The 57,671-nt window shown below is 72.0% G+C and carries 49 protein-coding genes and 2 tRNA genes (2 of these 51 only partly in view); 23 read left to right on the top strand and 28 right to left on the bottom strand.

Features of this window, described 5'->3' with window-relative positions; translation table 11 throughout:
* The 6 genes from WME89_RS12975 to istA all read right to left on the bottom strand — a co-directional run.
* Positions 1 to 748: the 5' portion of a phosphotransferase family protein gene (locus WME89_RS12975; RefSeq protein WP_438009492.1), read on the bottom strand. 458 nt of this gene lie to the left of the window's left edge; only the first 748 of its 1,206 coding nucleotides appear in the window; its start codon is at positions 746 to 748; its stop codon lies off the left edge, out of view.
* Positions 749 to 875: 127 nt separating this feature from the next.
* The gene (locus WME89_RS12970) at positions 876 to 2,654 is read right to left on the bottom strand and encodes a right-handed parallel beta-helix repeat-containing protein (RefSeq protein ID WP_438009491.1); all 1,779 of its coding nucleotides are present in this window, start codon (positions 2,652 to 2,654) and stop codon (positions 876 to 878) included.
* Positions 2,655 to 3,382: 728 nt separating this feature from the next.
* Positions 3,383 to 3,628, bottom strand: a complete 246-nt coding sequence (locus tag WME89_RS12965; protein ID WP_438009490.1) for a hypothetical protein — start codon at positions 3,626 to 3,628, stop codon at positions 3,383 to 3,385.
* Between the two features lie 89 nt (positions 3,629 to 3,717).
* Complete coding sequence (locus WME89_RS12960; protein WP_438009489.1) at positions 3,718 to 4,203, bottom strand: N-acetyltransferase family protein; 486 nt, start codon at positions 4,201 to 4,203, stop codon at positions 3,718 to 3,720.
* A gap of 804 nt (positions 4,204 to 5,007) precedes the next feature.
* Entirely contained in the window at positions 5,008 to 5,769 is a 762-nt protein-coding gene (locus tag WME89_RS12955; RefSeq protein ID WP_438009488.1) for an ATP-binding protein, read from the bottom strand.
* The gene (gene istA / locus WME89_RS12950) at positions 5,766 to 7,259 is read right to left on the bottom strand and encodes an IS21 family transposase (protein WP_438009487.1); all 1,494 of its coding nucleotides are present in this window, start codon (positions 7,257 to 7,259) and stop codon (positions 5,766 to 5,768) included. The genes WME89_RS12955 and istA overlap by 4 nt, the downstream gene beginning before the upstream one ends.
* A gap of 409 nt (positions 7,260 to 7,668) precedes the next feature.
* On the opposite strand from istA, the gene WME89_RS12945 reads away from it, so the two are divergent.
* The 8 genes from WME89_RS12945 to WME89_RS12910 all read left to right on the top strand — a co-directional run bounded on the left by WME89_RS12945 (position 7,669) and on the right by WME89_RS12910 (position 14,689).
* The gene (locus tag WME89_RS12945; RefSeq protein ID WP_438009486.1) at positions 7,669 to 8,277 is read left to right on the top strand and encodes a hypothetical protein; all 609 of its coding nucleotides are present in this window, start codon (positions 7,669 to 7,671) and stop codon (positions 8,275 to 8,277) included.
* Between the two features lie 126 nt (positions 8,278 to 8,403).
* Positions 8,404 to 9,753, top strand: a complete 1,350-nt coding sequence (locus WME89_RS12940) for a helix-turn-helix domain-containing protein (protein ID WP_438009485.1) — start codon at positions 8,404 to 8,406, stop codon at positions 9,751 to 9,753.
* Positions 9,750 to 10,265, top strand: coding sequence for an AAA family ATPase (locus tag WME89_RS12935; RefSeq protein ID WP_438009484.1), 516 nt, complete (start codon positions 9,750 to 9,752; stop codon positions 10,263 to 10,265). The genes WME89_RS12940 and WME89_RS12935 overlap by 4 nt, the downstream gene beginning before the upstream one ends.
* Positions 10,266 to 10,746: 481 nt before the next feature.
* Complete coding sequence (gene ltrA, locus WME89_RS12930; protein WP_438009483.1) at positions 10,747 to 12,336, top strand: group II intron reverse transcriptase/maturase; 1,590 nt, start codon at positions 10,747 to 10,749, stop codon at positions 12,334 to 12,336.
* Positions 12,337 to 12,342: 6 nt separating this feature from the next.
* Positions 12,343 to 12,789 (top strand): hypothetical protein, encoded by a 447-nt coding sequence (locus tag WME89_RS12925; protein ID WP_438009482.1) that lies wholly within the window; start codon positions 12,343 to 12,345, stop codon positions 12,787 to 12,789.
* The gene (locus WME89_RS12920; RefSeq protein ID WP_438009481.1) at positions 12,786 to 13,043 is read left to right on the top strand and encodes a hypothetical protein; all 258 of its coding nucleotides are present in this window, start codon (positions 12,786 to 12,788) and stop codon (positions 13,041 to 13,043) included. Before WME89_RS12925 ends, WME89_RS12920 begins: the two co-directional genes overlap by 4 nt.
* A gap of 926 nt (positions 13,044 to 13,969) precedes the next feature.
* Entirely contained in the window at positions 13,970 to 14,410 is a 441-nt protein-coding gene (locus WME89_RS12915; protein WP_438009480.1) for an RNA polymerase sigma factor, read from the top strand.
* A gap of 72 nt (positions 14,411 to 14,482) precedes the next feature.
* Positions 14,483 to 14,689: a hypothetical protein gene (locus WME89_RS12910; protein WP_438009479.1), complete on the top strand. Its 207-nt coding sequence runs from the start codon at positions 14,483 to 14,485 to the stop codon at positions 14,687 to 14,689.
* A gap of 222 nt (positions 14,690 to 14,911) precedes the next feature.
* Here the strand turns inward: WME89_RS12910 and WME89_RS12905 are convergent, their stop codons facing one another.
* The 4 genes from WME89_RS12905 to WME89_RS12890 form a co-directional block, all read right to left on the bottom strand.
* Positions 14,912 to 15,178, bottom strand: coding sequence for a hypothetical protein (locus WME89_RS12905; RefSeq protein WP_438009478.1), 267 nt, complete (start codon positions 15,176 to 15,178; stop codon positions 14,912 to 14,914).
* 565 nt (positions 15,179 to 15,743) lie between these two features.
* Positions 15,744 to 17,474, bottom strand: a complete 1,731-nt coding sequence (locus WME89_RS12900) for a DUF262 domain-containing protein (RefSeq protein WP_438009477.1) — start codon at positions 17,472 to 17,474, stop codon at positions 15,744 to 15,746.
* A complete protein-coding gene (locus WME89_RS12895; protein ID WP_438009476.1) occupies positions 17,474 to 18,556 on the bottom strand; it encodes a hypothetical protein in 1,083 nt (360 codons plus the stop codon). Before WME89_RS12895 ends, WME89_RS12900 begins: the two co-directional genes overlap by 1 nt.
* A complete protein-coding gene (locus tag WME89_RS12890; protein ID WP_438009475.1) occupies positions 18,546 to 19,775 on the bottom strand; it encodes an AAA family ATPase in 1,230 nt (409 codons plus the stop codon). The genes WME89_RS12895 and WME89_RS12890 overlap by 11 nt, the downstream gene beginning before the upstream one ends.
* Positions 19,776 to 19,804: 29 nt before the next feature.
* Here WME89_RS12890 and tnpA point away from each other — a divergent pair, with 29 nt between their 5' ends.
* Genes tnpA through tnpC form a run of 3 tightly spaced genes read left to right on the top strand, consistent with a single transcriptional unit; the run spans position 19,805 to position 22,423 of the window.
* On the top strand, positions 19,805 to 20,380 hold the full coding sequence (tnpA, locus tag WME89_RS12885) for an IS66 family insertion sequence element accessory protein TnpA (protein WP_438009474.1): 576 nt from the start codon (positions 19,805 to 19,807) through the stop codon (positions 20,378 to 20,380).
* Positions 20,328 to 20,750: an IS66 family insertion sequence element accessory protein TnpB gene (gene tnpB / locus WME89_RS12880; RefSeq protein WP_437656511.1), complete on the top strand. Its 423-nt coding sequence runs from the start codon at positions 20,328 to 20,330 to the stop codon at positions 20,748 to 20,750. Before tnpA ends, tnpB begins: the two co-directional genes overlap by 53 nt.
* Positions 20,747 to 22,423 (top strand): IS66 family transposase, encoded by a 1,677-nt coding sequence (gene tnpC / locus WME89_RS12875; protein ID WP_438009473.1) that lies wholly within the window; start codon positions 20,747 to 20,749, stop codon positions 22,421 to 22,423. The genes tnpB and tnpC overlap by 4 nt, the downstream gene beginning before the upstream one ends.
* A gap of 629 nt (positions 22,424 to 23,052) precedes the next feature.
* Here the strand turns inward: tnpC and WME89_RS12870 are convergent.
* On the bottom strand, positions 23,053 to 23,205 hold the full coding sequence (locus WME89_RS12870) for a hypothetical protein (RefSeq protein WP_438009472.1): 153 nt from the start codon (positions 23,203 to 23,205) through the stop codon (positions 23,053 to 23,055).
* Entirely contained in the window at positions 23,202 to 23,420 is a 219-nt protein-coding gene (locus WME89_RS12865; protein ID WP_438009471.1) for a hypothetical protein, read from the bottom strand. The genes WME89_RS12870 and WME89_RS12865 overlap by 4 nt, the downstream gene beginning before the upstream one ends.
* Before the next feature lie 449 nt (positions 23,421 to 23,869).
* Here WME89_RS12865 and WME89_RS12860 point away from each other — a divergent pair, with 449 nt between their 5' ends.
* Positions 23,870 to 24,094, top strand: coding sequence for a hypothetical protein (locus WME89_RS12860; protein WP_129346731.1), 225 nt, complete (start codon positions 23,870 to 23,872; stop codon positions 24,092 to 24,094).
* Between the two features lie 750 nt (positions 24,095 to 24,844).
* Here WME89_RS12860 and WME89_RS12855 read toward each other — a convergent pair.
* The 3 genes from WME89_RS12855 to WME89_RS12845 all read right to left on the bottom strand — a co-directional run bounded on the left by WME89_RS12855 (position 24,845) and on the right by WME89_RS12845 (position 26,626).
* Positions 24,845 to 24,917: transfer RNA gene (locus tag WME89_RS12855), tRNA-Arg, on the bottom strand.
* Between the two features lie 141 nt (positions 24,918 to 25,058).
* A complete protein-coding gene (locus tag WME89_RS12850) occupies positions 25,059 to 26,111 on the bottom strand; it encodes a hypothetical protein (protein WP_438009470.1) in 1,053 nt (350 codons plus the stop codon).
* A gap of 107 nt (positions 26,112 to 26,218) precedes the next feature.
* Complete coding sequence (locus WME89_RS12845) at positions 26,219 to 26,626, bottom strand: VOC family protein (RefSeq protein ID WP_438009469.1); 408 nt, start codon at positions 26,624 to 26,626, stop codon at positions 26,219 to 26,221.
* A 195-nt stretch (positions 26,627 to 26,821) separates the two neighbouring features.
* Here WME89_RS12845 and WME89_RS12840 point away from each other — a divergent pair.
* Positions 26,822 to 26,895: transfer RNA gene (locus WME89_RS12840), tRNA-Pro, on the top strand.
* A 149-nt stretch (positions 26,896 to 27,044) separates the two neighbouring features.
* On the top strand, positions 27,045 to 27,638 hold the full coding sequence (locus WME89_RS12835) for a serine protease (RefSeq protein ID WP_438009468.1): 594 nt from the start codon (positions 27,045 to 27,047) through the stop codon (positions 27,636 to 27,638).
* Between the two features lie 199 nt (positions 27,639 to 27,837).
* Here WME89_RS12835 and WME89_RS12830 read toward each other — a convergent pair whose 3' ends face one another.
* Complete coding sequence (locus tag WME89_RS12830; protein ID WP_438009467.1) at positions 27,838 to 28,635, bottom strand: MXAN_2562 family outer membrane beta-barrel protein; 798 nt, start codon at positions 28,633 to 28,635, stop codon at positions 27,838 to 27,840.
* Positions 28,632 to 29,819 (bottom strand): hypothetical protein, encoded by a 1,188-nt coding sequence (locus WME89_RS12825; RefSeq protein WP_438009466.1) that lies wholly within the window; start codon positions 29,817 to 29,819, stop codon positions 28,632 to 28,634. The genes WME89_RS12830 and WME89_RS12825 overlap by 4 nt, the downstream gene beginning before the upstream one ends.
* 273 nt (positions 29,820 to 30,092) lie before the next feature.
* On the opposite strand from WME89_RS12825, the gene WME89_RS12820 reads away from it, so the two are divergent.
* The 3 genes from WME89_RS12820 to WME89_RS12810 all read left to right on the top strand — a co-directional run bounded on the left by WME89_RS12820 (position 30,093) and on the right by WME89_RS12810 (position 36,166).
* Positions 30,093 to 33,704, top strand: coding sequence for an MFS transporter (locus WME89_RS12820; protein ID WP_438009465.1), 3,612 nt, complete (start codon positions 30,093 to 30,095; stop codon positions 33,702 to 33,704).
* Between the two features lie 245 nt (positions 33,705 to 33,949).
* Entirely contained in the window at positions 33,950 to 35,491 is a 1,542-nt protein-coding gene (locus WME89_RS12815) for a DUF6600 domain-containing protein (RefSeq protein WP_438009464.1), read from the top strand.
* Between the two features lie 45 nt (positions 35,492 to 35,536).
* Positions 35,537 to 36,166: a hypothetical protein gene (locus tag WME89_RS12810; RefSeq protein ID WP_438009463.1), complete on the top strand. Its 630-nt coding sequence runs from the start codon at positions 35,537 to 35,539 to the stop codon at positions 36,164 to 36,166.
* 70 nt (positions 36,167 to 36,236) lie between these two features.
* Here WME89_RS12810 and WME89_RS12805 read toward each other — a convergent pair whose 3' ends face one another.
* The 3 genes from WME89_RS12805 to WME89_RS12795 form a co-directional block, all read right to left on the bottom strand.
* Positions 36,237 to 37,835, bottom strand: coding sequence for a M16 family metallopeptidase (locus WME89_RS12805; protein WP_438009462.1), 1,599 nt, complete (start codon positions 37,833 to 37,835; stop codon positions 36,237 to 36,239).
* Positions 37,832 to 39,460, bottom strand: coding sequence for a M16 family metallopeptidase (locus tag WME89_RS12800; protein ID WP_438009461.1), 1,629 nt, complete (start codon positions 39,458 to 39,460; stop codon positions 37,832 to 37,834). The genes WME89_RS12805 and WME89_RS12800 overlap by 4 nt, the downstream gene beginning before the upstream one ends.
* 71 nt (positions 39,461 to 39,531) lie before the next feature.
* Complete coding sequence (locus tag WME89_RS12795) at positions 39,532 to 40,848, bottom strand: MFS transporter (RefSeq protein ID WP_438009460.1); 1,317 nt, start codon at positions 40,846 to 40,848, stop codon at positions 39,532 to 39,534.
* 367 nt (positions 40,849 to 41,215) lie between these two features.
* Here WME89_RS12795 and WME89_RS12790 point away from each other — a divergent pair, with 367 nt between their 5' ends.
* From WME89_RS12790 to WME89_RS12765, 6 genes are all read left to right on the top strand, one after another.
* Entirely contained in the window at positions 41,216 to 42,544 is a 1,329-nt protein-coding gene (locus tag WME89_RS12790; RefSeq protein ID WP_438009459.1) for a hypothetical protein, read from the top strand.
* 143 nt (positions 42,545 to 42,687) lie between these two features.
* Positions 42,688 to 43,917 (top strand): hypothetical protein, encoded by a 1,230-nt coding sequence (locus tag WME89_RS12785; protein WP_438009458.1) that lies wholly within the window; start codon positions 42,688 to 42,690, stop codon positions 43,915 to 43,917.
* Positions 43,918 to 44,961, top strand: a complete 1,044-nt coding sequence (locus WME89_RS12780; protein ID WP_438009457.1) for a diacylglycerol/lipid kinase family protein — start codon at positions 43,918 to 43,920, stop codon at positions 44,959 to 44,961. It abuts the gene before it with no gap.
* A gap of 164 nt (positions 44,962 to 45,125) precedes the next feature.
* Complete coding sequence (locus WME89_RS12775; RefSeq protein WP_438009456.1) at positions 45,126 to 46,709, top strand: serine/threonine-protein kinase; 1,584 nt, start codon at positions 45,126 to 45,128, stop codon at positions 46,707 to 46,709.
* 5 nt (positions 46,710 to 46,714) lie between these two features.
* A complete protein-coding gene (locus tag WME89_RS12770; RefSeq protein WP_438009455.1) occupies positions 46,715 to 49,324 on the top strand; it encodes a Kelch repeat-containing protein in 2,610 nt (869 codons plus the stop codon).
* Entirely contained in the window at positions 49,321 to 50,292 is a 972-nt protein-coding gene (locus tag WME89_RS12765) for a hypothetical protein (protein WP_438009454.1), read from the top strand. Before WME89_RS12770 ends, WME89_RS12765 begins: the two co-directional genes overlap by 4 nt.
* 21 nt (positions 50,293 to 50,313) lie before the next feature.
* Here WME89_RS12765 and WME89_RS12760 read toward each other — a convergent pair whose 3' ends face one another.
* The 8 genes from WME89_RS12760 to WME89_RS12725 all read right to left on the bottom strand — a co-directional run.
* The gene (locus WME89_RS12760) at positions 50,314 to 50,790 is read right to left on the bottom strand and encodes a hypothetical protein (protein ID WP_437667319.1); all 477 of its coding nucleotides are present in this window, start codon (positions 50,788 to 50,790) and stop codon (positions 50,314 to 50,316) included.
* A gap of 317 nt (positions 50,791 to 51,107) precedes the next feature.
* The gene (locus WME89_RS12755) at positions 51,108 to 52,247 is read right to left on the bottom strand and encodes a hypothetical protein (RefSeq protein ID WP_438009453.1); all 1,140 of its coding nucleotides are present in this window, start codon (positions 52,245 to 52,247) and stop codon (positions 51,108 to 51,110) included.
* Between the two features lie 120 nt (positions 52,248 to 52,367).
* Positions 52,368 to 52,742: a response regulator gene (locus tag WME89_RS12750; RefSeq protein WP_437625429.1), complete on the bottom strand. Its 375-nt coding sequence runs from the start codon at positions 52,740 to 52,742 to the stop codon at positions 52,368 to 52,370.
* A 203-nt stretch (positions 52,743 to 52,945) separates the two neighbouring features.
* On the bottom strand, positions 52,946 to 54,313 hold the full coding sequence (locus WME89_RS12745; RefSeq protein WP_438009452.1) for an ATP-binding protein: 1,368 nt from the start codon (positions 54,311 to 54,313) through the stop codon (positions 52,946 to 52,948).
* On the bottom strand, positions 54,310 to 54,996 hold the full coding sequence (locus tag WME89_RS12740) for a response regulator (protein ID WP_437628003.1): 687 nt from the start codon (positions 54,994 to 54,996) through the stop codon (positions 54,310 to 54,312). Before WME89_RS12740 ends, WME89_RS12745 begins: the two co-directional genes overlap by 4 nt.
* Positions 54,997 to 55,060: 64 nt before the next feature.
* Complete coding sequence (locus WME89_RS12735) at positions 55,061 to 55,300, bottom strand: hypothetical protein (RefSeq protein ID WP_438009451.1); 240 nt, start codon at positions 55,298 to 55,300, stop codon at positions 55,061 to 55,063.
* Positions 55,301 to 55,316: 16 nt separating this feature from the next.
* A complete protein-coding gene (locus WME89_RS12730; RefSeq protein ID WP_438009450.1) occupies positions 55,317 to 55,877 on the bottom strand; it encodes a Spy/CpxP family protein refolding chaperone in 561 nt (186 codons plus the stop codon).
* Positions 55,878 to 56,163: 286 nt separating this feature from the next.
* Positions 56,164 to 57,671, bottom strand: partial view of a hypothetical protein gene (locus WME89_RS12725; protein WP_438009449.1) — the 3' portion only. 178 nt of this gene lie beyond the right edge of the window; only the last 1,508 of its 1,686 coding nucleotides appear in the window; its start codon lies beyond the right edge, outside the window; the stop codon is at positions 56,164 to 56,166.

Raw genomic sequence — 57,671 nt, 5'->3', positions numbered from 1 at the left:
CCAGCCCGGGCGTCCGCTCCAGCGCGTCCGCGATGAGCCGGGCGAGGGCCGGCGCGCGCCAGTCCGGCAGCCCCAGCGCCAGGAGGTCGTCGACCTGCCGGCTCATGTCGCGCTGCAGCTCGACGAGCAACGAGACGAGTCGCTCCAGGATCGGCAGCTCGGCCTCGTAGAGATCGTCCCCCGGGAGCTCCCGCATGAGGATCCGCCGGCCGTCGTGGCCGAGGAGCGCCGGCACGCGCCGGCCCGCCAGCTTCGCGACCACGGCGCCCTCGTGCCCGAAGAACGGCGGCACGTGCTTCAGCCAGAGCGTCTGGCTGCCGGCCTGGAGCCGCCACAGGCTCGACAGGTTCCACGATCGGATCTGCTCGGCGGGCGCCGTCTGCTCCAGGCCGTGAGCGCGGAGGACCGAGTCCGCCCAGGCGCGGTCGCCTGAAGGCCCGCCCGGCCGAGCCCACGGCTGCCGGAGCGGGTGGTCGTCGAGCGCCCCGCGCCATGGCTCGAGGCCGGGCGGCGGCGCGTCGACCTCCGCGAGGTAGGTGACGGCGCCGCCGTGCGGATACGGGAGCTCGGCGGCGAGCATCCTGAGGACCGTCACCTGGATGCCGAGGTGCTCGCGGGCCCCTCGAACGACCGAGCTGGCGTCCTGCCACCAGGGCGTCGCGACGGGATAGGGCGGCAGCGCGCCCAGGACCTCGCCCGCCGCGGTGACGAGCACGAGCCGGGCGAGGCGCGGCGGTTGAGGCGGCATCCGGCGAGGATAGCGAAAGGCCGCGCCGGGGACACGCCGCCCGGTACTTCGCGTCGCGCGCGAGCCATGGTCGGCGCGCCCCGGGGCGGTTGGCCCTCATCGAGGGCCGCAGGTCGCTCTGTCTCGCTCATTCAAGAGGGCACGCCAGCACTTCCGGCGCGCTCGTGCCGTGCGTGCCGACGCCCGAGATGATGTTGCCCTCCGGGTGGAAGAGGACCGCCCCGCCTGTCGGGCCCGACAGCCAGCATTGCTGTTGGATCGAGATCGATTGTCTCCCGCGCGAGGCGTCACAGCGCGCGATCTCGCCGCCGCGGATCGTGACGTCGCTGGCCTCGATCCTGATCCCGGGGTAGGCGCCCGACGTGCGACGCAGGACGTTGTTGAAGATGAGCGGGCTCTCCAGGATCACGCTCCCGACCCGGGCCGAGCCCGCGGGCAGCGACGTCCGCGAGCTGAGGTACATGCCGTAAAACCCGTTGCCCCAGGACCAGAGGTCCTGGAGCTCCACGCCGGTCCCCGCCTGGATATGAACACCATGGGTGCCGTTGTAAGCAGACCTGACCCGCTCGAGCCGGATCCCCGTCGGTCGGTACGCCTCGACGGGGCTCGCCATGACGACGCCGGCGCCGCCGTTGTGGTGGAAATAGCAGTCCTGGACGAGGACGTTGGCGGGCACCGGGCTGGGGATGTCGGGGGGAGCGCTGACCTGGGTGGCGATCCACAGGCCGTGTCCGTTGTGGACCGCCGGGGATCCATCGCCGGGATGAACCAGGCTATGGTGGACCTCGCAGTTCCGCACGGTCACGTTGGGGCTGATGATCTTGATCGCGGCGGCCGAGACCGGTCCGTCGATGTTCTTGATCTCGCAGTTCTCCACGAGGATCGGGGGCGTTTCATGGTACCCGGCGATCGATGCCAGGTAGATGCCGCCCTTCGGCACGCCGTCCACGATCACGTTCCGGATCACGCCGCCGGATCCCATGGCCAAGGTGATCCCGTCCAGGTTGGCCGGTTTGCAGGAAGGCAGCTGGGGCGTGAGGGGAGCGTACCGCATGATGACGTTCTCCACCTCGCAGTCCGAGCAGCGGTTGAGCTGGATGCCGCTGTTGGCCTTCTTGCGCGGCCCCTCGGTGAGCTCGATCTGCAGGTTGCGGATCCAGAGGCCCCAGACCTCCTCGACGCCGTCCCCGCTCCTCGCGGCCTTGTGGACCTGGATCGCCCCGGGGAGCTGCTCCGGGTTGCAGGGGACCGCCACGAGGGTCGCTGTGTCGGGGTCGCCGGGGCCGGCGTCGGGGGACAGCTCCGGCCCCTCCAGGCTCAGCGCGTCGTGCTGGGGTCTCAGCGGCGTGCGCAGCACGTAACGCCCGGCGGGGAAAGCCACGGTGCGCCGGAACGACCGCAGCGACGCCGCGCACTCGATCGCCCGCGCGATACCCGGGCTGTCGTCGACGGTGGCGCTGTGGTCGACGGAGGTGTCGGCGGAGAACGGCCATTCCGCCGGCCTTGCCAGGTAGGGCAGGACATCGACCACGCCGCGCAGGCCGACGGAGCCGGGCAGGCAGCAGCCCTCGCCCTGGCAAGCGTTCAGGTCCTCGTGCAGCACGGCGTCGCCATCGCATACGCCGCTGGCAGGGCAAAAAGGTCCGGTGCAGACCGGCGACGCCGTCGCGTAATCGGGACAGCTCGTGCCTGTATCCTGATCTGCCGTGAACGGCTGTTCGCTGTAGGACGCATCGAGGCTGCAGACATCCGGGTACGCGGCGCGCCTCACCGTGACCGGGTGATAGCCCCAGTCAGCGCCGGAGCCGCTGGACCAGGCAGGGGGCAAGGCCGCCCCGGCCGGGGCGGAGGCGAGGGCGAGCAAGGCTCCGATCCAGGCCCTCACGAGCCGCTGTGTCGACAGCATACATTGCTCCGTTCTTTGCGTGGGGTCGTGTAGTTACTGTCCAACGGAATGAGCAAGTACAGAAGTCGAGCGAAGCCTTGCTGAGCAGCGCGAGCGGGCTCCCCGCGACGCGGGGCCGGCGCGCCGCGGGCTGCCTCCGGCACGAAGGATGTTCCTGGGTGGGTACGATGCATCGATCGGCCCACGAGGCGGCCTATCGTCGCCGGAGAGCGTGGGGTCGTGGGGATGAGCGAGGCACCGGTGCCGGGAGACGGCGGACTGCTCATTCATCGTGGATTCCCTCGGTTGGACTCGGCTCCGGGGAGCGACGACGGCACGGCGGCCGGCGCGCGCGATCCATGGCGACGTCACGACGAGAACTGCCGACGACCCGGTACACCGCGGCGACGGCCGTGCGATGCGACCGCGCGCCGGCCAGATGTCACGAGACATGTGGCTGGCGAGCACCTCCCGCGCGGCGACGGCTGCGACGGCACATGGTTCTGTCGACGGACGTGCGCGACGGTGAGCGAGCGAGTCCACCGTCTGCCCGGCAACGGCAGGGGCCATGTGCACCGGGTGCCGCGGCATCAGCGGTGGCGAGCCGTGGCGGAGCTAACAGTATCACGCCGGAGGGCCTGGTCGAGGCCGGCTGGCTCCGTCGGCTCGCGCTCGATCTGGTGCACCGGACGTAACCGCTGCGCCGCTGCCGGCGCCCTGCGTTCGAGGCGATCCTCGGCGCGAGCAGCCTACTTCCTGGGCTCGGCGAACAGGCCTCCGTCCAGCCGCCGGAGGCTCGATGGCAGGGTGGACAGGGGGCCCGCGAGGATCATCGTCGTCCCCATCACGCGGAGGCTCCCCGCCCCTCGCGACAGCTCCAGGACGGCGCCTGTCGCCACCCTTCCCGGAGACTGGAAGGCCTGGGTCACCGTCCTGGCCGTACTTCCGACGCGACCGACGGGCTCGCGCGGCGTCCGAAGCGTTCCAGCAGGCATCGCCGGCGTCGTCTCGGCGGGCGATCTCGCCGTGTGGTCTGCCGAGGGACCAATGCTTTTTTTACGAAGCGTGGCTTGCGCGGCGAGCGCTACGAGGACCCGAGCGTCTTCCTCATACCGAGGCTGGTGATCTCGTAGCCGAGGGTTTCATAGAGCCTCCGGGCCCGCGTGTTGTGCGCGAAGACATGGAGCTCCAGATCCCGAGCTCCCAGGCCGCTCGCGACCTCCTCGGCGAGCTCCATGACCCGGCGCCCGACGCCCCGGCCGCGGGCCTCCTCTCGTAGCTGGATGTCGTAGATGACGACGCTGCGGAAGCCGTCGACGTCGGTCACCGCAAGCCACAGGTGTCCGACCGCGGCGTCCCCCTCCACGACGGTATAGATGTGGTGGTCGGGTGTGGCGAGCCCGCGCGGCAGGAGCGCTTCTACCTGGGTTCGCGCGTTGCGCCGCGCATCCTCCGCCCGTGCGCTCACGGCCACCGCGCGATCGTCCGCGTAGCCCTCGATCGCAAGGCGGGTGAACGCTTCCAGCTCGCTCACCTCCATCGGGCGCAGGGTGATGGGCAGACGAGGCATGCCGCGAGGCTACCACACACCGCACGGCCAGCGGCAGGTGCTGAGGGCGGACAGCCTCGCGAGGCGGTCTCCCCCTCGAGGTGCTCGTGAGCCCTGCCTCGGCGGCGCCTGCCAGGAGGGCGAGCGCTCGTCGATGCGCATCGAGCGCGCGACGGCATCGCATGGCTCAGAATCTTCCGAGGCCGCCCACCTGGACTGGGATTCAACCCGAAGCCTGTCGAGAGCTGCCCGCCTGAATTGAGAAAGTCACCGCGGAGCCTTCCGCGACCGCCGTTCTGAATTGTTTTCGACACCACGGCAGCGCCCTCTGTCGTGCGGGCTTGCCCCGTCCCCGAGCTGCGCCACGGCGGCTACCCGCTGCGAAGGCGCCACCTCCGTCACCTGTGCGTCCTCCCTCATCGCGGGCTGGCGCAGGCGCCGCTGGACGCTGGACGCTGGACGCTGGAGCAGATCAAGGAGCTCCTCGGCGGCTCCCACATCAGCGTCCCCCAACGCTGCGCCCACCTGGCGGACTGCGCCCCCGGCGCAGCAGCCAGGGAGACCCAACAGGCCTCTGGTGCACGGGCCGTTCGATCAGCCCACAGTCAGCCCACGACGCCTGAGGCCGATCCTACAAGTGCCCGAAATCACAGGGCACCCCCGGCGAGAATTGAACTTGCGACCTTCGGTTTAGGAAGGCCAAGCACTTCTGTTGATGATCTCGGCGACCCGCGGGAAGTTGGTGAAGTTTACCGATGAAATCCGCACCCGATGCCGGTGAAGACGACACCGGATGCCGGTGAAGTTCACCGGTGAAGATGCCGCTCAGTGCTTCTTGGTGCGGCGCTGCTTGGTGCGGGTGGCGTTCAGCTCCTTGGCTTCCTTCAGCCGGTAGCTCTCGGCCTCGATCTCGATCACCTCGGCACGGTGCACGAGCCGGTCGACGAGCGTGACGACGCACGCGGCGTGCGGGAAGACCTGGCCCCAGTCGGCGAAGGCCTTGTTCGTGCTGAGCAGCAGCGGCTTCTGCGCGTCGTAGCGACGGGTGACGACCTCGAAGAGCAGGTCGGCGTAGCGGCTATCGTAGGAGAGGTAGCCGACTTCATCGATGCAGAGAAGAGAGGGGACCGTGTAGCGCCGGAGCCGGCGCGCGAGGGCGACCGAGGACTCTTGCGCGGCGAGGTCGGCGAGCATGTCGCTCGCGGTCGAGAAGCGCACCGTGTGGCCGCGGACGACGGCCTGGTGGGCGAGGTTCTTGAGGATCATGGTCTTGCCAACGCCGTTGGGGCCGACGAGCACCGCGTTGTGGCCGGTGGCCAGGAATCCCAGGCCGAAGAGGTCGTCGACAGCCTCGCGGTCGATCTTCTTGGGCCAGGACCAGTCGAAGTCGGTCATGGGCTTGAAGGCGGCGACGCGGGAGTTCTTCATGCGGCGTTCGAGGCTGCGCTTGTGGCGCTCGCGCTCCTCAATGGCCAGCACCTCGCGAAGCCAGGGCTTGTCGGCGAGCTGCTCCCAGCAGGCGAGCAGGCCAAAGAGGCCGAGGCTCTTGAGGCGGTCTTTGGTCTCGGTGGGCGTCAGGTCGGTCATGGCGTCGAGTCCTTCTTCAGGGCGTCGTAGGTGGCGAGGGAATGCGGTGTGACGACGAGGGCGGCGTGCTGGCCGCGGGTGACGGGGATTGAGACCGGAGGCGGCAGGTTGCGCTCGGAGCGGCGGCGGTCGATCACCTGGCGGACGGCACCGATGTGGATGGTGTCGCGCTCGAGCACCTCGACCAGGGCCTCTTCGAGCTCGGCGGCGCCGATGGCGTCGAGCAGCTGGAGAAGCCGGGCGATCGCGCTGCCCACGTTATCGCCGCGCTCGGCGACGATGCGCAGGAATGCCTGGCTGCTGCGGGCGGCGCGGGCGAGGCGATCGAGGCCGCGGTGCTCGCGGGCGCGGCGCTTCTCGTCGACCAGGCGCTGGATGTGCTCGGGCTGCTCGATCTGCTGGCCGCGGTCCCACGAGCGGACGTGGGTCGCGACGATCTCGTTGCCGTCGGCGATGCGCACCTGATCGAGGTCGGCGAGGACGACGAGCGTGCGACGCGTCCGGTCGTGGGGGACCGAGTAGTCGTTGAGATCGAAGCGTGCGTAGGGGGTCTTTCCGACCTCGACCTCGACGCGCTCGTGGTCCGGAAACGGCGTGTCGGGGTGTCGCAGCAGCACGCTGCGCTCGTCGTCATAGGCCTGACGCACGGTGCGGGCGCGGTCCTCGACCCAGGAGCGATCGAGCGCCGCGGAGGTGGTCCACTCGGTCGCTTGTCGGTTGAGGTCGCCGAGGTCGGCGTAGGTCCGGGCCTCGAAGAAGGCCTCGCGGACGTAGCGGATGGCGCGCTCGACGCGGCCCTTCTCGTTGCCGCGCGCGACGGCGACGGGGCGCGGCTCGAAGCGGTAATGCGCCGACAGCGCCAGCAGCGTGGGGTGGAACCGGATCGCGTCGCCGTGGCGCTCGACGACGGCGCTCTTGAGGTTGTCGTAGAGCAGCACGCGCGGGACGCCGCCGAAGTCGGCGAATGCCTCGACGTGCCCGCGCACGAAGAAGGGCATCGCCGCGCCGGGGAAGAAGCGCAGGAAGATCCGTCGCGAGTAACTGAGCACCATGACGAAGGCCCAGAGCGGACGCAGCGCCCGGCCGACAGCCAGCTTGCCGAAGTGCGCCCAGTCGACCTGCGCTTGCTCGCCGGGCAGCGTGCGCAGCCGCTGAAATGCCTCCGCCGGCTTCTTGGGGCGCAGACGGCCGATCACCCGGCGCAGATGATCGGGACCGCCCGGATAGCCGCGCTCCTTCAGCATGACGAAGAGGCGACTGGAGCGCAGCGAGGGATACTTGCCGAGCTGCTCGACGATGAAGGGCACGAAGGGGTCGACCATGGACGGGCGCGGCGCGACGACCTTCGGATCAACGCCCGCTTGCCCGAGCACGCGCTGCACGGTGGTGTGGTGCAGCCCGAGCTGGCTGGCGATGGTGCCGACGGGCCACTTCTCGCCGTGGTAGAGGCGCAGGATCTCGGCCTCTTTCTCCTTGGTGTTACTGAGCACCGTTGTTGATGCGGATGGTGCGCTTGTCGATCCAGCTCTTTGATGGCGGGGCGGCCGGCCCACCGCAGCGGACCATCGCCGAGGCGGATCATGCTCGATGACGGCGTTGTCCGGGGGCGGCCAGTTGTCAGGACGTTCTCCGGCCATGCATTGCGCCGGTCCCGATAAAATTCTCAGCGCAGCTCCTGCTGCAACGACAGCGGCGGCGAGTGGCGGCTCCCACGGCAGAGAGGGCGTGGTGCATTCCGTTCACGCGTCGAAGATTACCAACACGACTCTTCACCCGTCCGCCCAACCAACGGGGTAGGTCAGCGGCAGGAGCGGAGCATCGGCGCGGCGCCGGCCACAAAATAGGCGACGGGAGGAGCTCGTTTGGCCGCGTGCCCCCTCCCGTCGTGCTCCGAATCGCTTGAAAGAGCGGAGCCCCCAACAGATCGTCCATCTGGACCTCGATGTCAAAGGCTGGCTCGCCTCGCCGCCCACCGTAGACCGCGCGCGGCCAGCCCGCTGCCCGCGTTGCGACGCTGCGGCTTGCCCGCTGGGGGCCGGGTTGGGGCTGTGGGGGCACGGAACGCGATCGCGGCAGGTGCGCGGGCCGCTGGCTGCCGGTGAGCGCGGCGGGCTCGTCACGATCGAGGTGCGCCGTTATCGATGCCGCCGCTGCAGCGCCGCAATCACGGTTGTGCCGCGGGGCGTCGCCCCGCGACGGCACTTCGCCGCGACCGCGATCGGTCTGGCCTTGCTGCTCGTCGGCGCCGTCGGTGCAGCGCTCATCGAGGTGCGGCGACGTGTCAGCCCCTGGTCTGCCAGCTTCGATGCCGATGGCTGGGTGACCGTGCGGCGCTGGTTACTCGCCATCGACCAGAAGCGCCTCTTTCCGTCGGTCCGCCCCAGTCCCCTCGCTTCTTCCCTGCGGCAGCGGGCCGAGCGGGCCGCGATGACGCTCATCGCGATGGCGCCTTGTGCGGCCGAGGTCCCCGAGGCTGCCGTCATGGCCGGCGCCGCGCGGGCCGCGTGATGGCGAGCGGCGTGCTGGCCGGGCTCATGTCGGGCCCCACCCGGTTGGATCCTCGGTTGGCGGAGCGCCTTGCGCTTGGATGGCTGTGCGGCCGGTGCGGTGTCACCGGCGCGGAAAGGACACGACGTGCAAGACCCCCTCAAGCCGAAGGACCACGCCGAAGCGGTGGCGCTCTACCGCAGTGAGATCATCGGCTCGCTCATGCACCGCGAGCTCGACCGCGGAGAGCTCGCCGAAGCGCTCGCTGACCTGAGCAAGCAGCGGTTTCGCCCCCCGCGCGCCCATTCTCCGCGCTCCTACTCGGTCCCCACGCTCGAGCGCTGGTACTACGCGTACAAGACCGAAGGTCTCGAAGGCCTGCACCCCAAGCCCCGCAAGGACAAGGGGCGGGCTCGAGAGCTCACCCCTGAGCAACGGCAGATGCTGCTCGACATTCGAGAAGAGCACCCGAGCGCGTCGGTCTCGCTCATCCTCGACACCCTGATCGCGGAGGGCCGCATCGACAAGGGCGCCATCTCCGCCACCACGGTGCGACGCCTGTATGCCGAACACCACCTCGATCGCGTCGCGCTGCGCGAGCGCACGGGCGGCAAGGTGCGGCTGCGCTGGCAGGCCGAGCACCCCGGCGCTCTGTGGCACGGCGACGTGTGTCACGCGTCTCCGATCCTCGTGAGCGGCAGCCCGGCGCCGGTGCGGATCCACGCGCTGCTCGACGACGCTTCCCGGTACATCCTCGCCATCGAGGCGATGAGCGGCGAGCGAGAGGTCGACATGCTGGCGCTCTTCATCCGGGCGCTGCGCAAGCACGGCGCTCCCGACGCCCTCTACCTGGACAACGGCTCGACCTACCGCGGGCACACCTTGCACCTTGCGTGCGAGCGACTCGGCACCACCCTGATCCACGCCCGTCCCTACGACGCCCCCGCACGCGGCAAGATGGAGCGCTTCTGGAGGACGTTGCGACAGAGATGCCTGGACTTCACCGGAGCGCTCGGCTCGCTGCACGACCTCAACGTGCGGCTCTACGCCTGGGTCGACGAGCACTACCACCGCACACCGCACGCGGCGCTCTTCGGAAAATCCCCCGCGCAGGTCTACGAGGAGTATCCCCACGTCACCGACGACCTCGACGAGCGGAAGCTGCGCGACGCGCTCACGACCCAGGCCCGCCGGCGCGTCCGGCGCGACAGTACGCTCTCGATGGATGGAGAGGACTGGGAGACCGATCTCGGCTTCCTCGCCGGCCAGCTCGTCACGGTGTCGCGGTGCCTCGTCGCGCCGAACGAGCCGCCCTGGATCGAACACGAGGGCAAACGCTTCGCCCTGCACCGGGTCGATCCGGTGAAGAACGCGCATCGACCGCGATCGGCCTGCAACCTCGATGTCGCTCACGAGGCGCGCGTCCCCTTCGACCCGCCGAAAGCGCTCCTGGACAAGGCGCTCGGCCGAACATCCCGCGATGACGAGGAGGGATGACCATGGACTTCTGCAGCTACTTCAGCTTCACCGCAGAGCCATTTTCCAAGGAGGTCGAAGACGGCGAGCTCTGGCTCCCCCCTTCCAAGCAGATGGTCCTCGAGATGCTCATCGAGGCGGTGCACGCCAGAAAGAGCGTGCTCCTCGCCGGTGACCCAGGCGTCGGCAAGACGTGTCTGCTGCGCGCGCTCCGTCATGCCCTTTCGCCGCAGACGTTTCGCTTAACCTACTGCGCCAACGTGACGCTTGGACGCCGGGACTTCTATCGCCAGCTCTGTCTGGCGCTCGGCCTCGCTCGCTGCAGCACCGCTGGAGACGTCTTCTATGCAGTCAGCACTCACGTCGAGGAACTCGCGAAGGAGCGCGTATTCCCCGTCTTCGTCCTCGATGAGGCCCATCTACTTCATCAGGACACGCTCGATCATCTTCACATACTCCTTAATGTGCGCCGTGAGGCGCTGCCAAGACCGGGGACCGCAAGGGGTCCCCCTCGCCCAGGTCGAGCTGGGTGAAGAAGGGCGCCGCGAACGTCCCCGGAGACTGGAACGGGGGCCTGCAACAGCCGAGCGGCGTAAACAGCCGGTGAAGGAAGCTTCGGCGACCGAGGCCGGTGACCACAGGTGCCAAGGTGAGACCCGCATGGACCGTTGTCCAGGCAAATCGAAGTCGGTGTTAGAACCCTCTGTACGGAAGGATGCCCCGCCTCGTGCGGGTTTGCAGCCAGAGCCCGGTAGCCAATTGAAAGCACCTGGGTATGCCCGGCATGGGCATGCCGCCCCCCAGCCTCGAACGGGGGAGCGGTCCGCGCTGCCAGGGGCAAAGCCGACCACCTACAGCACCATGGGTCAGGGCAGTGAACACGGGAACCCCGAGCCGAGCGCTGGCGGAAACGCCAGCAAGCTACCAGGTCTGGCAATGTCTCGTCCGGGGGGCGGAGCCTCCGTAGTAGTCGGAGCGCGGGAGAGCCGCGCACATGGCAAAGGGAGGCAGTCCATGGGTGAAACGCGCATGGCGCCGGAGAAAGCCGTGTATGCGGCGCCTCAGTCCGATCAAAACTGGCTCCGGAGCGTCCAGCGCGAGCTTCACCGGCGAAGTAGAGACGATCTGGACTACGTCTTTCGTAAGCTGTGGGGATTCATTACAGATCCTCGCACCTTGCGATGCGCCTTCCATCGCGTCGCCCGCAATCGCGGGAGTCGCACGGCGGGCGTCGACGGAGTCACGGTGGTCAAGCTCGGACGAACGAGCGGTGGCAGCGATTCCTTCGTGCAGGGACTGCGCGAGGAGCTCAAAGCTCACCGTTTCCGCCCGAGCCCTGTCCGACGGGTGCGGATCCCTAAGGCAGGTGCCCCGGGGAAGTACCGAGCCCTGGGGATTCCCACCGTCAAGGATCGCGTCGTGCAAGCAGCGTTGAAGAGCATCCTCGAGCCGATCTTCGAGGCGGACTTCTTTCCCGTCTCGTATGGTTTCCGCCCCGGCCGCGGGGTCCACGGCGCTCTCGAGCATCTACGGATGCTGTTGCGGCCAAGGCCCGTGCGCAAGGGTGGGATCGAGCATCGGCGTCCGTATCAATGGGCCATCGAAGGAGACATCAAAGGCTGCTTCGATCACATCGGGCACCACGCGCTTATGAACCGGGTCCGCCGGCGCATCGGCGATGCCAAGGTGACGAGACTGATCGCAGCATTCCTCAAGGCCGGCGTCCTTTCCGAGGAGCAGTTCTCCCGAACGGAAGCCGGCACTCCCCAAGGTGGGATCCTGTCGCCATTGCTGGCGAATATCGCACTCAGCGCGATTGAGGAGCGGTATGAGCGTCATGTGTGGCCACGCCGCACCCCGACGGTACAAACCGATCCTGCGGGGATCACTCGACGAGCAAACGAGAGACGCGCCACCGACCGGCGGCGCGGCCTCCCGATCCTCGTCCCCATCCGGTACGCGGATGACTTCATCATCCTCGTTGCCGCCCCGCCCGGCCCGCAGCAGTATGCGGATGCCGAACGGGTCGCGAACGAGGAGAAGGCTGCACTGGCCAGCTTCCTGAAAGCCGAGCTTGGACTGGAGCTTGCAGAGGCAAAAACGCTCGTGACTCCTGTCACGAAGCCGATGAGCTTCCTCGGGCACCATGTCCTCGTCCGACGCCACCCCGGACATGGCCGGCAGGTGAGCGCGAGCCTCGTGCCGAAGGAGCGCAGCCAGCGCCTCCGGGAGAAGATCAAGCAGCTCTTCAAGAAGAGATCAACGGGCTCTTCGCTGCGGGGTCAGCTCCAGAGGCTCAACCCCATCCTGCGGGGTTGGGCGAACTTCTACCGGCACGCGTGGGGAGCGAAGAAGGTTTTCAACTTCCTCGACCATTACGTGTGGTGGACGATCGCCCGATGGCTTCGTAAGAAGCACCGCATCTCCCTGAAGCGCTTGATCCTGCAGTACGGGCAGCGCAGGTCCGGGGGACGAGGCGTGCGATGGACGGATGGAGGGGTCAGCCCTTTCGACACGTCCACCGTGCGCGTCGAGCAGTACAAGCTGGGGTGGATGCGCGAACCGTACTTCGCCACAAACATGGAGGGAGAGCCCGGTGCATAACGAAAGGTGCACGCCGGGTTTGGACGGGGGCGGCCGGAAACCGACCCGGCGCAAGCCGGGCACGGCGCCGGCCGCCCACCGAACTACGCGTGGGATAGCCGCGCACTGCTTTCGCTCGTCTTGCTTGGCTTGCCCGAGCTCGGCGAGCGACTCCGCGTGCGCCGCAATCGCTCCCTGTATTCGCGCCTCCACTACCGATTGACCATCGACCCGCTCACGCCGGACGATACGGCCGACTATCTGCGTGTACGTCTCAACCGAGTCGGCTGCACGAAAGAGCTCTTCACCTCGGACGCGATCGCGATGTTGCACGAGGCGGCCGCCGGCAGCCTGCGCGACACCGACCGACTCGCCACGGCCGCGCTCCGCGCCGCCGCGCGCAAGAAGCGCAAGCTCGTCGAACGCGATGTCCTGAGCCGCATCCTGCAGCTGGACGCCGAGGAGGCCGGGTGAACCCCGCCCCTCTGGCGGAAGGGGACACGCGGCGGCCCGACGACGAGGGCAGCGCAGCCGCCGCCCTCGTCGTTGCCCTCGCGCTCGCCCGCGACGCGCTCACCGCGAACTACCCGGACGACCTCGATCCGCTGTGCCCTCGCCTCTACGCCGTCGACGTCGTGCTCCACCACATCGACGGGCTGAGCGACGCCCTCGCTCGCCACCGCGCCGTCCTCGACGGCGATGACCGCCTCCCCACCCACATCGACTGAACTGAGACCGCCGGCGCTCTGCGACCGCCGAGGTAACCCGGCGCCTCGCCTCGCTGCAACCGTGGTGAGTAGAGATCCAGCTCGATGATGGCCATCAGGGAGCCGGATCTTCCGGCCATCAAACAGCCTGCTCGGCAACACTTGGCGATCACCGCCGCCTCCCGTCACCGCGGAGGCCCTTGAGGGACGCGGGGTGCGCGTCGGTGAAGAGCTGGCCGAGCGCGCCGCTCGCGCATGGCCCAAGGCGGAAGCCGCGCTCCGCAGAGCGAGCAGCGGCCGACATCTCGGATTGAATCGTCATCGTCGTCCTTTCGGCCGGAGGTGATCTCCGGCGCGAGCTGGGACGTCGACGCGGCCGCGGCTTGCGTCACCCCGTGATGCGTCACTTTCTGCGCGGAGAACTTGTCCCGCTGCCGGTCGCGGTACCGAGCCTGACGAGCGGCCTGGAGGCGGCGAGCGCGAGGCCGGGTGCGGTAGGCGGCGCCGGCGCGGCGGAGCGACTCACGACGCCGGAGCGGGCGGCAGTCGATGCAGAGGCGCTGGCCGCGGTCGCAGCGCCGGCAGAGGCAAAGCTGGACGCGGCAGCGGGTGCAGAGGGCGAGGCGGTAGGCGGACGACGGCAACGGGCTCCATGCCGCCGTTTTCTGGACCTGGAGCCCGGCTTGTGATGAAGGTGGGGGACTCCGTAGGCGGAGCTCCAGAAGGCTCGAGGGTGGCAGCCCTCGGGCCTTCGACTTTTCGGCGGGCGCACCGTCTACGCCGCCGAGGCGAGCATGGCCCAGATCGGCGTGGGTACCGGCGGTGAACGGTGAACGCCGGCGATTACGTGGCCGCGGTCTTCACCGATCCGACGCGGGACGCGATGATCACCGACAGCGATCCTCGCCGAGAGCAGGAGGCTACGCGCCCTCCTGGCCCGGTGCGGCGTGCCCGCTCGCGACCTCGACGACGTCCTCCAGGAGTGCCTCATCGGCGCCATCGTGGCGGCGCGCGAGGGCCGGTACAGGCCAGGGCCCTCGACGGACCCGGCGAACACGCTCCGGCGGTGGCTCGTGGGTATCGCGGTCCACCAGGCCGCGAAGTACCACGAGAAGGCGTACCGCTGCAGGGAGGTCGCCGTCGCGGATCCGCTGCCGCTCGTCACGGGCGAGGAGCCTTCCCCTCACGGCCCCGTCGAGGCTCGCTCCGTTCTGGAGGTGCTGCGGCTGGTGCACCCCCGGGAGCGCGCGGTGCTCGTCCTCGTCGGGACCGGCGAGGCCGTGACGGAGGTCGCCCGCGTCCTGGGGGTGCCCGTCGGGACCGCCTTCACGCGGCTCCGCCGTGGCCGCAGGCGCTTCGCCGCGGTGCTCGCGCGCTGGCGTCGTTGAAGCGGACCTCGTGTCCCGGAGACCGCTGCGTCCTCGCTGGCATGAGCCGCAGGTACGCGGTAAATTTTCTGTGTGGGCGCCACAGTTCCGACTCACCTGGCCGAGAACCTACGCCTCGCGTTCGACCTCCACGAGGCAGGCCTAGCGTTGATGCGGCAGAACCTCCGGCGACGGCTGCCCGAGGCGACCGAGACAGAGATCGACGAGCACCTTGCCGCTTGGCTACGGCAGCGGCCGGGGGCGGAGTTCGGCGATGCAGAGGGGCAACCTGTCCCCTGACCGCGACCCGCCCGCTGAGCGCGCGGCCGGGTGCGATGCGCCGCATGAGCGCACGTCGAGGACGCGGGCTACCGTCGGCGGGAGTTGCTGCGTGGGCCCTGGGGCGGTGGGGCAGCCGCCTCGGTACAGTCGCGGGGCGTTCGAGCAAGAGCGCGCCGTTAGACCTTGGTCAGGGACGCCGGCCTCCGCGAGTTCGGCTTGGCTCGGCCTGGGAGCGAGGTTCTACTGCCCAGTCTTGCGCGCACGGAGGAACGGCACGAGATCGATCACGCGCGCACGCCGCCGCAGGACGAGACAGGGCGGCGCGTCCTCCAAGGGCCAGTCGAGTTCGAGCAAAGCGTCCTCGTCTTCGTGTACGCGGCCCAGCAGCAACTCGGCGTACCAAAAGCAGAGCCCGTAGTACTTGATGACGGTCGCCTCCGGCAGATGCCGCCGGTGGGTAGCGAGCCGGTTCGCTTGGTCGACGAGTTTCTCGAGCTGCTCGCGCATGGTGCGGAACTCCTCCAGCAGAGCGACCTGGCCAGGGGTGGGTTCCGTCGGAAGGGACAGGGCTGCCTTAGCGCCTCCTCGGCGCCGCGACGATAGGTTGTTCATGCTCACCATGTCGCCATACGACCGACGCGAGTTGCCTGGTGGAGCAGCAAGTTTCCTGACACAGCAGTGTTCCGACAGCCGGGAGCAGCACCTGTTTCATCAGTGCGGTAGGTTTTTCGTGTGAGGCTTCGGTTCCAGCTCACTTGGCTGAAATCCTCTACTTTGCTCGCGAGCCTCACTAGAACAGGGTCGCACTGACGCAGCAGTGTCTCTGGCGACGGCTCGAACTGCACGAGGCAGCCGTAGCGCTGAGTTCGGCAGCGCGCAAGCGCACCGGCGCGTGGAGCCCGCCGCGTCTTTCTATAACCGCGTCTCGCTTGAGCGCTGAGCGCACCAGCACGCCGTCGTCGCCGTGTTGAACAGGCCTCGGGCTAGGGTCTCTGCAGACTTGCAACCGCCTCGGGCACTCGGCGAGCTGTCGCAGTTCGCAGCGGGAGGCCTCGGGCGGCGGGCGACTCGCTCAGCGCCACGCGTACGTCCGCGGCTCGCGTAAAATTTCCACCTCGCCGCCGCGGTCCTCAACCCAACGCTTCTCGGCGATCAAAATCGCCGTGCGACGACGCTCGAAGAACTCCTCCAGATCGCCAAGTACGAGTGCCTCATGCGCCGTCTCATCCACTAGGTGGCTGCGAAGGAGCTCTACGGGACAATCGCCCCGTAAGAGTGCCGCGCGCAACTCAGGCAGTTCGTGGGGAGGACACACGACCCTGTTCGCCGGTGAGCGGAGTGCGGTCGAGAGGTGTTTGTGCTTGGCTTGCCTCCGTATGAAAACCGGGACTCCCTCTGCACCTTGTGCGATCAACATGCCGATGTTGTCGCTCCCGCGTGCAACCAGCGTGAACGGATCGTTGAAGGGCCGGTTTTGGCCGTCTCTCGGTCTCTGGTCGGCGAGCACGAGCGCCGTGCCTCGGCTCCGCGCCCACGCCATGGAGAACACCCAGCACTCCTTCGCTTTCGGTAGCTTCTCGTCGCGTGCGCGGGGCGGGTCCGCGTGAGGGAGTCCAAGGCGATGGGCGAGGGCGCGCCAGTCGGCGCGGATCATGTGCGCGGGTGCGCCGCCAAATCGCTCGTCGAGGCAGACTTCCGCCGCCCATGCGGCGAGCTTGTTTTCCTGCGCCGGCTTCAGCGAGCCGCCCGCACGGTCAAGTGCACGGGCAACGAGCACTAGAATCTGGGTGTAGGGAAGCGAGCCTGGACCCGTGATGCCTAGCCTGTCCCCGAGCAAGCGCACCGTACTGGCCACGCGCTCTCCTGCGGTGTGGACCAGTGCTGGATGCGCCTTTATCTTCTGCGCGAGCTGTTCCGGATCAACCTCCGTGGGATCCAGGTTCGACACCGCTGCGACCACCTTGAGGAGCGCGTCGTCCTCCAGTTCCCCCCAGCCGCGAGGCTTTAGCTCCTCCCGGACAACCTCGATCTTTTCGCGCAGGTCGAAGCCTTTGCTCCAGGCGAGCGCACGCGTCATGTCGGCGTCGCCCATCGGCGTCCCCCCGTTGTTCACCCGCTTAAAGGTCAGGGTCACCACGCCGATGTCGTCCGTCGCGAGCGGAACGACGGGAATCAGGTAGTCCGTGAACGCGGAGCGCAACGCTCGCGCTCGGTTCGTGTGCTCGCGCGAGAGTGAAGTTCGTGCGCGCCACTCGTCGTAGGCCGTGTCGTCGAGGAGCACGGCAAGGGGCAGCAGAGCTCGCTTGTTGTCTTCCCCGGCAGGTAACAGGGACAGGTTCGGGTTCGTCTCGGCGGCGTCGCTCTGGTGATCGAACGTGAACTCTTGCTCTTCGAGGTCGAACAGGATGGACCAGGGTGTTCCGTCGGGGGCCTCGCGCACGTCCGACGCGGGCAACGGAGGTGCCTTACCCTCGCGGGTCCAGAAGCTGGCTGCCAACGCCGCGTAGAGTGTGGTCATGCGCTGACGGCCATCGAGGAGGTACTGCGGCGCGGACGCCTCCGATGGCGCGAGGTGGTAAGGGCCGATCGGGTTTTCCGCTGCCAGCTTGTGGCTGGTGCGCCAGACCATCAGGGCTCCGGTCGGCAGACCTAGGCGGACGGAGCTACACAGCGCCAGGCGCTGCTCTCCGGTCCACTCAAAGTCTCGCTGGAACGGCGGGATGCAGAGAGATCCCACGTGCAGCTCTTCCAGAATGACAGGAAGCCGCTCGACGCTGGGGTTGCGGAGGTAAGACTGTGCCATCAGATCCTCTCCATGATCTTCGCGAGGAACGCCTTGACCTCGCCAGTCTCGTCCTGAAGACATCGCTGGCTCCCGTAGAAGCTCGCCGAGAAGCCCGCGCCGAAGCCGTCTAGTAGTGCCGCTTGCTGGAAGGCGTCGAGCGTGTTCCACACGCTGTCGACCGTCCTTACGACGTCGGCTTGGGGCGGTCTGTTCCGGCGCAAGCGCCCTTCTTTCATGTCGACGAATCCGCGCACGTCCGCGTGGAGCTCGGTAAGCGCAATGGCCGCTAGGAGCCGGCGTCTCCAACTCCCTTCGGCGCCGGTGCCGATCGCAAGCGTCGCCCTCTCGGCTGGTGTTCGCGCCCTCTGGATCACGCGCCACGCGTCACGGCCGAAGCCGTCGCGGGCCCAGGTAAGCACGGCCCCAGGAGGCGCGTAGTTCTCCGCGGCGCGCCGGCTGAGGACGAATCCGAAGTGCGAGGGCTGTCGCTGAAAGGTTGTGGTTAGAACCGTGAGGTTCTGGCGAACGGCATCGGCCACTTGCGAGTAGGCGCCCGGCTGCGTGGCGTCACTGTCGCACAGGTACATGGTGCGGAAGACCTCCCGCGACGCGCTGTCCTGGACTGCTTCGATGCGCTGCGCCAGCTCGTTTATTCCACCGGCAGTCTCGAACACGACCCAGCCGTGTCGCTCAGCTTCGTCCAGCGCGCGTCGCGTGGCCTCGTCGGCAAAGGCGAGGAGGAACGCTCGGTCATTCCTGCCGTTCTCCAAGAGGACGCGCAGCGGGCGGCCAAGCAACGCGAACGCCTCGGTAGGGGTGAGCTCGATGGGAACCTGCCCGAACCGCGCGGGCCCCGTCGGGACGACGGCAACGCGCTCGGACGGGCCGCCTTCCGAGGCACGACGCTCACTCTCATCCCAGGCGAAAAGGACCTCCTCCGCTAATTCGCCTGGAAGCGTCCTGGCCCATCGGTCCCACGCCGCTCGGTCGTCGGGGACGATTCGATGGCGCCCCAGTAGCCCAAATGCGCAGATGGCGAGGAGCACGAGATCGTCGCGCGGCTGCGCCGTCAAAAGGGACGAGTCCAGTTCAACCTCCACGGGAACGTGACTCCTGTGCGCCAGCTCTCCTTGCTTGAATGAGTTCCCGCCTCATGACACCCATGGTATCGAACGCCTGCTCCAGTCTCGGTGTCGTGGGACGCCCCTCTGGATCGAGGGGAACGTCCTCGATGGTGGCAGCGCCATCTTTCCCGGCCTCAACCCAATAGAGGCGCACCGCGGCCGGCAGCGCTCCGACCGCTGCGGCGAGCGCCGCGATCAAGAAGACCTCTGAGTGCGTCTCCAGGAGCACGGACGCGGCAGGCTGCGCGCGCAACACGTCAACGATCAGGGCAACAAGCCCCCGTTGTAGCCGGGGGTGCAGGTGACTCTCCGGCTCCTCCACGCAGAGCAGCCCCCCGTCTCGGCGCAGGTGCTCGAGGGCGACCACGAGCGGAAACACCTGCTGAAGCCCCTCTCCCGAGTCGGGAAAGGGCACGGCGTACGACGGCGCGCCGACAGGCTCGAGGACCAAGCGCTGACGATCGGTGCCCAGAAACTCGACGTCAACGCGGCACTGGGCGTGAGTGAGGAACCAGGCGGAAACGGCACTGCGCAGCTTGGCATCGGAGGCGACGCGCGCGGCCGCGCCCTCGCCGCTCCCAGTGAGGACGCCTTGCGCACCGAGGGACGTGCCTTCCCGCGTGGGCGCCTGGCGCGTCGCCTGCAGCCAGATGACGCCATCGAGCGCGCCAGCCAGCCCGTCGCGGTGGCGATCCATGAGATCGCCCGCACCGGTCCGCGGGATAAGTCCGTCGAACACTAGCCGCTGCGGCCCCTGCGGCCCAACGTACTCGGCATCTCTGGGATCCTGAGCGGCCAGGTCCACACGCTCGAAATCCACGCGCTCGTCCGGCGTGGAAAGTTCGATCCGCTGTATGGTGGAGACGGCCCGAGAGTTGAGCCATCGAAAGGTCCAGCGCCACGCCGAGCCGTCGGACAATCCGACGCCAAGGACGAGATCGCTGTCCGCGTCATCGGGGAGCGGCCCGCGCCACCGCACCTCTTGGAACCCGGCCCGGCGCACCGGCTCGCCGAGGTCGAGACCGAGGCGGCCCGGGGTCCGGCTCGCGGCGAGTAGCGCCGGAACGCGCACGAGCGCGCTCTTCCCCGCGTTGTTCTCGCCGTAGACTAGGTTGAGACGCAACAGTTCCGGTCGCTGAGCATCTCGGAAGCCGCGGTAGCGGGCAAGCTCGATAGCCTGGATCTGCGGTGCCACCCTCGCCAATTACCACGGTGGTCCGGGGGATGCTACTTCGGTCGTGGGTCGAGGTCAGAGCCCGTCGTTGTCCCTCGGGGTTCCTCCTGGCGAACGTCTGGGCTCGATCGGCACGCTACGCTCGGGCGCGACACCGGGTTCGTCCGAGTTCCCGGCCGTTCGCTCGTATCCGCCCAGCCAAGGGCATCGTGACCGTCCGGGCGGCGCCGGTTACCTCTCCCCTCGCGAAGGAGGAAGGGATGGCGACGAGGGTGGAGTGGGCCGAGCGGGTGGAGCGATGGGAGCGGAGCGGGCTGAGCGCCGAGAGTTTCGCACGGCGCGAGGGGTACAAACATAAGCAGCTGTACTGGTGGCGCTGGAAGCTGCGGGCTGACGGGGCCTCGCAGCTCTCGCCGCCGTCGTCGACCGAGCCGCCGCGGTTCCTGCCGGTGCACGTAGTGGCCGACGTGTCGCCGGTCGTGACTGAGCCGATCGAGATCGCGCTGCCCAACGGGCGTGATTCGACCCCGCCACGCTCGAGCGCGTGCTGGCGCTGGCGGCCGAGGAGACGCCGTGCTGACGCTGCCGCCGTCGGTGCGCGTCTACGTCGCGGCGGAGCCGGCTGACCTGAGGAAGAGCTTTGATGGTCTGTCGTCGCTGGTCGCGCAGCGCTTCGGAGCCGACCCGCTCTGTGGACATCTGTTCGTGTTCAGGAATCGGCGAGGCGACCAGATCCGTGTCTTGTTCTGGGATCGCACTGGATACGCCATATTTGCCAAGAAACTCGCTCGCGGCCGGTTTTACCTCGCCCGCGACCTGCCCAAGGGCGCCACTCACGTCGAGGTCGAGGCGGCCGAGCTGTCGCTGATGCTCGAAGGGCTCGACCTGTCCCAAGCCGTACGGCGCAAGCGCTGGAGGCCCGGCGGGAGAAATCTTGACGCCTCGAAGCAAGGCTTGATGGATGCGCGAGGCCTGCGTATCCAGCGCGCCTCGTGAGCCTTCCCCCGCAGCCCCGAGCAGCGCTCCCTGCCGATCTGGCGGATGTACGACGTAAGCTCGAGCAGCTCGCGGCAGCCGGGCAGATCCCGGAGCTGATCGAGCTCGTGCTCGGGCTTCTGGTGCAGCTGCGCGACAAGAACACGGCGCTGTCGGCGCGGCTGGCGAGCGCCCTGCGCGAGTTGTACGGACGTAAGAGCCAGAAGGTCTCCACCGAGCAGCTGATGCTGCTGTTCGCCGAGCTCGGGGCCGAAGCGCCGCAGGGGACGGCTGGCTCCGAGCCCGCGTCGGAGCTCGGCGCGGAAGCACCGCCGCAGCCGGAGCAGGGGCTGGTGCAGCAACCTCCTGAGCCGCCGAAGCCGCTACGGGGACACCGTGGGCGCGCGCCGCTTCCCGCACACTTGCCGCGCGAGACGCGCGTTGTGCCCGTCCCTGAGGCCGACCGGAAGTGCCCGCAGTGCGGCGCGGACAAGAAGTGCATTGGCCATCGTACGAGCGAGGTGCTCGAGTTCGTCCCTGCACAGTTCCGGATCATCGAGGAGCAGAGGGAGAAGCTCGCCTATCCGCGCTGCCCCGAGCAGGGAGTGACGACGGCAGACAGCGAGAAGGTGATGGATCGGGGGCGTCCGGGTCCGGGGCTGCTCGCGAGCATCATCGTGGAGAAGTTCGAGGACGCGATGCCGCTTTACCGGCAGGCGCAGCAGTACGCTCGCTTCGGCGTGTCGCTGTCGCCGTCGACGCTGGGAGAGTGGTCGGCCTTCGCGCTCGACGTGCTCACCCCCGTGGCCAAGAGGATCCAGGAGCGCGTGCTGGGCGCGTGCTACGTGCGCGCCGACGACACGGGCATGCGCGTGCTGGATCGGGATCATCCGGCCGGGGTGAAGCGAGGCCATATCTGGGCCTTCGTCGGGGCCGAGCTCGTGACGTTCGTGTACGCACCGGACTGGCAGCCAAAGCACCCAGCTGCGCTGCTGCAGGGCTTCACTGGCTATCTGCAGGGCGATGGCTACGCAGGCTACGCCGCGATGCTGCGCGGCGGCGACGACGGCGAGCGGATCGTGCCCGAGGAGCGCCGGCTCGGCTGTGGCATGCACATCCGCGCGAAGTTCGAGAAGGCGGCGCAGGGCGATGATGCGCGAGCCGCTGTGGCGCTTGCGTACTTCAAGGCCATCTACCGTATCGAGGCAGCCTGCAAAGCCGAAGCGCTGTCCATGGAGGCACGCCTGGCGCGACGGCAGGAGCTGTCGCTGCCCGTGGTCGACGAGCTGTACCAGTGGATTCACGAGCTGCATCTGCGGCTCGTGCCGAATACGCCACTTTACGTCGCAACTCAGGACGCCATCAACCAGGAGGCGGCGTGGCGGCGCTGCTTCACCGATGGGCGCCTCGAGATAGACAACGGTGAAGTCGAGCGGCAGCTAAGACGTGTAGCGCTCGGAAGAAAAAACTACTTATTCGCGGGCTCGGATGAGGGAGCGAAACGCCTCGCGGTCGGCTACACGCTCTTCGGCTCGTGCCGGATGCATGGAGCCAACCCGCTCGCCTGGGCGACGGACGTGATCGGCAAACTGCAGGCGGGCTGGCCGCGCGAACGGCTGGACGAACTGCTGCCCGCCGCCTGGGCGCAAGCGTCTCTCGCGTCTCCGGCTGCTGGCGACGCCGACGCATCCTGAGCGACGCCGACCTCGATCTTCGACCCGGCGGGGCAGAGCACCTCGCCGGTCCTCTCGTGCCCGCCCAGGTCCGACCGGGCCGTGGGTAGGCGCTGCCCCGCGCCCAGCATCGTCGACCCCGGCGAGAGCCGCAAGTGGCCACGACCATGGCGATGGGTGGCGGTTACCCTCCTCCGCGCGCACCCGGCTCCCGAGCTCGCGCGCGACCGCGGCCAAGGTCTGCGCCCCGGTCGGGTGCTGCTTGTTCGGCGCGCTGCTCGCCGTGGCCACGAACAGTCGACCGCCACCCGCCGCCTCGGCTGCGTAGTCCACGAGCGACCCGATCGGCGCCGCGAGTGCCTGCGCGCGGTCGGTCCACTCCGTCGTGTAGGTCGCGTCCGCGAGCACCACGGCCGCGACCTCGGCCCGGTCGCGCGGGTCGGCGAGCAGGCGCTTGACGATGTGCCCCCCGGCCGAGAAGGCCGCGAGCACCAGCGGCCCGGCCGGCAGCCGGAGCGCGCGCCGGCAGCCCGGGAGGCGTCGCCCATCTTCTCGCGCACGTAGCTCTCGGCCACCTGGAGGTCGGCCGACATGGCCGACAGCACGCTCGTTTCCTCGTCGCCGGCCTCCCACTTGGCCGAGAACTCCCGTCACGCGTCGAGCTGCCGGCGCACGTTCGGGAGCTTGTCTCCAACGCCCCAGGCGAGGAGCGCGTCCCAGCGCCGCCGGAGCTCGGCGTAGGTCTCCTTCGCCTTCTGCGAGACCCACCACGCGCCAACGTCGTCCTCTTCGTTCTTGCTCATCGCAGCACCTCCACGAGCCACGGCGGCAATGCGCCGCCGAGAAGCAGTTCCGAGCCCCGCGCGAGCTCGTCCACCAGGCCGACCTGCTCGCCGTCCCGAGTCGCCTTCCGGTGCACCGGCGCCCAGAGCTGCGACCAGTCCTTGTGGTCGTTGTCATGCACGCGGCCCGGCTCCTGCCAGACGCTGCCGTCCTCCCGCCGCAGGCCGTAGCTCACGGCCTGGCTCTCTCTGAGCCCCGGCTCGAGGATCCGCTCCTTCCAGGGGCCGTCGAGGAGCGCGGCGGACTTCGGCCCGATACGCTTGCTCCACTCGCGTGCCTGCGCCTCGAGCGTCGGGTAGCGGTCGACCAGCGGACGTAAGCCACGGGGGCGAGCGGCGCGAGATCACCCGCCGCGCTGCGGGGCGTGTCGCAGATCGAGCGTCTCGCCGGAGGCGATGCGGTCCTGGCAAACCGCGAGCACCTCCAGGAATGCCATCTTTTCCCGCACAGCGCGTCCGTCGCCCCGTTACGGTCCGAGCTCTTGCCATCGGGCCTATCCATTGTCCGTGAACTCGTCCTTCCAGCCCTCCACGGCCTCGGTGCCGTGGTCCTTGGAGGCGCAGCGTGCAGCAGGGCGTGCGTCGCCCGCTCGCCTGCGCTCCGGGGACGCGGTATTCTTGCCGAATGGCTGCCACAGACCCGACGCGATTGGCGGAGAACCTACGCTTGGCCTTCGAGCTGCACGACGCAGGTGTGGCACTGATGCGGCAGAATCTCCGGCGCCGGCTGCCCGAGGCGAGCGAGGAGGACATCGACATGCGTCTTGCCGACTGGCTAAGGGAGCGCCCCGGCGCCGAGTTTGGCGATGCAGAGGGGCGGCCTGTCCCCTGGCCGCGACGCGCCCCGTGAGCACGCTTCAGGACGCCCTCGGCCCAGGATCTCGTGGACATACGCATCCTGTTGGCGATAGCGCGGGATACGGACATCGCGATGGCGCGATCTGCCGTCGAACTCATCGATCGAAGGGGGTTCGCGCGAGGCCGGGATCTTCGCCGGCTCCTGGAGGACGTGCTGACCGCCTGACGGGTAGCGCGCTGGATCAGAGGATAAGGTCGCGCACCGCCGCCAACTTGAATTGAAATTCAGCCTGGAGCCTCTCGAGAGCCTCCGGCCAGAATTGAAATTCAACCCGGAGCCTCTCGAGACCTGCCGATAGAATTGAAATTCAGCCTGGAGCCTCTCGAGAGCCTCCGGCCAGAATTGAAATTCAACCCGGAGCCTCTCGAGACCTGCCGACAGGATTGAAATTCAACCCGGGAGCCTTCCAAGCACCTCCCAGCGAATCATTCCAGCACGGCGGCAGCCCCCTCCCTGGTGCGTCCATCCCCGTCCCCGAGCTGCGCCACGGGTCCCGCAAGGTGCGCACGCACGGCGCTCCAACCCCCGCGCGCACATCGCTCGCGGCCGGCTGGCGCATCGGTCTGTGGTCCTCCCGGCGGTTCGCGCAGCGCCTGTGCACCGCTCGCTGGCCGCCACCTCGTCGCGTCGGCGCCGCACGCTGCGGTCCGCGACCCGCACCAGGCGATCGAGGCCGCAACGCCATCCGCCTGCGGCTGCCCACTCATCAGGTGCGTAGCCAAAATCCCTCAGGATTTCGAGCACCCCCGGCAAGAATTGAACTTGCGACCTTCGGTTTAGGAAACCGCTGCTCTATCCACTGAGCTACGGGGGCAGGGGCAACAGCCGCTACGGGCGCCGGACCCTGGCACACCTCGCTTCACGCATCAAGCCAGATCCCCCGCCCACCTCTCGTCCAGCCCGCTCCCCCGCCGTCGCGCGCTCTCCGCCAGCCCCTGCCCCCCGCGCGCCGCGATCACTTCCACGGCTCGCCCCAGAGCGCCGCCCCGATCGCCAGCGCGATCCCGCCCCGCGCCAGCGCCGCCCGCAGCACCGCCGCGGCACGCTCGCGGTTCCCCCGCACCACCCGGGAGATCTGCCGCGTGCCCCGGTAGGCGTGGGTTGGCCTCACCACCTCGACCTGCACCTCTTCCCCGAGGCCGAGGTCGATCCTCTCCCCCATCCCCCGCCCGCCACCCGCAGCGCTCCTCCCCCTTCCGGTCTCTCCTTCCCCGAGCTCCCCGAGGTCCCCCACCCCGTCCTCTCCGAGCTCCACCTCGAGGTCTCCCGCCTCACCCCCCGCCCCCGCCGCCATCGGGCCCTGCGGCAGCGTCAGCACCCTCGCCAGCGCCACCGCGTCGACCACGAACAGCGCCCCCACCGTCGCGAGCCCCATCGCTGCCACGGCGCGCCCCAGCTCGGGCGCCACCGGCGCCCCGAAGAGGGCCCGCGCCGTCGGCACGGCCAGCGCGATCACCATCGAGGTCGCGGCCCACACGGCGCGCCGGTCGGCCCTCGCCACGATCGAGCCTGCGCGCGCCCTGCCGACGCGGTTCGCCGCGAGCAGCACCGCCGCGAGCGCCGGCACGAACGGCAGCGAGAAAACGGCGCCGAACGCCGCCCCGATGATCATCCCCGCCGGACCCAGCATGAGCCCGATGGTCATGCCATTCACGACGCCGGCCACGCCGATGGACCACAGCGCGAGCAGGCTCGCCGCGATCGGCCCCCGGCGGGTCCACCGTCCCGGGCCATCCATGCACGCCGCGTCGTCCCCCCACCCCGCGCCGGCGCTCGACGTCGCCGCCGCGCTCCCGGCCCCGACACCTCCGATCCGCCTGGTCAGGTAGCTGCCCAGCAGCGCCGCGACCACGGGCGTCACGCCCGCGAGCAGGTAGCGGGGCGCGTCGTCGGCGACGTGGAAGCTGTCCGCCGTGAGCCAGCCGCCCACGAGCCCGATGGCCCCGAACGGGACCACGAGCGACACAGGAGCATCGGGCGACATGGACTCGGACGTTGAACGCGGCATCCTGAAACCTCCGGCTCGTTCGTTCCCCTTCGACGCGCTTGCCCTCGGGAAGCTTCCAGCGCGCTGGCTCGCCGCCCGACCTTCCATCCAGCTCGCCCTGCGCCCCCTCAGCCCGCCCCCACCTGCGCGTGCGGGTAGTGGCTGAGCGCCACCAGGTTGCCCTCGGGATCGCGCGCGTACATCGAGTAAGCGCTCTCCCGCTCGATCGCCACGCCCGCCTCGGCCAGCCGGCGGCGCCACGCCTCCCGCTCGGACGGGCCGATCCCCAGGGCGACGCAGTGCCACCCTGGCGCCTCGTCCGCGCGCGTCGGCCCGGCGACCGCTGCCCGTTCCACGGCCAGAAAAGCGCCGCCCCCGAGCTCGAGCCACAACGACCGCGGCGCTCCGGCCTCATCCGTCCAGCGCCGAAGCACCGGCAACCCGAGGACGCCCGCGTAGAACCCCTCGGCCCGCTCCAGATCGCGCACGACCACGGCCAGGTGATGGACCGACAGCGACGGGAGCGGCTCGCTCATGCAGCGCCCTCATCTCAGCGCCTTTCGCGCGGCACCGCACCTGAAAAGCCGCGCGTCCCTCGCCTCGCCGGCGCCGGGCGCGCGACCGCCGCCGCGACCTCGCCGCCGCGACCTCGCCGCCGCGATCTCACCGCCGCGACCTGCCTTGCCCCGGCAGGGCGCCTCGTCTATGGTCCCGCTCGCGGACGCTCCGCTCGGGGAGTCGCACAGTCCGGTAGTGCACGAGCTTTGGGTGCTCGTTGTCGCGGGTTCAAATCCCGCCTCCCCGACCCTTTTCAACGAACCCCTTCCCCTCGCGAGCCCGGCGGGCCTCGGCCTTGCCCCAGGCGGGCCTCGGCCTTGCCGCTCGCCTCTCATCGCGCTCGCCCCGCCTGCGTCTTATTTGGCCCCCTCGGGCTCGCCACGCATAGTCCCCCCGATGTCGACGCACGGAAAGATCATGCTCGGCGCCTGCCTCTCCCTGTTCGTCCTCGCAGGGTGCGGCGGGCAGCAGGCGACGGGTCGAGCGGCGGCTCCGGCGCCGCGTGCGCCGAGCGCGGCCCCGGCCAAGCAGGCGGCGCCCGCTGGGCAGCTCGCCCGCGCCGACGTCGAGCGCGTCCTGGTGCAGGGACCGCCCTGGATCCTGCGGCGCGTGCCGGTCGAGGAGGTCATCCGGGCAGGCGCGTTCATCGGCTGGAAGATCCTCGCGCTGCCCCCGGACTGGAGCGGCATCGATCTCAAGCCGGGCGACGTCGTCACCCACGTGAACGGCACCGCGCTCGAGCGCCCTGACGACCTGTTCGCGGCCTATCGCGCGCTGGCCAGCGCGAACGAGCTCAAGATCGCGTACGAGCGCGAAGGCGCCGCGCGCGAGCTCGTCATGCCCATCTTCGGGCCCCCTTCCAGGGAGACCGTCCAGGCCTTCGAGAGCGACAGCCCGCCGCGCCGCCCCACCACGGCCCGGCCGCGGGGAACGACGGTGATCGAAGAGGAGACGGACAGCGGCACGTCGTTCGAGAGCGACGAGCTGTGAAGCCAGCGCCGGTCGCGGCGTCCCCCGCCGCGCCGGCGCCTCGACGCTCGCCAGCACCGACCGGCTCTCGCCAGCACCGACCGGCTCTCGCCAGCACCGACCGGCTCTCGCCAGCACCAGCCGGCGCTCCACCCCGCTCACCGGCCGGCGCCGCTCTTCCCACCGCGCCAGCGCCCCCGCGCCGGCGCCGGTCGCAACATCACATGTCGAGCGCCAGCCCCAGGACCCACGTCGACGTGCCGACGTGCATCTGCGGGCGCGAGCCGAGCCCGTCGAGGTTCGCGTACATCCACTCGCCAAACAGGTACGTATGGTTGATGCCCGTGGACTCGTCGAGCTGGGAGGAGGAGCGCCGGTCTAGCCAGTTCAGCGCCAGCGCCCCGCCGAGCGCGAGGTGCGTGCCCCAGGTGATGCCCTCTCCCGCCACGCCCTCGTGCTCCGCCGTGCCGGAGGCCTTCCCGGCGTACCACACCCCCATGCCGAGGCCTGCCTTCGCATAGGGCACGAAGGGGATGCCTGTCTTCCGCATCAGCTCATCGAACCGGACAACCGCGGACAGGTGCATGGGCATGACGGTGAGCGACGTATTCTCTGCCGACCGGTCGGCCGTGCCGGCGACGAACCCCTTGTCCGAGGCCGACGTGTACCCCCAGCCGAGCCCCGGCCCGATCGCGCCCACGTAGGGGATGCGAAGCGGCAGCCAGTCGAGCTCCAGGCCGAAGTAGAACAGGGAGCCATCCCCGAAGGTCGTCGCATAAGGGCCCGTCCCGCCCCCGGAGAACTCCTCGTCCACCTCGGGGGAGTAGGCGCCGAAGCGCACCTCGAACGCGAAGCTCTGAGGCGAGCCGTACCGCTCGCTGTTGTGGATGCTCGACCGGTCGGCCCGCCGCCAGTCGGTGTCGGGGGCGCGCACCTGCGCCGAGGCGGCGCTGGCGACGAGCAGCGCGGCGCCACCGGCGAGGCACGCCGCGGTGATCCGAGTGAAATGGAGTTTCATCCATGCTCCTGCGTGGAGGGGCGCGCGCGCCGCCGCCGAGTTCTGCGCCACATTCCCAGGGCAGCGCCGGCCACCATCGCGCCGAGTGGCACCGAGAGCCACCGGCCTGCCCCGACCGGCCCCGCGACACTGCAGAAGCCCCCGCCCGCCTGGCCCCCGGCCTCCCGGTACAGCTCGAAGAAGCTGTCCACGTCCACCGGCACCCCGCACGCAATATTCGAAAGCACGCCTGAATTGCCGACGCTGTCGTAGGCCGCGACGCCCACCGCGTAGGGGACGCCGTTCTGGAGGCCTTCCGCCTCACCCGCGCCGGTCTTTCCTGCGCTGCCGCATCGAGAGAGCGAGGGGTCCGGGACCTCCCCCGGAACGAGCTTCGTCGAGCCGCACGAGGAGCTGCCGCCCGCTGCCGTCGAGCCGGCGTCCACGCCGCCACCGGCACCGGCGTCCACGTCGCCTCCACCGCCTGTGGCGCCACCGCCGGTCCCCGTCGAGCTCACGATGCTGTCATCGCAGAAGAGGTAATGGCCGAGCGTATCCGCGTCATCCGACGGCGAGTACTCGACGATGAGCCGGGTATCGCCGCTACCTACCTTCACACCCTCCGGCGGTCTGGGGCCAAGCAGATCCACGTGGGTCTCGGTCCAAGTGGCAGCGTCGTCCGCCGCTACGGTTTCCTGCGTCTCCCTCAGGAGCATGAAGTGAAGCACCACTTTGCGCGCGCTGGTGCTCGAGCTGTTGTCCTTGCAGTCCGTGACGCCGAGGGCTTCCGCGATCTTCTTGGCAGGTACCTCGACGGCGTTGTCCTGCGTGAGGTCGGACTGCTCGCTGACGAACCTGCACAAACCGCTGCTGAGGCGCTCCCGGGGGTCCTTGCAGTCCGCCTCTTGGCTCGCCCAGATGGACAGCACATCGTCGCGCTGGTAGCTCCCCTGCGACAGCGTGACCTTGAACTTCAGACCGTTGTCCGTGAGGCAGTCCTGGTGGCTGATCCACAGCGGGAACTGCGAGCTCGGGCGCCGCTCATCCTCATTCATGCGCTCGACGACTGGACCGATCCCCAACGTCGCGCCGGCCCGGCTCGCACCCCCGGCGAGGGCCGCCGCCGCGAGGGCCCCCGCGCACAGCCTGGCCCGGAACCGCCGCCCTCGCGGCGGTGGCCCGAAGAGAAAGCTTGTCTTGTCCATGCGCGCGTCCTTTCAGCACAGCTCGTACCACGCCGCAAATACCTCGCACGGCCTTTCAAGTCAGGGGAAATCACGCGCACCGCCCCAGCCGGATGACGAGCTGGCCGGCGCAGCTCGCCGTTCCTGACAAGTTGTCAGCGGCACCTCCGCGCCGCCCGGCAGTGAAGCGCCGCCCGGCAGTGAAGCGCCGGCGCTCCTCGCCCGCCGCGGCCGGACGAGCCGCGTGGCCATCGATACACGCGCGTTCAGCGAAGCTCGGCTAGGTTGAGCGCGGTGGATCCGACAGACGCCGCTCCCCTGGAGCCGAGCGCGAACGAGCGCGCCTCCGCGCCGGAGGAGGTGCGCCCCGGGCAGCTCAACCCCCGCAAGGAAAGCGCGCCTGCGCCCGGGCCAGCCCCGTCGGTGCGCCCGACCTCGAACCGGCCCAGCCGGCTGCCGCCGAGCGTCGCCGCGCCCAGCACGGACACCGTCGTCCTCGGCGTCGCCCTCACCCGCGTCGAGCTGCACCGGACCGCGCTGCTCTTCTGCCTGCTCTTCCTCGCCGCCCTCATCTTCGTCGTCGGCCGCTCGGCGCGCGACGCGCTCTTCCTCACCAGGTTCCCCGTCACCTGGATCGCGCCGATGTGGCTCGTGTACGGCGCCGCCTCCGCGGTCGCCGCGCTCGCCTACGGCCGCATCGCCCGCCGCCTGCCGCGCGCCCGCCTGTGCGTCGCCTTCGCCCTCTTCGGCGCGGTGACCTTCGCGGTGCTGCGCGTCCTCATCGGCCAGGAGCTGCGCGCCGCTTACCTCGTCTTCTACATCTGGTCCGAGATCATCGCGAACTTCACCGGCGTCCTCGTCTGGGCCGTCGCCCAGGACCTGCACGACCCCCGCAGCGCCAAGCGCCTCTTCGGCCTGATCGGCAGCGGGCGCGTCGTCGGCACGGTCGCCTGCGGCTTCGCGACCGGCGGCGCGGTCACCTGGATCGGCACCGAGAACCTGCTGTTCGTGCTCATCGCGGCGCTCCTCGCCATGGCCGCGCTCACGATGGTGCTCGAGCGGCGACACCCGCTGGAGCGGCCCCCCTCCGGCGCCGAAGCGCTCCTCCAGGCCCGCCTCCCGCGCATGGAGCTGTGGCGATCGCGCTACGCGCTGGCGATCGCGCTCCTGACCCTCGTCCTCTTCGCCGTCCTCACGGTCGGCGACTACCAGTTCAAGGCGATCGCCCTCACCGCCTACCCCGACCGCGACGATCTCGCCCGGTTCATGGCGTTCCTCTACGGCGCCGTCGGCGTGCTCGGCCTCGTCGTGCAGCTCGGCGTCACGCCCTGGGTCCTCCGGCGCCACGGCGTGCTCGGCGGGCTGCTCGCGATGCCGGCCGCGTTCACCGCGAGCACCGTCGCGCTGATCGCGAGCCCCTCGCTCGCCTTCGCCGCCATCCTCAAGCTGAGCGACAACGCGCTCCAGTTCACGATCTACGACGCGACGACGCAGCTGCTCTTCTTCCCGTTCCCGCCGGCGCTCCGGGAGCGCGTGCGGACGCTCGTCTCCGCCATCGCCAAGCCCCTCGGCTACGGCCTCGGCGCGCTGGTCCTGCTCGCCCTCGCGCCCGCCGCCGCGAAGGGCCCCGCGCTCGTCGACGACGCCGCGCTGATCGGCCTGTACTCCCTCCCGATCTGCGCCGCCACCATCGCCCTCATCCCGATCGTGCGGCGCGGCTACTTCGACGCGATGCGCCTGACCCTGATGCGCCGCCAGATCGACACCGACGGCGTCGCCTACGGCCCCCAGACGCGCGCGATCCTCACGGAGGCGCTCTACAGCCGCGCCATGACGCAGGTGCTCTTCGCGGTCGACCAGCTCCGGCAGCTCGACCCCGACCTGGTGCGCGAGGCCGTCCCCACGCTCGCGCGCCACGGATCGGCCAGGGTGCGCGCGCTCGCGGTGCGCCTCGCGGCCGAGCTCGGGCACGAGGCGGGCCCCGACCTCGCGCGCGCGGCGATCCACGACCGCAACACCGCCGTGCGCGTCGCCGCCGTCGACGCCCTCGCGGCGCAGCTGCGGGAGGACGCCCACGACGAGCTGCTCGCGCTGGCCGGCGAGAGCCCCGCGCGCGGGGTGGCAGCGCCCGCCTCCGCCGAGGCGCCCGGCGACGAGGAGCTCCGGATCGCCGCGATCGCCGCGCTCCTGCGCTACTGCGGCCTCGACGGCATGCTCGAGGGCGCGCCGCGGCTGCGCGCGCTCCTCGAGAGCCCGTCCCCCCGCGAGCGCGTCGCCGCTGCCCGCGTCCTCGGCCTCGCCGGCCGCGCGTCGCTCCAGCGCGCGCTCGCGCGCCTCCTCGGCGATCCCGACCCCGCGGTGCGCCGCGCGGCCGTGCGCGCCTCGTCGAGCGTCGCCGATCCGCGCCTGCTCCCCCTGCTCGCGGACGCGCTCGCCGAGCACGCCCTCGCGTCGGCCGCCGCCCGGGCCATCGAGGCGCTCGGCGACGCGGCGATCCCCGAGCTGGCGGCGCGCCTCGACGACGACAGCACGCCGCGCGCCGCGCGGCTCGCGATCCCGCGGGTGCTCGCGCGGCTCTGCAGCCAGGGCGCGCTCGACGCGCTGCTCGCCCACATCGACCACCAGGACGAGGCCCTCCGCCAGAAGGTGCTCGCGTCCGCCTCGCGCCTGCGCCTCTCGCTGCGCGCGCCGCCGGCCCCCCTGCGGGTCATCCGGGCCTGCATCGACGACGAGACGGTCGAGCACGTCCGCACGCGCGAGGCGTACATCGCGGTGCGCCCCCGCGTCGCCTCCCCGCTGCTCGATCAGCACCTGCTCCGTCGGCTGCGGAAGGGGCTCATCCGCGTGCTCCGGCTGTGCGAGCTCGCCTACCCGCGCGAGGTCGTCGCCCTCGTGCGCACGCACGTCTTCGGCCCCGACCCGGCGCTGCGGGCCAACGCGTTCGAGGTGCTGGAGTCGCTGCTCGATCGCCCGCTGCGCGAGCGCCTCGTCTCCCTCGTCGACCGCCTGCTCGAGCTCTCCGTCGCCTTCCCCTCACGGCCCATGCCGCCGGAGGCCGGCGTCGTCTCCTGGGTCCGCCGCGAGCTCGCCCGCGGCGAGCCCTACAGCGCCGCGCTGGCGCTCAACGCGGTCGCGCAGCACGCGATCTCCGGCGCCGCCGCGGACGCGCTCGCCGCCACGCACGATCCCGACCCGCTCGTCCGCGAGGCGGCCGCCATCGCGATCGCCGTGACGTACCCGCCGGGCGCACGCGAGCGCCTGAACGCCTTGCGGGCCGACGTCGATCCCGCGGTGGCGCGTTACGCGCGATACTGGGCGGTCACCGGCGGCACCGGCATCGACCCCGAGGACGAGATGTACACAACGATCGAGAAGATCCTGTTCCTCCAGCGTGTCCCGCTTTTCTCGCGCGTGGCCGGCGACGATCTCGTGGCGCTGGCGCGCGGCTCGCTCGTCGTCTCGCTGCTCCAGGGCGACGTCATCTTCCGCCAGGGGGAGCCTGGCGGCGCGCTCTACTCGATCATCTCGGGCGAGGTGCGCCTCACCCTCGACGGCCGCGAGATCGCCCGCCTCGGCGCGCACGACGTCTTCGGCGAGATGTCGCTGTTCGACAACGAGCCGCGTGGCTCGACCGCGGTGGTCACCGAGGACACCGAGCTGCTCCGGGTGTCCGCCGAGGATTTCCACGAGGCGGTGCGGGAGACGGCCGAGATCGCCGACGCGGTGATCCGGGTGCTGAACCGGCGCCTGCGCGAGGCGGATCGCAAGCTGGCCGACGCGCACGCGCGGCTGTCGCTCCTGCCGAAGCCGCCGCCGACGCTGAAGCCGCCGCCCGCGGTGCTCGCGAGGGAGCCGTCCGCCGGCGGCAAGGAGACGCCGGCGCTCGACGACAGCGACCTCGATTGAGCGCCGGCGCCGCGCCGCGTAGCACGCCGCGGCGGCGCGCAGGAACATGGCTTGCATTCGGACGTGGGTGACGTGGGTGACGTGGGTGACGTGGGTGACGTCGGTGACGCCGATCGCGTCGATGGACCTCGATGGCCATCAATGCGCGGCCGCGGGGGCACGTCTGAAGGACGAGCGAGAGACGTCCTCGGGCGCCCGAAGCTGCCCCGACCTCTCTCTGGCATCCCCCTCGAGAAGGACCCATCATGCTCCCGATGCCTCTTCCGCCGTCCTCTTCCCGCTTGCTCCCTGCGCCTGCGGCGGTGCCGGCCTCTGCCGGGGCCATGCTCCGCCGCCTCGGAGGCGCGCTGCCGCTGCTTGCCGCGCTGATCGCCGCGCCGTCGAGCGCCGCGGCGCAGGGGCTGCCGCAGGATTACCCCGGCACCGCCGGTGAGACCGCTCCTTCACAGGCGCCCGAGACCCAGCCGGTCCAGGTGCAGGTCGGCGTGAGCGCCGAGGTCGCGCTGGACGAGTACGAGGACACCGACCCGAGCGCCCTGGTCGAGTTCCACGAGCCGCTCGCCCCGTACGGCGCGTGGGTGGACGACTCGAGCTACGGCCGGGTCTGGGTGCCTTCCGCGGTCGTGGTCGGCCCTGATTTCGCGCCGTACCAGACCGCGGGTCACTGGTCGCTGACCGACGACGGCGAGTGGATGTGGGTCAGCGACTACGAGTGGGGCCACATTCCCTTTCACTATGGCCGCTGGGTCTGGATCTCCGCCCACGGCTGGGCCTGGATCCCAGGGCGCGTTTACGCCCCCGCGTGGGTCGCCTGGCGCGTCGGCGACTACGGCTATGTCGGCTGGGCCCCGATGCCGCCCACCTATTACTGGAGCGGCGGCGTCGCGGTCTCGCTGTGGACCGTTCCCCCGGCGGCGTACGTCTTCTGCCCGACGACGCACGTGTTTCACCGCCACGTTCACACGCACGTCGTGCGCGATCGCGAGGTCGTCCGGCGCATCGCCGCGCACTCGCACCCGTACAGGCCGGCGCGGCCGACCGTGGGCAGCCCGGGGCGCAGCGACGCCCGCTCGGGCGGCGCGGGTCGCCCGAGCTCGCCGCACGGGATCCGCCCGGGAAGCTACCGCCCCGCGTCGCCCTCGCTCGCCGAGGCTGGCGTCCCCTCCAGGGCCGCGCCGAAGCTCCGCAGCAGGCCGGATCCGCGCGCCCTCGCCTACGCGCGCAAGAGCACGTCGCCGGGCGCGCGCCTCGCGCCTCAGTCGTCGCGGCGTCTGGCGGCGCCCCCGGCCCCCGCGGTCGGCGACCGGCGCGCGGCGCCCTCGCTGCGCACCCCGAGGTCGGTCGACGGCGATGCTCCGGCCCCGGTCGCCAGGCCTGCCATTCCGTCGCGGGGCCCGTCCGGCGCCCTGCCCCGCGCCGGCGCCAGCGAGCCGCACCGCTCCTCGAGGGCGATCGCCGCGCCCCCTTCGCCTGCCCCGCAGCCGCGGATGGCCCCGGAGCCGCGCGTCGTCGGCACGCCGCACGTCGCGCCCGCGCCCCGCGTCGTCGGCACGCCGCACGTCGCGCCCGCGCCCCGCGCCGCCCCGCGCCGGTCGACGTCGGACGCGACGCCGGCGCCCAGGTCGTTGCCGCCGGCCGCGCCGGCGCCGCAGATCATCGCGCCAGCCGCGAGGCCGCGGGCGCTCCCGAGCGCGCCGTCTGCCCCCTCACGCCCCAGGATGCACATCCCCTCGGGCCCGACCCCGGGGAGGGCGGCGCCGGGGCCGGGTCGCCCGCGATCGAGGTAGCGCTTGGCCCGCGTCTTGCGAGATCCACGAGCAGGAGCAGATCCGATGACGTTCTCCGCTGACTTTGTGAAGCATCGTTCACTCGGGCTGTGGTCGTTCCTCCTCGTCGCCGCGCCCCTCGCCCTGGGCGGCTGCATCATCGTCGACGAGGACGGCCGCGATCACGGCCACCACCACGACGACTGGGACGATGGGGACGACGTGGACAACGAGAGCCCGCCGCCTCCCACGAACGACCCGATGCTCGTCTCCATCGACACGGACGCTGTCCTGAACAGCGAGCCGGGCGAAGGTGTCGGCATCTTCGTCGAGTACACGGCCGGCGGGACGTGGAAGCTCTGGACGACCTGCGACACCAACCAGTCCAAGGTCGTCTGCAGCTTCGACCTCTACGCGTCCGTGGACACGTCGTCCGAGCTGTTCGACATCGTGGGGAGCGACCTCGAAAAGACGGACGCGACGCGCCTCGTCGACGAGGGCATCGCGTACTTCCACGCCGAGACCGGCGCGGACATCGACGCGATGACGTTCACCACGACGAAGGGCGCCGTCGTCCGGCTGGAGGCCTACCTCGACGGCGCCCAGGAGCCTCGCTTCGTCTACTGGTTCGGCGACGGCGTCCTGCACGAGGGCGCGCCCAGCAACCCGCTCGACTTCGAGCCGACCGAGCCCTGACGGCGCGACGGCGGCCGCTCCTCCCGCTGCCCGCGCGGCAGGAGGAGCGCCCGGCGCGGGCGAGCGCCGCTCAGGGGGCCTTGCTCGGCTGGACCGGCTGCCCCTCGACGTCCCACGCCTCCGGCTCGCCGAGGCCGATCGCCTGGAGCTGCGGCAAGATCTCCTGCCGCGGCCCGACGACGACGATGGTCGCCCCCTTCGGGTCGACCGCCCTCGCGAGCTCCGCGAGGCCTGCGAGCGTCGCCTTCTGTCGCGCCTGGCTCGCCGTGGCGTCGAACGTCTCCGGCAGCGCGAGCCGCGCCAGCGTCCCGTAGCGGAGGGCGGTGCGGTTCACCGTCTCGTAGGCCGAGACGAGGTCCGCCCGGTCCTGCGCCTGCACCTTTGCCAGCTCGTCGCGGGTCAGGCCGGAGTCTGCCATCCTGGCGAGCTCGCCCAGCATCTCCTTCAGGGCGGGTCCGGTCGCCTCGGTGACCACGGACGCCCGCGCCACGAACCCGCCTGGCTGCCGCGTTTCGCTGAACGACGACGCGGCGCCGTAGGACCACCCGTGGTCCTCGCGCAGGTTCTGGTTCAGGCGCGACGTGAACGAGCCGCCGAGCGCTGTGTTGATGAGCTGGAGCAGCGGCCGTCGCGGGTCGCTCGCGGCGACCCCCTGCCGCACGACCGCGATCACCGACTGCGGCGCGCCCGGGCGGTCGACGAGCACGAGCCGCGGCGGCTGCCAGGACGGCGTCGCGGCCGCCGCGGGCGCGGCCGCCGTGGACCCCTTCCCAGGCTGCGCACCGGGCGATGCGCTCGCCGCCGCGCCCCTCGCGGCCGGCGCGGCGGTCGCCGGCGCGCCCTTCGCCGACCATGCGCCGAGATCGCGCGAGACCGCCTGCATCACCTCGTCCCGGGTGATGTCGCCGACCACGGCGATCACCGCGCGGTCGGGGCGCCACGCCGACTTGTAGAACGCCTTCACGGCCGGCAGCCCGATCGACCTGGCATCCGCGAGCAGGCCCTCGACAGGGTGCCCGTACGGCGTCCCCGGCCCGAAGAGCGCCGACGACGAGACGAGCGACGAGACCCGCGTCGGATCGTCGCCGCGCTTCCTGAGATCGTTCTGCCAGAGCGCGCTGACGCGCTGCCACTCCCTGGCCTCGAGCCGCGGGCGCGCGACGACGTCGGCCAGGATGGAGAACGCCTTCGCGAAGTTCTTCTTCAGCACGGAGAGCGACGCGACGCTCCCGTCGGCGCGCGCCGCCACCGAGAGCGTCGCGCCGAGGTCGTTGATCGCGCTGGACAGCTCGACCGCGTTCCGCTGCCCCGCGCCCTCGTCGAGCATGTCCGCCGTGATGTGGGCGAGCCCCGCCGCGCCCCGCGGGTCGTCCGCGGATCCCGACGAGACGGCGACGGATACGGAAACGATCGGGAGCGTGTGGCGCTCGAGCAGCCACACCTTCGCGCCGTTCGGTCCGTCGAGCACCACCGGCGCCGGCGGCGTGAACGGCCGCGGCTCCGGCAGCTCCGGCTTGGGCCCGATCGGATCCGCCGGCTGCGCGGCGGCCGCCTGGGCCGCGGGGCGCGTCGCCTCGGCCCGCGCCGGCGGCTGCGCCGGCGCCTTCGGCCCGCAGCCGAGCGCGCTGGCGAGCAGCGCGATGATCGCACCTGCGTGCCTCGCTCTCATTTCGTCACCGCCTTCTTCGTCTCGTCCTTCTTCGTCTCGTCCTTCTTCGTCTCGCCGCTTCCCTTCGGCACGACGCGCAGGATCACCCGCGCGTCCGGATCCAGCGTGCTCTTCGCCTGGGCCTGCAGCGACTCCGCGGTCACGTCGCGGTAGCGCTTCAGATCCTGATCGACGAACCCGGGCTGGCCCGTCCACGTCTCGTACCGGTTGAGCGTCGAGGCCCGCCCGGCGACCGACTCGAGCGCGGTCACGAAGGCGGTCTCGTACTGGTTCTTGGCCCGGTCGAGCTCCTCGCGGCTCACCCTGGCGTCGCGCACCCTCGTGAGCTCGGCGTCGATGGCGGCCTCGAGCTTCTCGAGCGGCACGCCCGGCCGCGCGATCGCCTCGACCGTGAACGTCGAGCCGAGGTCGCTGGAGCCCTGCAGCGCGCTCACCTCCTGGGCGAGCGCCTTGTCGTAGACGAGCGCCTTGTAGAGGCGGCTGGCCTTGCCCTGCTCGAGCACCGTGGCGAGCAGGTCGAGCTCGGCGTCGCCGGGCGCGAAGCGCGCGGGGCTGTGCCAGGCCATCACCACCTTGGGGAGGTTCACGTTGTCCTCGATCGTCTCCCGCACGACGCCCTTGAGCTTCACCGGCGCCGGCGTCGTCGCCGCGGGGACCGGCTGCCCCGAGATACCGCCGAAGTACCGCTCGATGACGTCGCGCGCCCGCTGCGGATCGAAGTCGCCGGCGACGACGAGGGAGACGTTGTTCGGCACGTACCAGCGCCGGAAGAACGCCGTCACGTCGCCGACCGTCGCGGCCTGGAGGTCCTCGTGCGAGCCGATGACCGGGTGATGGTACGGGTGTCCCTTCGGGTACATCAGCGAGGGCAGGAGCAGCTCGACCTTGCCGTAGGGCTCGTTCTCGCTCGTCTGCCGCCGCTCGTTCCGCACCACGTCGCGCTGCGCGTTGAGCTTCGCGGCGTCCATGCTGTCCGCGAGCGACGCGAACCGATCGGCCTCGAGCCAGAGCAGGAGCGGCAGCGCGTGGGCCGGCGCCACCTCGTGGTACGCGGTCCGGTCCTCGCTCGTCCACGCGTTGTTCCAGCCGCCCTCGGCCTCCATCCACGCGTCGAACTGCTTCGTGGGGACGCGGCGCGTGCCCATGAACATGAGGTGCTCGAACAGGTGCGCGAAGCCGGTGCGCCCCGCCTCCTCGAACCGCGAGCCGACCTTGACCATGAGGTTCAGGGCGACGATCGGGAGGGCGTGGTCCTCGTGGAGGATCACGGTGAGGCCGTTCTTGAGGGCGTACTTGGTGAAGGGGACGTCGAGCTTCGGCGGGGGAGCGGCGGCGGGCGGCGCTTCCGGGGCGGCCTTCGGAGCCGCCGCCGGCGCGGCCGGCGCGGCCTTCGGGGCCGCGGCCGCGGGCGCCGCGGGCGCGGCCTTCGGAGCCGCAGCTGCGGGCGCCGCGGGCGCGGCCTTCGGAGCCGCGGCCGTGGGCGCGGACTTCGGCGGCGAGGGCGTCGCCTCAGGCGGCGCTGCCGGTGCGGTCCTCGGCCCGGAGAGGGAGATGGCCGCGGCCACGGCGGCCAGGATCGGCCCGGTGGAGCGCGGGAGCGGCGGGTGACGCGCGCGGGTCTGCATGCGCCGAGGGTTGCGCCGGTCGCGGGCGGGACGCAAGCGGGCTCGACCGGAGCTCGACCCGAGGAGGATCGCTAGTCCCGCGGCACCCAGCGCGACAGGACGACGCCGGGGATCGACGCCGCGAAGGCGATCGCGAAGAACGCCGTGAACCCCACGCGGGCGGCCAGGTACCCGCTCACGCTACCCGCGAAGGTCGCGGAGACCGACATGAGCGCCGACCCGATCGCGAAATGCGACGACTTGTACCCGTCCACGCAGCGCCGCATCAGGAACACGACGAGCACCGCCGTGCCGACCCCGGCGACGAGCTGCTCGAGCGTGACGAGCGCCACGATCCACGGCAGCGCCGGCCGCGACCAAGCGAGCGCCACGTAGAGCAGGATCGCCAGGCTCTGCGCGAGCGCGATGGGGAAGATGGTCCGCGCCAGACCCCAGCGCTTGATGAGCACGCCGCCGAGCGTCGAGCCGGCGATCGACGCCACCGTCCCGATCCCGCCCACGTTGCCTCGCGCCGCCGTGTCCAGGCCGAGGCTCTTGAGCAGCGGCGACGACATCGCGAACATGAGCGCGTCGCCCGCCCGGTAGCAGAGGATGAACGCGAGGCTCGACGCGATCCCGGGCTGCCGGAGGAACGCACGGAACGGCTCGGCGTAGCGCCGCAGCCCGGCGGCGGCGCCGGGCGCGATGGCAGCCTCGGGCCTCGCGGCGGCGGCCGGGCGCGGCAGCCCCACGCCGTGCGCGCCCGCGAGCAGCGCGAGCCCGATCGCCGCGACGCCGAACGAAGCGCCGAAGGACGCCCACCCCGCGAACGCGACGAGCAGCGCGCCCGCGAGCAGCGCGAGCCGGTAGGCCCCGACCCGCAGCCCGGAGAAGGCCGCCTGCGCGTCCTTGTCGAGCGCCTGCAGATAGAACCCGTCGACCGCGATGTCATGCGTCGCCGCCGCGACGGCGACCAGCCCGAACAGCGCCGCGACGAGCCCGAGCGCGCCGCTGTCCGCCGCCGCGGCGAGCCCGAGGAGGATCACCGCGAGCGCGATCTCGGCCCCCACGAGCCAGCGCCGCGAGCTGCCGTGCAGGTCGACCAGCGGGCTCCAGAGGAACTTGAGGTTCCACGGGAGCCCGTAGAGCGACACGAGCCCGATGATCTCCAGGCTCGCCCCCGCCGCCGTGAAGAACTCCCCCGCCACCTTGTGCGCGATCGCGTAAGGCAGCCCCTCGGCGAAGTAGGTGGACGAGATCCACAGGCCCCGGCTCGCCCCGCGCGCGGCCGCGCCGGGCGCCCCCGCGGCGGCGCTGCGCCCCGCAGCCTCCGCCCGCTGCTCGGGCAGCGCAGCGCGCGCCGGGACCGCGGGTTCGACGGACTTGTGGGATGTGACGGCAGCCTCCACGCCTTCTCCGCGCCCTCTTCGCGCCTTCTTCGCGCCTTCTTCGCACCTTTACACGCAGCGCCCCGGGGCAGAGCAAGTTCCAGGGAGCTGGAAAGCGCGGACCGTGGCGCCCGACAGCGCGGACGTCGAGACGAGGGCGCTGTGGACCCCATCGCGAGCGACGCTGTGGTATCGGTCCGCCATCTGGTCTAACGGTGAACTGCATGCGACGGGCTCGCGCTCCTTCGGTGTCCCCCTGCCGTAACGGCCGCGACGCCGATCGCGGTGCCCCGTGGCGGCTCGGCCGTGCGGCCGCGCTCGCGCGCGCCGCCCTCGCGCCGATCCGGCAGCCGCCCTGCCCATCTCCGGTCTTTCCGAGGGAGCGAGCGTGAACGAGTACACCCGGCGCGAGGAGGTCCGCGCCACCTTCATCGCCTCGGCCATCCTCGTCCTGTGCATCGCCGCGGCGGTCCTCCGGCTCGTGACCGTGGAGGGCAGGCTCGTCCCGGACCCGGGCGCGCGGCGCCAGGCGGAGGACTCCGAGGCCCGCATCGCCCCCGCGCGCGCGTGCGCCCTCGCCGGCGAGAAGCTGATCTCCGAGATCGAGGTCTTCAAGAAGCTCGCGAAATCCGCGCGCATGCCCGACCCGGCCGAGAAGCCCGGAGCGATCAAGCAGCTCGACGCGGTGGACACGCGCGACACGCGCGGCACGCGCGGCCCGGGCGAGACGCCCGTCACGAGGACGCGCACGCTGCGGAACACGCTGCCGCCGCCGAAGCCCAAGGAGCCCGACAAGCAGCTCGCATGGGCCTCCGCCCAGCCGCTCTACAAGCAAGCCAAGGTCCTGGCGGGCTGCCGCGACGCGACGGACGCGATCCTGGGGGCGCGGGTGAGCGCGATCCCCGCCTGGGACGCCATCGCCAAGGCGGCCGCGATCGCGCCGCCAGGCGCCGCCGAGGGCGAGCAGTTCGAGGCGGCGAAGCAGCTGCTCTCGCTGCTCGCCGAGATCCCCGCCGACAAGGTCGCGCAGGCAACGAAGGACGCCGAGGCCGCGTTCAAGGCCACCGCCGAGCGCGACCGGGAGCGCGCCAACACCGCGATGGTCCGCGAGCCGCTGCCGCAGGGGGTCTTCTCGCGGCGCGTGGCCGTGAGCGTCGGCGTCGGGCTGACCGTCTGCGCCCTGCTGATCAGCTACCTCGGCGTGCGGGCCGCCTCGATGCGCCGCCTCGCCACCCTGCTGCCGCTGCGCGACGCGGTGCGCAGCGGGCGCCCGGGCATGCAGGCCGCGGAGATCCTGAAGACCGCGGCCGCGCACAACAGCGGCGAGCCCGGCATCGTGATCGGCGCGGCCATCGGCGGGCTCTCCGCCGCGCTCCTCGCCCCGAAGGACGCCGATCTCTTCGTCGCCGGCGTCATGGCCGGCCTCCTCATCGGCCTCGGCGCGCAGTGGGCCTTCCGGCTCGCCATCGGCGCGAGCCGCTGGCGCGCCCGCGCCACGGAGCTCGCCGAGGTCGAGAAGCCCGCCATCCCGATCGTGCTCGCCCTGAGCGGCGTGAAGCCCGGCCTCGAGCCGGAGTTCATCCAGTTCCTCCGCTCGCTGCCCCCCGCCGACGCCGCCGCGGCGGTCGAGAAGCTCGCCTCGCAAGCCGAGGAGCGCATCCTCGCCGCCGCCGACGCGGGCACCGCCCTCACCCCGGGCAGGCCGCCGCCCGGGTGACGCCCGCCGGCGCAGGGAGCCCCGCCGGCCCCCCGCGCCGTCGCCGAGCTCCCGCGCGGCGTCGCGGCGCCCCGCGCGGAGGCGACCCCTTGCACCCGGCGCTCGATCCGCACGCCGTTCCATGGAATGGAGGCCAACCCGACATGAGACATCCTCTGCAGGCCCGCCGGCCCTCCGGGCGCTGGGCGCTCCTCTCGTTGCTTGCCGCCACCTGGTGGCTCGCCGCGCCCCCTGCAGCGGCGCAGGACAGCACCGCCCCGCCGGCGCCTCCGCCCGCAGCGCCGGCCGTCCCCCCGGCCGGCGCGCCGCAGGCCGATAGTCCCGCGCAGGCCGAGGGCCCCCAGCAGGTCGCCGGCGCGCCGCAGCCGCCGGCGGAGGCCCCTCAGCAGGTCGCCGGCGCGCCGGCGACGGACGGCGCCGCCGGCGCAGGCGCGCCGGCGACCGGCGCGGGCGGCGCGGCCGCCGACACGGGCGATCGCGCCGAGCGCGGCCCGGCGCGGCGCGACAGGCCGGGGGCGACGAGCAGCCGCGCCACCCCGTCGAAGAAGCGCCGCGGCGACATCAACCCGTGCATGACGCCCGACCCGGGCTGGGGCGTCTACGACCCGTGGTCCCGCGCCCCGTCGATCGGGCAGATGATCATGCCCCACCGGGGCGGGGTCACGAAGCGCGGCGGCTTCGACGTCATCATCCATTTCCACGGCCACGAGGCGCTCCGGAAGGAGTTCGTGAAGACGGCCGAGGGCGCCGTCCTCGTCGGCATCGACCTCGGCATCGGCTCGGGCTCCTACTCCAGCGCGTTCTCGGCGCCGTACGTCTTCGAGAACCTGCTCGACAGCATCGAGCGCGCGGTGGCGAAGAAGACCGGCAAGAAGAAGGCCTACATCCGCAAGCTCGGCCTCTCTTCGTGGAGCGCGGGCTACGGCGCCATCGAGCAGATCCTGCGGCAGCCGGCCGGCAAGCGCGTCGACGCGCTGGTGCTGCTCGACTCGCTCCACGCGGGGTACGCCGACGAGCAGCAGCACAAGCTCAAGGTCGCGCAGCTCGAACCGTTCATCGCGTTCGCCCGGCGCGCCGCGGCGGGCGAGGCGTTCATGTTCATGAGCCACTCCTCCATCCTGCCGCCCGGCTACGCGTCGACCGCGGAGACGGCGAACTTCATCGTGCAGCAGCTGCGGGGCAAGCCGCGGGGCTCCTCGCGCCGCGACGTGCTCGGCCTCGACATGATCCAGCGCTACGACCGCAGCGGCTTCCACCTCCGCGGGTACACCGGCGACGACAAGCCCGACCACTGCGCCCACCTCGGCCTGATGGCGGACATCATGCGGGTCCACATCAACCCGCGGTGGAAGACGCCGAAAGGGCGGCGCTAGATGGGCGGCATCGGCGTCATCATCAACCCCCGCTCGCGCCAGAACCTGAGCGACCCCCGCGCCGCCGTCCGGCTCGCGCGCACCCTCGGCGACCACGGCGTCGTCCGCACCGCGCGCACCCGGGAGGACCTCGCCCGGATCGCGGAGGACTTCAGGAAGCTCGACATCGACGTGCTCGGCATCTCGGGCGGCGACGGCACGAACCACGTCACCATCACCGGCTTCCTCGACGTCTACGAGGACGAGCCGCTGCCGCCGATCGCGTTCCTGCGCGGCGGGACGATGAACACCGTGGCCAACGCCGTCGGCGTCCCGCGCGGGCGCCCCGACGGCCTGCTCGCCGGGCTCATCGCCCGCTACACCGATCGCGGCCGGCACCCGCTGCGCTGGATCGAGCGCCACGTGATGCAGATCGGCGCCCACTACGGCTTCATCTTCGGCACCGGCTGCGTCCACGGGTTCATCGCCGAGTACAACCGCAGCGAGGAACGGAGCGCGATCTGGGCCGCGAAGGTCCTCGCCCGCGCGAGCGCCGCCGTGCTCCTCAAGACCGACACCCAGGTCGCCGCGCGCTGGGAGGGCCGCGTCCACTTCGAGGACGGATCGTCGTTCCCGGACCGCGACTACCTCGCCGTCGCGGCCGGCACCGTGGACCAGATCGGCCTCGGGTTCCGTCCGTTCCACCGCTACGACGAGCGCCCGGAGAGCTTCCACATGCTGGGCATCCACACCACCGCGCTCGGCTTCGTCAGGAAGCTGCGCGACATCTGGCGAGCGCAGCCGATGGGCGAGGCGCACACGTTCGAGAAGATCGCGCGGCGCGCGGTGCTCGATGCCCGGTCAGGCGTGGTCCGCTACGTGTGCGACGGCGATGTCCATGAGCACGTGGGCCCCCTCACGGTGCGGATCGGTCCCCGCGTAAAGATCCTCGTGGAACACAAGTCCGGCCATCGTCCTGTCAGTGTTCGTCGCACGTCGCACGACGTGTGGGGTCCGCGCGAGAGCGCGCATGGTCGCGAATTCATGCGCGGACGAGCGCGCTGACGAGCACGCTGGCCACACGCTGACCGCGCGGCTCCGCCTCGCTCGCCGCCGCGCGAGACCATGGCTGTGGGAGGCGGGCAACGTTAGAATACGCTCGCTCCATGTCGCCGCGCTCAACCTCCGCGCCCGCCTCATCGACGGGCTCGACTCTGCGGGCTGAGGGCGTGAGCCGCTCCTCCCCTTCTACTGCGGCCTTCCCGCGCGCGAGCGCTCCCGACTCGGACGCCGCGGACTCGGACGAGCTGTCGTTCCTGTCGGTTCCTCCCGCGGCCATCGCGCCGTCGCTCGGCCCCGGCAGGTCGACGCGGCGCATCTACCGCGAAGGCGACATCATCGGCGGCAAGTACCGGCTGCGCTACGTCCTCGGCGAGGGCGGCATGGGCATGGTGTGGCTGGCCCGCAACGACGTCCTGCACATCGACGTCGCGATCAAGTTCATCCGGCGCGAGGTCAACTCGACCGAGGCGACCCTGCGCCTCCAGCAGGAGGCGCGCGCCGCCGCGCGCATCGACCACCCCTCGATCGTCCGGGTGCTCGACTTCGGGGAGTCCGAGCACCTCGACCCCTACATCGTGATGGAGGTCCTCCGCGGAGAGCAGCTGGTCGAGGCGATCGAGCGCAGGAAGCGCTTCTCGCCCGCGGCCGCGCTCCGCATCCTCCTGCCCATCGCGAGCGCCCTCGCCGCGGCGCACGATCGCAAGATCGTCCACCGCGATCTCAAGCCCGAGAACATCTTCCTCGTGAAGAACGACCGCGGCGACGTCACGCCCAAGATCGTCGACTTCGGCATCGCGAAGGTGTGGAGCGAGACCGCGGGCGGCGACGTGACCAAGGCGGGCACGGTGCTCGGCAGCCCCGACTACATGTCACCCGAGCAGGCGCGCGGCATCACCGACGTCGACGGGCAGACCGACATCTGGGCCTTCTCTGTGGTGCTCTACGAGACGATCACGGGCCAGCGGCCGTTCCAGGGCGGCAACTACCACGACCTCGTGGCGGCGATCCTCGTCAAGGACGCGCCGCCGATCACGGAGCTCGGCGCCGGCGACGCGACGCTGTGGAGCATCATCGAGCGCGGGCTCGCGAAGGAGCGCTCCGGTCGCTGGCGGACCATGCGCGAGATGGGCGTGGCGCTCGCGCGGTGGGCGACCGAGAACGGCGTCGACGAGGACGTGACCGGGACGTCGATCGCCGTTCACTGGCTGAGCGACGGCGGGCAGCGGCCCCTCTCGGACAGGCCGGCCACACGGGCTTCGAGGAGCGGCGCCGACCACGAGACGCTCGTGCAAAAGGACGCCGCGCCGAGGGACGCCGCGCGCCCGGCCGCCAGGCGGTGGCTGCTCGCGCTCGTCGCGCTGGCGGCGATCGCGGTGCTCGGCGCGATCGGCCTCGCGCTTGTCTCCCTGCGCATGTCGGGCTCGCGGGACGGCGACGCCGCGTCCTCGCCGGCGGCGCGGCCCGCGGAGCCGCGAGGCCTGCCGCTCGATCAGGGCGCCGGGGGCGCGGGCGCCGCCGGCGAGGGCCGCGCCGCCGGTGAGGGCCGCGCCGCCGGACAGCAGCCCGACGGACAGCAACCCGCGGCCGGCGATCCCCGCCGTAGCCCGGCCGACGGCGGCGCCGCGAGCGCAGGGCAGCAGGAGGCCGCGACGCCTCCCCGGCCCGCCGGCTCGCGCCGGAGCGCGCCGTCGCGGGCGAGCTCGAAGACTCCTGGCGCCGCCCTGCCGGTCCCGGCTCGGCCGAACTTCTGAAGCCGATGCCCCCGCAGGCGAGCTCCACGCGCGAGAGGCGACATCGCAAGGCCACGCTCGGCGGACGCTGGCCGCTGCTGCTCGCGCTGGCCGTGCTCACCGGCGCCTGCTCGCTGCTCGCGGACAGCGCCCTCTCCGACAAGCCGTCCGAGGCCGTCGCGACCGGCTCCGGAGGCGGCTGCGCGCCGGAGTGCCCGGCGGACGCCTGCTGCGGCGGGGCGTGCGTCGACCTGAGCCAGGACGCGCAGCACTGCGGCGCGTGCGGCGTCACCTGCGGCGCCGGAGAGTCGTGCTGCGGCGGGGCGTGCACCGACGTGCTGAACGACCCGTCGCACTGCGGCGCGTGCGGCGACAAGTGCCTGAACACGCTCTGCGTGGGCGGCCACTGCTCGTCCGAGTGCGTCTTCGGCTTCGACAACTGCGACGGGAACATCGTCACGAACGGCTGCGAGGTCGACCTCACCAGCGACGCCGAGCGCTGCGGCGGGTGCGCCCTCCGGTGCCCCTCCGGCGCCATCTGCACCGAGGGGCGGTGCGCCTGCGCGCAGCCGCTCCTCGACTGCGACAACCGCGAGGACACGGGGTGCGAGATCGACGGCTCCTCGAACCCGGCGCACTGCGGCGCCTGCGGCGTCACCTGCGGGCCGAACATGGAGTGCAGCGCGGGCGCGTGCACGTGCAAGCCGGAGTACGCCGACTGCAACGGCTCGCCCGACGACGGCTGCGAGGCCGCGCTCGGCACGAGCGAGGACTGCAGGGGCTGCGACGACGCCTGCGCGCCCGGCACGACCTGCGACCTCCTCGGCGGCTGCGCGTGCGCGGCCGGGCTCCTCGACTGCGACGACGTGCCCGGCTGCGAGTCCGTCAGCACCGACCCGGCGACCTGCGGCGCCTGCGGCGCGCGGTGCGACCCGGCGACGCCGTACTGCGACGGGAGGGCGTGCGCCGCCTCGTGCGCCGCGGGGCTCGCCACGTGCGGCCTCTCGTGCGTCGACCTGCAGACCAGCTCGAGCCACTGCGGCGCGTGCGACGTCGCGGCGGGGCCGCATCAGCACTGCGCCGCGGGCGCGCTGGCCTGCGACGACGGCTTCGACGACTGCGACCCGGCCGCCCCGGGCTGCGAGTCCGAGCTCGCCCGGGATCCGCAGCACTGCGGCGGGTGCGGCGTCGCCTGCAAGCCGGGCGCCGCGTGCGTCGCCGGCGCGTGCGCGTGCGAGGGGTTCACGCCGCACGACTGCGGCGACGCGTGCCGCGCCTGCTGCTCGAACGAGGACTGCTCGGACGGCGACGGCTGCACCACGGACGTGTGCGCCGAGGGCGGCACGATGTGCCGGAGCACGGGCTGCGCCGCCGGACAGCAGTGCTGCAGCCTCGTCGCGTGCAGCCAGTGCTGCACCAGCGCCGACTGCAACGGCGACGAGACCTGCTCCGGCGGCGCCTGCCTCCCGCCCTGCGCGACCGGGCTCGTGGCCTGCAACGGGGCGTGCGTCAGCCTGGGCTCGACCGATCACTGCGGCGCGTGCGGGAACGCGTGCCTGAGCGGGCGCGAGTGCCGCGACGGCGCGTGCACGCCCGCGTGGGTCGTCATGACGAAGGCCGGCGCGCCCGCGTCGCGGCAGATGGCCGCGGCGACCTGGATCGGGAGCGCGCTCTTCGTGTGGGGCGGCCGCACGGCGGCCGGGGACGTGGACGACGGGGCGCTCTACGATCCGGCGCGCGACGTGTGGTCGCCGCTCGGACGCGAGGGCGCCCCCTCGCCGCGCGTGCTCGCCTCCGCGGCGTGGACCGGCTCCCAGGTGCTCGTGTGGGGCGGCGGCTCGTACGGGAGCACGTCGGGCCTCTCGACCGGCGCCGCGTACGACCTCGCGGCGCGGACCTGGCGCGCGATGAGCGCCACGAACGCCCCCGCCGCGCGGCTGGCGCCGATCGCCGTGTGGACGGGGACGCGCCTGCTGATCTGGGGCGGCTCCGCGGGCGGCGCCCCGGTGGCCGGCGGCGCGCTGTACGACCCGCTCACCGACGCGTGGACGCCGGCCGCGAGCGCCGGCGCGGCCAGGGCGCGCGCCGGCGTCGCGTGGGCCTGGTCGGGCACGGAGCTCTACCTGTTCGGAGGGCAGACCGACGGCGAGCCGACGAGCGAGGGGCACGCCTACAACCCCACGACCGACGCGTGGCGGGCGCTGCCCAGCGCGGGCGCGCCGAGCGCGCGGCAGGACGCCTTCGCGGTCTGGATGGGCAACCAGCTGCTCGTCTGGGGTGGGCAGAACGCGGGCGGCGACGCGCTCGACGACGGCGCGAGCTACGATCCGGCGACCGGCGCGTGGCTCCGCATCGAGAACGCGGGCCGCCCCTCGCGGCGCAGCCGCAGCGAGCGGCGCACCGGCTGGACGGGCTGGGCCGGGACGCGCGCGCTCATCGCAGGCGGGCGGAGCGGCACGATGTTCAGGAGAGACGGGCAGCTGTACGACCCGCTGACCGGCTGGGGCGCGGACATGTCGCCCGCCGCGAGGCAGCACAGCTACGGCGTGGGGGTCTGGACCGGGACCGAGCTCATCCTGTGGTCCGGGCTCGACGGGTTCTCGCTCACGTCCGACGGGGAGCGGTTCAGGCCATGACGCCGCGGCGGTCGCGAGCGCTCGCGGGCCCCCTCGCGCTCCTCATCGCGGCGGCGGGGCTGCTCTCCGCGCCGGCCGCCGCGCAGAGCGCGGCCGACGTCGCCGTGGCGCGCGAGATCTTCATCGAGGCCTCCGAGTTCGCCAAGCAGGGCCGCTGGGAGCAGGCGCGGGAGCGGTACGAGCGCTCCCTCGCGATCAAGCGCGCGCCGATCACGCTCTACAGCCTCGGGGTGGCGCAGCAGCAGACGGGGCTGCTCGTCGAGGCGCTGGAGAGCTTCCGCGCCTTCCTGGTCGAGCCGTCCGCGCCGGCGACGCGGGAGTACGAGCGGCTCGCGCGGCACGCGGTGGAGGACCTGGAGCGCCAGATCTCGGCGCTCGAGCTCAGGCTCTCCCCGAGCGACGTGGCCGGGCTCGTGGTGAAGCTCGACGGCGGCGTCGTGCCCGCGGCGGCGCTCGATCGACCACGGCCGCTCAACCCGGGCAACCACACGCTCGCCGTGAGCGCGCCGGGCTACCGCGAGGTGCGGCGGAGCGTCGCCGCGGCGCCGGGGAGCCGCGTGCTCGTCGTGCTGAGCCTGGAGCGAGAGGCCGCCTCGGCCACCGCCGGGCCGCGGGCGCTCACGGCGAGCGCTCCGGTGAGCGCCGCCTCGAGCTCCGCGCCCGACGACGCGACGAGCCGCGTCGTGCCGATCGCGCTGATCGCCGGCGGGCTCACCACGGTCGCGGCCGGGGTGGCCATCGGGCTCCTCGGGGTCGCGAGCGCGTCGGACGCGCCGACGCGGGACGGGACCGCGGCCGACGCCGCGCGCACCCAGGCGCTCGCGGGCGACATCATCGCGGGCGCCGGCCTCGTCGCCGCCGGCGCCGGCGTGCTGGTGCTGCTCCTCGACCGCGGCGCCGCCGCGCCGGACAGGCAAGCCCCGCCGCGCGCCGCTCTCGGCCCGCGCGGCCTGACGCTGCGCTTCTGACCTGCCGCGCGGGGCACGACGCTACGCCTCCGGCATCTCGCTGCAATCGAGGCTCACCACGACGAAGGCGCCGTAGTTCAGGACCGTGAGCGAGTCCTCGTCGAGGATGAGCACGCGGACGCACTGGGGCGGAGAAGGCGCGAGCAGGTCGGCGTAGGGGTCGAGCGGCGCCTCGTCCGCGGGCGGCAGCACGGTGTGCAGGAACTCGTGCAGCCGCGCTCGATGGCCGACGATGATGCTCGCGCCCGGGGGATCCGCGCCGCCGGACGCGGCGCTGGCGAAGAGCAGGCGGCGCGCCGCCGGGGACACGACGAGGATCGCCGCGTCCGTCACGTCGACCGCGCTGCACGTGCACAGCTCCTCCACGCGGTCGCTCACGGCCTCCTCCACCGTCTGGAACAGCCGGAGCCGCCGCCGCTGTCCCTCGGTGAGCCCTGTCTCCTTCAGGTAAGCCTCGAGGCTGCACCCGCGCCTGTTCCGCTCGCACCCGTAGGTCATGCCGCCCGCACCGTGCCTCTGCCTGCTCGACCGCCGCTGTCAGCCGGGTCGGACAGCTGTCACGCCTCCCCGCACGGGCGCTCATGCACGGGATTAGCCAACGCCCGCTGCACCGCCGCGCCACCGCAGCGCGCGCCGCGGATCCCAGGGTCTCCCGGCTTCACGGGCAGCGACCAGGACGCACGCGCGCGCCGCGGAGCGGGGCCGGCGCAGCAGCGCCGGCGCGCCGCGGAGCGGGGCCGGCGCAGCAGCGCCGGCGCGCCGCACGGGGCTGCGCCGCCGCCGCGTCCGCCCGCACGTCGCGCGCGGCCCCGGCGCTACTGCGCTGCGGGCGCGGCGAACTTCGCGGTGAGCTCCACCTGGGCCACGCTGCGCTGGGCGTTCTGCTGGCCCGCGGCGCCGGGCGGCACCAGCAGCGCCTGGAGCCGCTGCGAGGCGTCCGCGGTGCCCGGCACGAAGCTCGAGGGCGACCAGGTGAGCGAGACCTTGCCGGAGGACTCGAGCCGGTCGATCGTCAGCGTGACGTCCCCGTTCGGGCCGGGCAGCTTGAGGTCGGCCCCTTCCGCGTACTGGCGCGTGTCCACGCTGAGCGAGACGCGATCGCCCTCCACCTTCTCGATCTTGAACACGCGGTACCGCAGCACCGGCAGCTGCGCGCCGGACGCCACGGTGCGGTCGGTGACCATCCAGTAAGCCCCGGGGCCGACCGGCTTGTCCGGCAGCGGCGGCGTGACGAGCGCGATCGCCTCCCCGAGGGCGCCCACCAGCGGCTGGAGCCCGGGATCCGCGTCCTTCGGCAGCTCGATCTTCTGATTGCTGGTCACGTTCGCCGGCGAGAGGTCATAGCGCAGCGAGCTCCCCTTCAGCTTCGCCAGCGCGTCCGCGAGCTCCTTCGGCGGGCCGCCGACCGACATCGACGCGAGGGTCGCCGACGTGACCTTCGCGAGCACCTTCGTCGGCGCCGCGCCCGCCGCGCCCGCCGCGGGCGCCTCCGCGCCCTCCTTGGGCTTGTCGGCCGGCTTCTCCGCCTTGAAGCTCACGCCGAGCTCGAGGTTCGGCAGCCCCTGCGGCCCGCCCATGCGCAGCCCGAGCGTGATCGCGACCTTCTGCTCGGATTTCGGGTCGATCTTCGCCGCGAGCCTGGCCCTCGGCTCGCTGCCGGCGTCGATGACCTCGATCTTGTAAGGCACGTCCTTCGGGAGCGCGGCGGCCGCGGCGGCCGACGAGAACACGCCGTTCTCCGGCGGGCCGTCCGTCGCGCCTCCGGGCGCCGGCCGCGCCTCGGGGCTGCCCGACGCCGCCGCGGCGAGCTCCTCGCCGAGCTTGCCCCCCAGCACCGGCTGCGGCGGGCCGGCGTCGAGCGCGCCCGCGTCGACGGTGACCTGCGCCTTGTCCTTATCTCCGTCGCAGCCGGCGACGAGCGCCGCCAGGGCGACCGCCGCGAGCGTCGAAGCCATATCCCCGCGCCACCGAGTGTGCATGACGGCGGGGTGTAGCCAAAACCCGCGCCATGTTCCAGCGCGCTCTTGCGCCGGCCGGCCGCCCGCCGTCGCGGCGGCGGCGCTCCTGGCTCAGCCTCAGCCCCGTCGCGCGGGCTTGAGGCCGCCGATGAGCTCCAGGAGCTCGAGGGGCCGGAACGGCTTGGCGTAGTAGGCGGTCGCGCCGAGCTGCTCGGCGCGGGCGCGCGCATCGGGGTCGTCGAGGGCGCTGATCACGACGATCGGCAGGCTGGAGGTGCCCGGATCGGCGCGGAGGCGCGCGCAGACCTCGAAGCCGTCCATGCTCCCGGGGAGCATCAGGTCGAGCAGCAGCACGTCGAACGGCTCGGTCAAGGCCCGCTCCACCGCCTCGGGGCCGGTGCCGACGCCGACGACCTCATGGCCGCTCGCGCCGACCAACGCCTCGATCATGCGGCGGATCGCGTCCTGATCTTCGCAGAGGAGGATTCGCATGGTCGCGAGCCCACGGAGGGTCGCACCCGCACCGTCAGGCGGTCAAGCGGGAACGCCCCCCGGCGCGGATCCTCCTCGCGACAGGTCCTCGCCTGGTTCCTCGGGGCTCCGCCCCGCTCCGCACCCCGGCGTCCGCTTCGCGGCCGCTCTGGTTTCTGGCTCCGCGCCTCAGCAATCCCTGGCGGGATTCCTGACGCGCGGAGCTAGGCGCGGCGAGGAGCGCCCTCGGGGCGCGCGTCGCCGGCCGGCGGGCGCAGCGCGAGCTCGATGCCCACGCGAGCCCCGCCGCCCTCGCGGCCCTCGGCGAACGCGCGGCCGCCGTGCGCCTCGGCGATGCGCTTGCACAGCGTCAGGCCGAGGCCGAGCGAGCCGCGCTCGGCGCCGCTCTCGCCCCCTTGCGCCCTCTCGCGCCGGAAGAACGGCTCGAAGATGCGCGTCTCTTCCCCCTCGGCGAACCCGGGCCCGCGGTCCTCCACCTCGAAGATGATGCTGCGCTGACCGCCAGGACGGACCCGCAGCCGCTCGGCCCCGCCCGCGTGCGCGCGCGCATTCTCGATCAGGTTGGCGAGGGCACGCGCGAGCAGCGTCGCGTCCGCCTCGAACGCAGGCGTCCCTTCGGCGACCTCGAGCAGCGTCGGATCCAGCCCGGCGCGCTCGAGCGCGCGGATCGCCGTCTCGGCCGGGCCGAGGCGGGTCACGGTGAGGGCCGCGAAATCGAGGCGCGAGCTGGCCAGGAGGTCGCCGACGAGCGCGTCGATCTCCATGACCTCGCGGTCGAGGTCGTCGAGCACCGACGCGCTCGGCGCGCCGCACTCGCGGGCCATCTCGGTGAGCAGGCGGATCCGGGCGAGCGGCGTGCGGAGCTCGTGCGACACGGCGGCCAGCAGCTCCCGCTGATCGGCGAGCTGGCGCTCGATGCGCGCGGCCATGTCGTTGACCGCCTCGGCGACCACGCTGACCTCGCCGTGGCCGTGGCGGTCGAGCCGGACGCGGCTCGACAGCTTGCCGCGCCCGATCTCGTGCGCGACGTGGGCCAGATCGACCAGCGGGCGGGCGAGGCGGCGCGAGATGAGGCCGGAGGCCGCCCACAGGACGATGGCCACCGCGAGCAGGGGCAGGGCGAAGCGGAGCGACGCGCCCGAGCGGCCGCGCCCAGGGCAGAGGAGCACGGTGCCGAGCGGGCCGGCATCGCCGTGGACCTGGGCGACCATGACCTGCGACCGGCAGGGCTGGCCGTAACGCGCGAGCCGCCGCCCTGTCGCGTCGAGGAGCTCCAGGTCGGTGTCGAAATCCTCGGCGATCACACGGGCGAGGGCGTCGCGGGCCACGGGATCGCCCCAGACCCGATGGAACTGGTGGTCGACGAAGGACTGGGCGCGGGCGTGCTCGCGGCGCCAGCCGGAGTTGCCGACGCGGTTGATGGCCCCGGTCGTCGCGATCGCGGCGACCGCGGTGATCAGGATGGTCGCGCCGAACCACATGAAGATCCGGCGGTGCAGCCGCGCGTTCACGAAGCGGCCGAGCGAGACCTTCCGCCTGTTCTCGGACAGCCAGGAGCGACAGCGGTTCACGTGCGGTCCTTGGCGAGCACGTAGCCGACCCCGCGCACCGTCTTGATGAGCTTCGGCGACCTGGGGTCGTCGGCGAGCTTCTGCCGCAGGTGCGAGATGTGCACGTCGACCGTCCGCCCGCCGACGTTGACGTCGCCGCGGCCGGCCTCCTCGAGGAGCGCCTCGCGGGCGACGACGCGACCGGCGCGCCGCGCGAGGGCGACGAGGATGTCGAACTCGATGCCGGTGAGATCCGCGGGCTTGCCCGCCACGGTGACCACGCGGCCGGGCACGTCGATCGCGATGTCGCCGGCCACGATCCGCTCGCCGGCGGCGTCGGGCGTGGCGCGCCGGAGCACGGCCCGGAGGCGCGCGAGCAGCTCGCGCGGGCTGAACGGCTTCGCGATGTAGTCGTCGGCGCCGATCTCGAGCCCGACCACGCGATCGGCCTCGTCGCCGCGCGCGGTGAGCATGAGGATCGGCATCGAGCTCTTCTGCCGGATGCGGCGCACGACCTCGATGCCGTCCATGCCGGGCATCATCACGTCGAGCAGGACGGCGTCGAAGGTGCCCGCGGCGAGGGCGGCGAGGCCGCGCGCGCCGTCGCTCGCGACGGTCACCGTGAACCCGTTCTGCTCGAGGTAGCTCGCGAGCAAGCCGTGGAGCCTGGTGTCGTCATCGATGAGCAGGAGCCGCAGCGCCATGGATTCACCCGGGTGGGCGGGGCGGCAGCGCGCTGCCGCCGCCTCGCCTGTGTCCACTTATATCTCAGCGCTCCACGCCGGTGTCAGCCTCTGGCGCTCCGGCCCGCGCGGGCGCGGCGCTCCGCGACGAGGGGCGCTCGGCGCGCTCGGCCTGCCGCGCGGCGTCCACGCAAAGGGACGCGACGTGGCGCTGGAAGGCGTCGCGGCGGGCCTCCGCCCGGCAACGCATCGAGGAGAAGCCGTGGGCGTAACCGACGACGGTGCCGACGGCGAGCAGGGCGATCGTGATCTGACGTCGCATCATGGTCTCATCGCCTCCTTCACGCCCACTCGCCGTGGGTCCGGTACGGATCGGCGCGGTGGCCGCGCCACCCGCCCCTGCCCGACCACATGTCGCGGAACGCGGACGGCCCGATCTCGATCAGATCGGCGAGCTGCTCGCGCTGCCGGTCATCGAGCACGGCGTGGACCTTCCCGAGCGCGCCGACCGACGCCCTGCGCAGCGCCTCGATGGCGGTGTCGTGCCGCGCGAAGAGCTCGCCGAGGCGCGTCTCGTCGAAGCTCGGGCTCCGCACGGCGGCCGCCACGTCCGCGCGCGTGCTGCGGATCTCGCTCCGCTGCGCGGCGGCGGCGTCGCGGAGCTCGTCGATGGCGGAGACGATCACCTTCTCCTGCGACGGCGTGGTGCCGAGCCGGTCGAAGAGGAACGACAGGAAGAAGCGCCGGCGGAAGCCGAAGCCGCCGAAGCCGCCGAAGCCGCGCCGGCCGTGGGAGCGCGGCCCAGCGCCCCAGGGCGCGCCGCCGCAATCGTACCGGTGACCGCGCCGCAGCGCTGCGATCAGCCCGATCAGACAGGCCGTTCCAACCACGAATCCCAACATGATGAGTACCCTCCGTGAGCGTCTCCGCTGTCGTTCCGTGCACGGGGTATGTGCGCGCGGCGCTCGGTTCCTCCGAGCGCGAGCGCGACCCCGGCCGCAGGGACCGGGGCCGCAGACGCGCGGCCCCGGGCTGCGAGGCTCGAAGCCGCAGACGCGCGGCCTCGATCCACGTCGAAGCTGCGCAGGGCGTGTGAAGGGCGTGCGGGACCGCGCGTGAAGAAGTGTGTAGACGGCCGCGCGCGGCGTCGCGATGGAGCGGCGCGCCGTGCCGCGACGGAGCGGCGCGCTACGTCCGGGTGGACGGCTTTCCGCCCTCGGGCAGCTCCACCGGCCCGAGGTCGTCGAGGTCGTCGTCGAGCTTCTCGGGCCTCTCGGAGGCCGAGACCGCCCACGGGTTCGTGCGCTCGCTCTCCGCCGCGCTGGCGTCGTCTGCGTCGCCGTCCTCCGCTTCGAGGTCGTCGAGCGACTCGACCCCCGCCGCCGCCGACGCGGCGCTCGGCGCGGGCGGCGTCGACGCGCGCGGCGCAGGGGGCGCGGGCGGCGTCGACGCGCGCGACGCGGGGGGCGGAGGCGGCGTCGACGCGCGCAACGCGGGGGGCGGAGGCGGCGTCGACGCGCGCGCCGACGAGGCGCCGGGGTCGCTCGGCAGCCGGCCGCGCGGAGGCTCGACGCCCTGCGAGGCGCCCGCCGCGGGCGACGGCCTCGCGACGATCGCGCTCGGCGGCGTGATGTTCCCGGCGGCCCTCGCCGCGGGAGAGCCGCCCGGCGGGCTGCTCACCGACGCCGGGAGGGTCCCCGGCGGCGAGCTTGTCGTCCCGGAGGGAGCCACGGCCGGAGCGGCGCTCGCGGCGGGCTTGCCGGCCTGGCCGAGATCGGTCGCGCCGCCCGGCGAGGCGGGGGCCGGCGCCGACACGGGCGCGGCGCCGGACGAGACGGGCGCCGGCGCCGACACAGGCGAGGCGGAGAGCGACGTCGCCGGCTTCGAGGCGGGCGCGGCGCCGGACGAGACGGGGGGCGACGCCGCCGCGGGCGCGCCGGGCGCGGGCGCTGCCGGCGCGCCCGCGGCGCCCGGCGGAGACGCGGCGGCTGCAGCGGCGGCGGCCGGCGGAGCGGCGGCGATCGCGCCGCTGCGGCCGGTGGACACCTCCGCCGGCGCCGCGCGCGGCGTCTCCGCCTTCGGCGCGGCGGCGCGCGACGCGTCGAAGCGCATCGCCTTCTGCGCGAGCTGCACCACGGGGAGGATCTCGCGCGGGGGGATGTTCGCGGCGATGACGTCCGGCCCCGCGATCGCGAGCTCGCCGTCGGCGTGGAACGGCACGCCCGGGCGCTCGCGCTCCTGCTTGAGCCGCGCGTTGTCGATGGCGACGCGGACCTCGAGCGGGATCCGGGTCTGCCACAGCCGGCCGTCGATCGCCGTGCGCACGTCCCACGGCGTCAGGATCGGCGTCCTCCCGATGCCCTCGAACGGGCTCCGGTCCGCGAGCAGCGCCTTGAGCAGCCAGGCGACGATCTCCTGGTGCTGCGGCGTGTCCTGGTCCCACGGCATCGACTCACGGAAAAACTGCCAGTACCCGCCGGCCGGGCCGTACACGGCGATGTCGCGCGGATCGAACGCGGCCTCGAACGAGCGCGGGGTGATGTCGCCCTCGTCGATGACGGAGTCGATGAGGGCGCCCTGGAAGTCCGGCGTCTTGCGGCGCGCGGCGCGCGGCGAGAGGCCGGTCAGCGACGTCGTGATCTGCTGGCGAACGTCGCTCCGCTCGCGGAACCAGCCCATCCGCTCGACCGCGCCGA

It is taken from the genome of Sorangium sp. So ce321 (assembly GCF_051530195.1).
In the GTDB taxonomy this organism is placed as follows: Bacteria; Myxococcota_A; Polyangia; order Polyangiales; family Polyangiaceae; genus Sorangium.
Note: the sequence above shows the minus strand (reverse complement) of the source record. Positions and strands in the feature narration are given on the sequence as shown.

Bases quoted from the DNA above. Each gene is read 5' to 3' on its own strand.
- WME89_RS12970 (WP_438009491.1), bottom strand. From the start codon at position 2,654: ATGCTGTCGACACAGCGGCTCGTGAGGGCCTGGATCGGAGCCTTGCTC.
- WME89_RS12965 (WP_438009490.1), bottom strand. From the start codon at position 3,628: ATGCCTGCTGGAACGCTTCGGACGCCGCGCGAGCCCGTCGGTCGCGTC.
- WME89_RS12960 (WP_438009489.1), bottom strand. From the start codon at position 4,203: ATGCCTCGTCTGCCCATCACCCTGCGCCCGATGGAGGTGAGCGAGCTG.
- WME89_RS12955 (WP_438009488.1), bottom strand. From the start codon at position 5,769: ATGACCGACCTGACGCCCACCGAGACCAAAGACCGCCTCAAGAGCCTC.
- WME89_RS12935 (WP_438009484.1), top strand. From the start codon at position 9,750: ATGACCATGGACTTCTGCAGCTACTTCAGCTTCACCGCAGAGCCATTT.
- ltrA (WP_438009483.1), top strand. From the start codon at position 10,747: ATGGGTGAAACGCGCATGGCGCCGGAGAAAGCCGTGTATGCGGCGCCT.
- WME89_RS12905 (WP_438009478.1), bottom strand. From the start codon at position 15,178: ATGCGCGAGCAGCTCGAGAAACTCGTCGACCAAGCGAACCGGCTCGCT.
- WME89_RS12900 (WP_438009477.1), bottom strand. From the start codon at position 17,474: ATGGCACAGTCTTACCTCCGCAACCCCAGCGTCGAGCGGCTTCCTGTC.
- tnpA (WP_438009474.1), top strand. From the start codon at position 19,805: ATGCTACTTCGGTCGTGGGTCGAGGTCAGAGCCCGTCGTTGTCCCTCG.
- WME89_RS12870 (WP_438009472.1), bottom strand. From the start codon at position 23,205: ATGAGCAAGAACGAAGAGGACGACGTTGGCGCGTGGTGGGTCTCGCAG.
- WME89_RS12860 (WP_129346731.1), top strand. From the start codon at position 23,870: ATGGCTGCCACAGACCCGACGCGATTGGCGGAGAACCTACGCTTGGCC.
- WME89_RS12850 (WP_438009470.1), bottom strand. From the start codon at position 26,111: ATGCCGCGTTCAACGTCCGAGTCCATGTCGCCCGATGCTCCTGTGTCG.
- WME89_RS12845 (WP_438009469.1), bottom strand. From the start codon at position 26,626: ATGAGCGAGCCGCTCCCGTCGCTGTCGGTCCATCACCTGGCCGTGGTC.
- WME89_RS12835 (WP_438009468.1), top strand. From the start codon at position 27,045: ATGTCGACGCACGGAAAGATCATGCTCGGCGCCTGCCTCTCCCTGTTC.
- WME89_RS12830 (WP_438009467.1), bottom strand. From the start codon at position 28,635: ATGAAACTCCATTTCACTCGGATCACCGCGGCGTGCCTCGCCGGTGGC.
- WME89_RS12825 (WP_438009466.1), bottom strand. From the start codon at position 29,819: ATGGACAAGACAAGCTTTCTCTTCGGGCCACCGCCGCGAGGGCGGCGG.
- WME89_RS12815 (WP_438009464.1), top strand. From the start codon at position 33,950: ATGCTCCCGATGCCTCTTCCGCCGTCCTCTTCCCGCTTGCTCCCTGCG.
- WME89_RS12810 (WP_438009463.1), top strand. From the start codon at position 35,537: ATGACGTTCTCCGCTGACTTTGTGAAGCATCGTTCACTCGGGCTGTGG.
- WME89_RS12805 (WP_438009462.1), bottom strand. From the start codon at position 37,835: ATGAGAGCGAGGCACGCAGGTGCGATCATCGCGCTGCTCGCCAGCGCG.
- WME89_RS12800 (WP_438009461.1), bottom strand. From the start codon at position 39,460: ATGCAGACCCGCGCGCGTCACCCGCCGCTCCCGCGCTCCACCGGGCCG.
- WME89_RS12785 (WP_438009458.1), top strand. From the start codon at position 42,688: ATGAGACATCCTCTGCAGGCCCGCCGGCCCTCCGGGCGCTGGGCGCTC.
- WME89_RS12780 (WP_438009457.1), top strand. From the start codon at position 43,918: ATGGGCGGCATCGGCGTCATCATCAACCCCCGCTCGCGCCAGAACCTG.
- WME89_RS12770 (WP_438009455.1), top strand. From the start codon at position 46,715: ATGCCCCCGCAGGCGAGCTCCACGCGCGAGAGGCGACATCGCAAGGCC.
- WME89_RS12765 (WP_438009454.1), top strand. From the start codon at position 49,321: ATGACGCCGCGGCGGTCGCGAGCGCTCGCGGGCCCCCTCGCGCTCCTC.
- WME89_RS12760 (WP_437667319.1), bottom strand. From the start codon at position 50,790: ATGACCTACGGGTGCGAGCGGAACAGGCGCGGGTGCAGCCTCGAGGCT.
- WME89_RS12755 (WP_438009453.1), bottom strand. From the start codon at position 52,247: ATGGCTTCGACGCTCGCGGCGGTCGCCCTGGCGGCGCTCGTCGCCGGC.
- WME89_RS12750 (WP_437625429.1), bottom strand. From the start codon at position 52,742: ATGCGAATCCTCCTCTGCGAAGATCAGGACGCGATCCGCCGCATGATC.
- WME89_RS12740 (WP_437628003.1), bottom strand. From the start codon at position 54,996: ATGGCGCTGCGGCTCCTGCTCATCGATGACGACACCAGGCTCCACGGC.
- WME89_RS12735 (WP_438009451.1), bottom strand. From the start codon at position 55,300: ATGATGCGACGTCAGATCACGATCGCCCTGCTCGCCGTCGGCACCGTC.
- WME89_RS12730 (WP_438009450.1), bottom strand. From the start codon at position 55,877: ATGTTGGGATTCGTGGTTGGAACGGCCTGTCTGATCGGGCTGATCGCA.